The sequence below is a fragment of the Colwellia sp. 5_MG-2023 genome, assembly GCF_030547795.1.
GTDB lineage: Bacteria > Pseudomonadota > Gammaproteobacteria > Enterobacterales > Alteromonadaceae > Colwellia.
The window spans coordinates 288358-346028 of record NZ_JAUOPW010000003.1; the positions used below are offsets into that span (position 1 = coordinate 288358).

Genomic DNA, 57671 nt, shown 5'->3' on the forward strand with positions numbered 1-57671 from the left:
GTGCGAATAAAGCAGAGCAAACCAATACTAATAATCACCCTCTCCGCATTGCCGTTGCTTCCAACTTTACTACCCCATTAAAAGAACTTTTAATAGATTTTCATCAACAAACCGGTATCAAGACTCAAATTATTAGTGGTGCAACTGGTGCTATGTTTATACAAATTCAGCATGGTGCGCCTTTTGATATTTTTCTCGCTGCTGATAGCATTAGACCGGCAAAACTTGAACAGCAAAATTTGATCATTGCAAAGAGCCGAAAAACATATGCATTAGGTCAATTAGCGCTATTCTCAATGAATTCAACAGCAAGTTTAGAAGATTTGCAGTATTTATCTCAAAAAGAAAACCAACGCTTTGCTATTGCAAACCCAGATACCGCTCCTTATGGCAAAGCTGCTAAAGAGACTTTAGCGCACTTAGGGCTATGGCAACCATACCAAAACAAGCTTGTTGTTGGCATCAATATCAACCAAACTTTTGCACAGATTCGTACACAAGCAGTAAGCAACGGTTTAATAGCCAATAGCCAACTGGTATTAAATAACTTAGCTGGCGCTGTTATCCCTTCAGATTATCATCAGCCAATAGAGCAGCAACTTGTCATCCTAAAAAACAGTAAAAATGTCGATAACGCAAAAAAATTAAGTGAATACCTACTGTCACCCAGTGTGCAAAAAAAGATTGTTAATTTTGGCTATGCGGCGATAGAGCAACCGTAACATGATAAATTCTGATGTGCTGGCCTTATTAACCACGTTGAAAATGGCGGCCTTAACAACCTTAATTTTACTAATTCTTGGTACCCCTCTAGCCTGGTATTTAGCTAAAATGCGCAGTCGTTTTAAAGTTATTATTGAAGCAATTGTCGCCTTACCTTTAGTGTTACCGCCAACGGTGCTCGGCTTTTATTTACTTATTGCATTTTCACCACAACATTTACCTGGGCAGCTTTGGCAACAAGCAACAGGACAACAACTCGCCTTTAGTTTTTCAGCTATTGTTATTGGCTCTGTGCTCTACTCTATGCCTTTTGTAGTGCAGCCCCTACAAAAAGCGTTTGAGCAACTAGGCGACCCTTTGCTAGAAGCTGGAGCAATGCTAGGCGCTGGCCCTATGGATAGATTTTTTAATATTGTGTTACCTATAACCAAGGCAAGTTTTATTACTGCTGCCAGTTTAGGCTTTGCTCATACCGTAGGTGAGTTTGGTGTAATACTCATGATTGGTGGTAACATTCCTGGTGAAACCAGAGTATTGTCTATTGCCCTTTTTGATCATGTTGAAGCCTTTGATTATGCTAGAGCTCATGTGCTAGCAATTAGTTTATTAATTGGCTCTATGGTGTTGTTAGCCTCAATTTATCTATTGAATAACCCAAGAAAAAAAACAATGAATAAGGCGAAGAGATGACCGATGCTTTATTAAAAACGACATACCCTTTATTTCTCGATATTCAACTTGGCTTTGAACAACATGGTTTTGAACCATTCCAACTAACGGTTCAGCAGGGACTATCACTGGAAGGTATTACCGGTATTTTTGGCCATTCTGGCTCAGGAAAATCAACTCTTTTGCGTGCTATTGCTGGTTTAGAAAAAAAAATTACCGGTTCAATTACTTTGAATAATATCGACTTAATTAATAGTGACAGCAACATATTCATCAAAGCAGAACAACGGAATATTGGCTTAGTCTTTCAGGACTCACGTTTGTTTCCACATTTAAATGTGGTCGATAATTTAAAGTTTGCAACTAAGCGTTGTAAGAATAATCGATTGAACTTTGATGAAATCATTAAGTTAACAGCGTTAGATAACCTTCGCCATAAATCTATTCATGAACTTTCTGGTGGGCAAAAACAACGAGTAGCACTTGCTCGTGCTATTCTAGCTGAACCAATATTATTATTACTTGATGAGCCACTTAGCGCTCTTGATAGAAAAGCAAAAGCGAGTTTATTAAGCTTAATGCTTAAAGTTCAAGATGAGCTTCAGTTACCCATGTTTTATGTCAGTCACTCACTTGATGAACTTCAACAAGTGTGTGATAAATTACTGGTGTTATCGCAAGGAAAGGTAATTGGTTATGATGCGATTCATACCATGATCCATCAATTAAACTATTCAGATGTAACCAGCGATGCCGATGACATTATTCATCAACAAACCAGTTTATCTTTACCAATAACAACCTTGGACAATGGTCAAGGTCTCGCAATATTAGCATTAAATGATGTTGAAAATATCTATTTACCTGCACTTGATGAGAGCTTTACCAAAGAAACACTGCGTTGCTTTATTTTAGCCAGCGATATTAGTATTTCATTAACCGAGCCCATTAATTCATCCATCGTGAACCACCTTTTTGTCAAAATATCCTCAATTGATATCATGAAAAACAAAGTGTTAATTACTGCAATATCAGTAAAAGGTAAAATAGAACAAGAGTTCTTTATTAATATCAGTACTTTTTCACAACAAAGGTTGGCACTTAATATTAATCAACAAGTATATTTACAATTTAAAGCCAGTGCTGTGCGCACTTACCTTTATTGACGTTACAATATCAAAACATAAACAAATAAATTATTCGCTTTCACTTAAAAATTTAAAGGTAACACAGTGTTAACAAGGCAAGAGCAACTTAAGTATTCACGACAAATAATGATGGATAAAATTGGTGAGCAAGGGCAAGTAGCACTGCGAAATGCCAAAGTACTCATTGTTGGTGTAGGCGGATTAGGTAATCCTGTTAGCCTCTATTTAGCTGCTGCTGGTGTTGGTACCTTATATCTTGCTGATGGTGATAATATAGAGCTGAGCAACTTACCACGCCAAATACAGTTCGACGAACAAGATATTAATCAAAACAAAGCAGATGTTGCCGCAGAGAAACTTAGTACACAATTTCCGGATAGTAATATTGAAGCCATTGATGAAATGTTAGACCAAGAATTGTGCGATTATTATGTTCCACAAGTCGATTTAGTTTTAGATTGCTCGGATAACATTCAAACACGTTATTTAATTAATCAAGCTTGTGTCACACATACTGTGCCTTTAGTAATAGGTGCCGCAACAGGGTTTGACGGTCAACAACTACTTGTTGACCCTCGAAATAAAGACAGCGCTTGCTATCATTGCTTATTTCCAGCATCAATAAAAGCACCAACGAATAATTGCCAAACACTTGGTATATTAGGCCCAGTACTTGCCATTATTGGTGGTATGCAAGCCTTACAAGCAATAAAGATATTAACAGCTGACGGCAATGAAAATAACACTCAAATTAATCAGTTAAACTTATATGATGGTTTAACAAATCAGTGGCAACAATTTAATATGAAAAAACAACAAAGCTGCAATGTGTGTGGAAATAGGTAGGTATTAAGCTATAGGTAGTATCAATATACATGTTGATGTAAATATTGACGTTAATGATTGATATCAACACGTGATGATATCAATCATTGTACAAAGTATATTCAGCATCTTAAGCATAATTAAGGCTGTTTACCTAGACTTAAGTAGAGCTATTGGCGTCAACTATCATCTGAATAAGCCCATATTTCTATCAGTTACTGCTTCACGCCATCCTCCTAGCCACTCAGATTTAGCATCAATACATTGATAAGGGCAATGCTCCTTTGACTTACCACTTAAACCCGCTTGGTAACCATTTGAATGCGCTCTTCCTAACCGATCTCTTTTCTGTCTTTTCATTATTTAACACCTCGTAAAAAGTATCTTTTAAATTGTCACTGAAAAAGCAGTGATGACAAGTCGAGTTTACTACTCATTGTTACTATCTATCATAAACAAGGTTTCATCTATCATGATATTCATCAATAATGCTTAGTTAGCTCATTAATAAAAACCTTATTTAAAGTGCTCGATAAATAACCAATCGACAATTAATTTAAAAGGATTTTTAGAATGCTTGCAAGTATGAAAAACATAAAAAATGTAAATAGAAATGACATAAAAGATCATGAAAATAAATAATCTTTCAATCACGTTACTTCTATCAACTAAAACAATTCTTTAGCGCATTAGTTTACTTTTTACATAGAAGCAGGTGATATAAGAATAAACTGTTTATATGAATTTAGTTTAAAAAAAAGGGGCAATAATGCCCCTAAAATAATACCTAACTTTTTTGGATTAGTTAACTAACTTCAGTTCAAATGCCTGAGTTAACATCAACTAACAACCAACATGATATTAATACTTCGCAGCTTCACCTTCTGCTGGTAATGTTTGCTGAATAAATTGACGAACATCTTGGTTTGATTGCTTTAAATCTTCATGACGAAGGTACATCATGTGACCACTTCTATAACCTTTAAACGATAAACGATCACGCATTTGTCCGCTAGGATCTAATTGCCACATAGTATACTTTGCATCGAAGTAATTAGTTGCGCCATCAAAGTAACCTGATTGAATCATCACATTTAAATACGGGTTTTGTGCCATGGCTAAACGTAAATTTTCACCCGTATTGTTATTACTACGATCCCATGGATGTACATTACCAAACATATTATATTTAACATCTGTTTTGTAATTTAGCTCTTCACGTAAATAATAATTAATCGCTGGCGTAAAGCTATGCAACCACGATGTTAACTCTGCGTTATAATCTGGACGAGAGCCGGCAACTTTTTTATCAATTCCTAAATAACGTGAATCTAAACGACCAATCGTTTGCTTTCTATCGCGCAATAACTCTTTCCAAAAAAAGTTATTATTTACATCTAAATTATTTGCTATTATCGCATCAACAGACAAACCTGAGTACATAGACACCCATTTTGCGATCTTGCGTTTTTCATCACTTGAAATAAAACCACCCTTTGCTAACGCTGGCATATATTCATTTATCGTAAATTGCTCTACTTCAGGTAATAATTCATCTAAGTCTTTGGCTTGATATTGTGCTGGTAAAGCATTGTGATACCAAGCTGCAGCTGCAAAATAAGGTAAACGATTAGCTGATTTCACCGGGCCTTCACGTTTAATACCAATATCTGTTGGTGAGACTAAAATAACACCATTCACATACATCCATTGCTGTTGTTGAAGTGCTAAAGCCAAACCAGAAACTCTCGTCGTACCATAGCTTTCGCCAATTAAATATTTTGGAGAACGCCAGCGATTATTACGAGTAACAAAAGTATTAACCCACTCAGCTAAATATTTAACATCAGCATTAACGCCAAAAAACATGGCTTTTTGTTCTTCTTTACTCGGCATTTTACCGTCTTTATCAGGTAGAACTCTTGAATAACCAGTATTCACTGGGTTGACAAAAACAATATCAGCTACATCTAAAATAGAATAAGGATTAGTTTTAACGCCATAAGGTTGCAGTGGGTAACCTTCATCATCGACATTCAGTACTTTGGGACCAGTATAAGCAACATGCATCCACACGGAAGCTGAACCTGGGCCACCATTAAATGAGATTAATAACGGACGTTTGCTATTATTTTTAATATCGGTGCGTTGATAGTAAGTATAAAAAAGGCTTGCAGTAGGATTACCCTCTTCATCCCATACTGGTTGAGTACCAGTAGTTGCACTATATTTGATTTTTTGACCATTTATCTTAGTGCTATGTTGCGTTATTTGGTGTTCATCAATAACTAGCTTTCGGTCGTTATTTGCAAAAGTTGTTGGTGAAAGTGATACACCAACTAAGAAAACGATAGAAGTAAGTGTTGTGAATAATTTCATTTCATATCTCAGTAATAAATTTGTTAATAAACTACCATAAAGCTCATTACCTATCAGTTAATTAAGTTAAACCTACACAATAATGAGATTAAATTCTTAATATTAAACAATAAGATTGATACGAATAATTAATATTAAAAGCAATTATGACATTTTAAACGTATCGATAGAACTTTCTAATTTTTCAGCTAATTCAGCAACTTGGTTACCATAAGTTAAGGTTGACATTGACTTATCACTACTTTGTCGGCTTAAGCCCAACACTTCTTGAATACTATGGCTTATGTTATTACTTAACGCATTTTGTTGAGTCGCTGATTGGGAAATATCCCCACTCATTTCATGTATGTTCTTTATTGCCTCGGTAATTAATAACAATGTTTGTAATAGCTCATTAGTATAACTTTGACAGTTATTCGCCTCATCTTTGCCTTGGCTAATGTCTGATGCTGCTTTTTCAGTTTGATGTTGTAAGGATTCAATCATACTTTGAATTTCTGTAGCTGATGCTTGAGTTCTACTTGCAAGTAAGCGCACTTCGTCGGCAACAACGGCAAAACCTCGACCTGCGTTTCCTGCTCTAGCCGCTTCAATAGCAGCATTTAATGCTAATAAGTTTGTTTGATCAGAAATGCTATGAATAGTATCTAAAATACTACTAATATTAGCGGACTCTTGTTGTAAGACCGACATAACATCAGTAGTGCGATCCAACATAAGTGCTAAATTTTGCATTCGTTCATTGGTTGTCTTTGCGGTTTTCTCTAACGCATTACTCTGTTGCAATGCATTGGTCATATCTTTTTCTGCATTATTTGCTTTTGATAAGATGTGATCTGCACTTTGCCCTAACTCAGATGTTTGTACTGCGACCTGCTCTATCGTTTGCTTTTGAATGGCTAAAGAGTCTGTTACTTCCTCTATGCGTTGGTTCGATTGTTCTGCCGCATCATTTAATACATGAGTATTTTCGGAAATATTACCAATGAGTTTGCGCAAATCGGCAACGACAATATTCACATTTTTAGACAGTTCACCAAATTCATCATCAGAAGCAACGGTTAATTCTCTAGATAAGTCTCCTTTAGCAATTTGAGACAACACGATATTGATTTTCTTTAACGGTGAAATCATCGATCTAATAGTTGTCACAGCAACAACAATACCTGCAATAAATAACACCACAAAAATGGTGATAGTTTCGAGGTTTCCTTGATCAACATTATCCACAATCCCCATTTGTAACTGTGTTAAGTTTTTATCTACAGTTTGTAAGAATATATCTATCGCATTAATAGAATTATTAATATGTAATTCTGAATTATTAAAAGCATGATTTAACGCATTTTTTTCTTGCAGTTGTATTCTTTTTAACTCAAATAGATTGTCTTTACCTTTAAGCATTTTTTTAGATTTTTCAAACTCGTCAATAAAGGTTTCAATAACACCATTGGTATTATATGTTTTACCTAAGTCTATTAAGAATTTGGAATATTGTTCAATATTACTTATCGCAAAATCAATTGCCTCTTGAGACTCCTCAACTTCTTCGAGCGTATTAATTGATAAAATAGTTTTAGTTGCATCGGTTAGGTTAAAAACAAAGCCCTCAACCTGGCTGGCTGAGCCAGAAATTCTATCGATTTTTTCTTGGTTATCAGGGTCATCTAAGTAAGTTAAATCGCCCAATACAGCGCCAGCTTCATAAAGAACATCATCAAGTTTTTTTTGCTGCTCAATAAAGTACTCCGTTTCCTGTATAACAGATAATTTATGGGTAAACATTGCAGAAACAGCATTAGAGTACTGCTCATAAGCGCTATTAAAGCGATCTAATCGATCGATATTAGGAAACATATAAAGCATTTCTTCAATTGCTTTTTTCTGCTCAATAAGCAAAAGCCCCTGTTCTGCAAATGCTTTTTTTAATTGCTCTATTTTATTAATAGTCGTTAAGGTTGGAATAAAAGAGGACGATTTTGCTTGCTTTAATAACTGCTTTTGTACTGTATTAGCAGACTTCTGTATAGGTAAAGCAAAGTCATCTACCTTGGCTGATGCTTGTTTAATATTACTTAAAATACCAATAGAACTAATACTAGAAAAAAACAATAACAATAGTATTACAACAAAACCAATAACAACTTTATGGGCGATTTTTAAACTGTTCAATTTAAAATACATACTTATTAACTCCATTATAAGTCATAAAAGAAACATCCGACCAGTTACTATACGCGTAAATATTGTACTATCAAATAAAATATGGTGAAAATAAACACAATAAATAATTTCAGCCATCACTCCACGTAAAATATAATAAAAAGTAGCTAACTAAAGCTTCATTCGTCATTAATACATAAGTATAGACAAAGCTTTGTTAAAACATAAAACCGGATAAATGGATGAGTATTTATCCTAGCAACAACACATATTTGATAAAACGATTAAAAGACTAACGACTGAATAGATCTTAACGATTAAACGTATTTGCCATAATAGAGCTATACTTTCTACATGTAGGTAAAAATACGTATATATAGCAGCTAAGTAATACAGTGTTATGAATTTATATTCCTTTGAAATATCGTGAATATAAAGGAGAAAACTATCAAATTAATTAACCCAATAAAGTTATTTACTTTCCTATTATTTTGCTTTATCCCAAGTGTCGTGGCAGTTGATACTATAAAATTGCTCAAGCCATTATTAGTAGATGATAAAAGATCCAAGCATAAAAACGAGGTGATTATTCGCGCTCTTCAAATAACAGCTGAAGAATTTGGCCCTTTTATATTTGAGCCGATTGAAATGAGTATGACGCCTAAAAGAGCCTTTATATCGCTTAAAAGAAACCAAAATATTAATGCTTATATAGGACCAAGTGATGAAGCATGGGGTAACGAAGTAATCACGATTAAAATTCCTATTAGGCAAGGCCTACTTAACTACCGATTATTACTCGTTCATCAGTCACAGCTTGCTCTTTTTAGCAAAGTTAAGAACCTCGACGACTTAAGTCAACTTAATGCTGGGCTTCAGCACCATTGGGCAACAACAAAGGTATTTAAAAGTCATGGATTAAAAGTAACAACAACACATAATTTTGAAGGTTTATTTCAAATGTTAAAACGCTCTCGATTTGATTATATTCCTAGAGCGATCTACGAAGCTTATGATGAACTTGAAAGCCGCCAGCCCGATTTAAAGAATATTGTTGTAGAGCCAACTCTAGCGCTATACCTCCCAATGGCCACTCATATTTATATATCACCACAAGAGCCTCGTATTGCTCGACGCCTAGAAATAGGATTACGTAAGTTAATAGCTAATGGAGAAATTAAAACAATATTAGATAAATATTACGCCGAAGATATTAGTCGCGCTAATTTGAAAAATCGCAGAATTATTAAAATAAGTAATCCAACCTACCGCGGTAACAATATTGAAAATAATCAATAGCATAGTGTTAGCGTATATTCATTGCTGTATTGTTCTAAAGGTTAAATTAATTCTTGGTTCGTGCACTTTTTTAGTTGGTGGTAACCGGTGTAACCAATGCTTTTGAGTTTCATCTTTCATTACTAATAAACTAGCTGGCTTTAACTGTAATGAGACGACTTCTTTATTATGTTTATGCTTAAAAGAAAACTTCCGTTCGGCACCAAAACTTAACGAAGCAATTGCGCCATTATCTTTAAGATCTTGCTCTCCATCACTATGCCAAGCCATTCCTTCAGCACCGCTATGATATAAATTAAGTAAACAAGTATTATAAGTTTCATTTGTTTTTTGCTCGACAACTCCTTTTAGGTAATAAAGGTTATCTGTCCAAGGTAACGAATATTTAGTTGTATTTGAGTAGGTATAACTAAAAGGCTCTTTTTGACCTGAATTACCGTACCAAGCCACTTTTCGCTTAGTTTCGATTAATTTTCCAAGAATAATAGCTTGATCGCAGCGCCAGTCGACTTCACTCAATAAGTGTTCAAAATAAAAGTCAGCCTCTGCTTGCGTCATTATTTCGCCGTAGAAATTAACCACACCATCTTGAGGCAGAATATTGATAGGCTCTGCTAAAAATGATTCAAATAAATTCATAATACCCTGACAATTTAACTGTATTAATATACAGTACCATGATATTTGCGTATCATCAAAATTTTTTATTACTAGCCAATGAAATAAATACAGTAGTAACAAGTTAAATTATCAATCACTAGACTCTGCTAGATATTAATATATAAATTAATGAGGAGTCATTTAAATAAAATAATAAGATAACTTCCTTCAATAAACCTTCGCCAAGTTAAAGATTTCTCCATGACTCTTTTTTTCGTTGATAATATCTTTATAATGAATTGGATAAAACAGAATCCCCTTCAAACCTAATAACAATAACAGCAAACAATGGCATAAAATAATGGCAATTGAATACAAAACTCGTACCCAACTCGTTGTAGAAGTTTTACGCGAAAAAATACTTAGTGGGGAAATAATTGCTGGCCAACCACTGCGTCAAGCCGCTTTAGCAGACGAATTAAACGTTAGCCGCATCCCTGTTAGAGAAGCATTATTACAGCTTGAAGCTGAAGGTTTAGTCTCATTTGAGCCTCATAAAGGTGCAAGTGCTACTAGCTTGAACCTTGATCAAGTCGATGAATTATTCGAATTAAGAGCAATGATTGAAGGCGACTTACTTGCTGCCTCTTTAGTGGATATCACGGATGAAGCTTTAATAGAGGCCAATGAGTTATTAATTAAATTGGATAGCGCTTTAGGTAAAGAAAATGCTGCAAATACCTGGAGTGAGTTAAATTCAAGTTTTCATAATTGTTTGTATTCCGGCGCTAAACGACCGCAAACTTCTGATTTAGTTAACATTCTAAATAAAAATGCAGATCGATATATACGCATGCACTTGCTGTGGGCTGGTGGTATATCTAAAGCAGGTCCTGAACACGCTGAATTATTAGCTTTTTGTCAGGCACGCGATATAGACAAGGCTGTCGCAAAATTAAAACAACATATTCTAAGCTCTAGAGATGAAATTAAAGCATTTTTAGTGCAACGAGAGTCTGGAAAGTTTTAGTGAGTTTAATAAAGCAAGTAAGCCTTCGCTAAAGCTGAAGGTTTACTTGTTGAATATTAGTGCTCATTGTTCTTTGCTAAGAAAAGTTATTTAAAATAATAGCAATTAGATATTATTTTCAACCATAGTTTTTATTTTATGCGCCTTCTCAAAGTGATCTAACTGATGTGTTTGAATCCACCAAGTTGCCGCTTCCATTAAAAGTGCTGGATTATCATTTTTATTAGCAAAAAAAGCATAAAATGATAACCCAACATTATCACCTTTACTGGCGATTTTTTTATCGCAAATATCTATTATTTTTTTTCTTAATACTGCTCTCATCATTTATTATTCTTTGTTAGAATGGATTTAGCATTATAAATAGAATAAGACAATGCGAGCAACAAACAAATACTGGCGGGAACAATAAGCGCATAAAAGTGGAAAAAACTAAAAAGATAAGCGCCACAACAGCCACCAACAATAAATCCAAGAATGATTAATAAAAACAATAACCCCTTTCTCTTATCAAAATATTCTCCTCTTAACTTAGAGCCGATCATGATGCCTAAATCGGTAAATATACCAGTAACATGGGTTGTTCTGATCACAGCACCACTATAGGTCGTTGCTAACGCATTCTGTAATCCACAAGCTGCAGAAGCTAAATAGTGACCGAGAGAGTAATTGTCTGATAAAAAATAAATAGAGCTAAACAAAAAAGTAGATTCTAACAGCAGCAAGCCACTGTAATTACGCCCCAACTTTAACGAGCCGCTGCGTATAAAGTATCCGGAAATAACAGAGCCTAAAAGAAAGCTCAGTAATACTAACGCTAAATGGCTAACATCAGCGAAATCTGAATTAATCATGCCAGTACCAAAAAGTGTCGCGGTACCTGACAAATGAGAAACTGATTGGTGCTTAAAGCCTAACAACCCAATTGAGTTAACAAGCCCTGCAACCAGTGCAAGTATAAATGAACCATATTCTACCCAACGAGGTAATTTCGAAATCACGTTAATCCTTTTGGCTGTTAGTCCTGTCAATAAAGTAGTAAGTTACAATGGGAAGGTGGTCTTGCCAGATCGTTATCAATAGTAAGAGTTTATACAAATTAGGTTATCAACGATTTTGCAAATTTAGCGCAACATCCTTTTTACACCTATCAACTATTGCTAATTTTTCCTCGTCAGATTTCCTCATCCAATTTGTAATTTCCAACTTGGATCTACAACAACCTATGCACATATCATTTTCATCTAAGCCACATTGGCCTACACAAGGGGATATAATATTTGTCTTATTTTCCATAATCATATTGATAATACTTAACGATTAAAAAGCCGCGGATAGTACCAATCTAACTTTCTTAGTCACCATAAGCATTAGACTTTACCATTAAGTGTCAGGCACCTGTATTTATTTGGTGTATGGTAACATTTCGCTTAATTTATTTTTGGCTAAAATTTTAATACACCAACACTATTTAGCCAATTATATGCTTGCTCCATATTGTCACAAAATTTTGTTTCAACATTAGTTAATACCGTATGGCTCTCTTCCATCAACATTTGTTGAAGAGACATACTACAAATAACCGCTTCATATTTTTGATTATTAATATTTCCCCATTCATTTAATTTATTAATTTCATCCCACATATCTGGCGTAGACAACTCCCATTGGCTTAAGTCAACTAAACACGCCCAAGGTTTGTCTTTTATGCCTTCAACATGTTCTTTGTATTCTCGACAAAGCCTTATCACTGTTTCAACATTCCAAGCATCAAAGCATTTAATAATTAATGTTTGATCAATTACTTCTATTTTAAAAGAACCATGTTCTTGCATTAGTACTCCTTAAAACGCATAAGTCCCCATTTAATAAACTACAGATTGAAAAACTAACTACCTGTCAATTTTCTGTATTTGCTTATTTATACTTCTTTTATACTTATCTAAGAACTAAACATTGTTGTGCTGTAATACGATTAACTTCGGAAAATGGATGTTAATAACAATTATGTAAATATTATCAAGTACATAATATTTACATAATTAGAGGTTTTACTCAAACTTGGATTCAAATAATAAGTGCATCACTTGAATAGGCCGAAAAATTGGTCAGCTGAGTATATGCTAATCGCTTTTTCTCCGGCAAGAAATGCACCAATGAAAACATATAAATAAATAACTGACCGATGAAGAACGATGCCAGATTTATGCCTTAAATAAAAGTGTTATAAGTCAAAATCAAATTGCAGCGCTACTCAGTGTTAGTCAATCAACGATTAATAGCGAGCTATCTCGAAATACCGGACTACACGGTCACCATACTAAACAAACCCTCAAGATAGTGAAATATAATACAATTGATTCATCGTAAAAACCCAAAACACACCCCTCAAGAAAAATATTATATTAAGCAAACCTAAAAGCTAGTGTAACAGCGTAGAATTGATACATCGAAGTACTCAAGATGACACCCCAAGTAATTGAATTTATCAATCTAAAACTCCAGATCAATTAATGACTAAGTACATGGTAGCTATAGCTGCTTAATCGTTATACACTTCGAGATTGAATCTGCCAAACCCAAAAAAATAATCTTTAGTTAACTATTTTTAAACCTTGTTTATAATACCGATGCTAATGAAAAAATCTAAAAATTAGCAACTGAATATATGCAGCAATAACTAAAGGCAATTATTAATGTTATCCACTTTTTTTAAAACAAAACCCGTTATTGATGAAACAAGCAAAGCATGGATTTTTGATACCTTTGCTTGGTGTATTACTGAACTCGATGGTGAGTTTTTTACAAATGACAGTAAATTAGTATTGCCGAACAATACCTTCTATCCCGGTAGTTCAAGCAGCGTAGAAGAAATGGCTAATACGATTTTTTCAAATACGATGAAGTATGCTGGAATGACCGCTTGGCCAATAAAACTGGTGTCTGCTGAGCGCTTTATTCAAAAACCCATGCCACAACTATTATTTGCTTCAAGACTTCGTGGTGAAAACTGTCACATTAGCTGTAAAGTAAGCAGCATAAATGACACAACACCAACTATCGACATTGCTTTTCATGCTAGCCAACTTAATCAACCTCAAGATTTAATTGCTTATTTAGTACAAATACAAGCAAGTATTTTGGTGCATCAACATAATGCTACTCATTATGACGCTAACAACTCAACAAACACCTATGCCCCTGGCGGTAAAGAAGTATTGCCACAAACCATTGACTTAGTGGCTTGTTTTATGGGGTTTGGTGTTATTTTTGCTAATACAGCTTATCAGTTTAAAGGGGGTTGCGGCTCATGTAACAACCGTAACCTAAACCGACAATCAGCACTACCCGAGTTAGAAACCGTTTACGCATTAGCGCTATTTTGTGTAATAAAGGGCATTGAAGTTAAGCAGGTAAAAAAAGAACTAAAATCTCACCTATATAAACATTTTCGACAAGCTCACAAAGAAATATCACTGTATTTACAACAAACAGATAATGCTGAACATAAGCAGCTACTGCTAGCCCACGATAAAAGATAAATACGTATTAATGAAAGTTTTTACTACTCATTATCGCTTCCACAATACGTTGATTAATGCTCCTACCATGATTAATCCCCCACCAACAATGGTGGTCGTCATAGGTATTTCACTAAAGTACGCCCAACCTATAAATACTGAAAACAGTACTTGTACGTAAGAATAAGCTGTTGCTTTATTAGCATCAGCACAGTGTAATGCTTTTGTTAGTCCTACTTGACCTACTTGGGTGAATATTCCCACTAAAATCAATAATATTGTTGCTGTTAAGCTAGGTATCACAAAATCACTACCCAGCATAAGCATCGACACAGGAAAAGCGACGAGAGGAAAGTAGAATATGATTACTGAACTATCCTCAGTTACCGTTAATTTTTTAACCAAAATATAAGCAACGGCACTCCCAAAAGCCCCCAAAACACCGGCACTAATGCTTAACCATGAGTATTGTATGCGAGGGTTTAAGAGTAAGTTAGGTTGCGCTAAACTTTCCTGAACTAAACTTTCCTGAGCTAAGTTGGGATAAATGATGATCAACAAACCAAGTAAGCTGATTAAAATACAAGCGACAGTTGAGCGTTGTATCGTTTCTTTTAAAAACCATAACGCCAAAATAGCGGTAAAGACAGGATGTAAGTATTGTAATAACGTTGCTTCGGCTAACGGTAAAGTAGTTACCGCATAATACACAAACATCAAAGCGAAAGTACCAACGGTACCTCGAGCAATTAACAACGGCTTATTATTACCCCACAGCGGAATATTTTTGCGTTTAACATCAACATAGCTAATCACTGCTGAAACAGCTGCCCTTGCAGCGACAATTTCAAAAACAGGAATACCTAAAGTGCTAACCTCTTTGACACAAGCTGCCATTAAGGAAAAACCTAATGCTGATAGCAACATAAACCAAACACTCATTGGCACTGAATTTTTTAGGGTGATAAACATTAATTGTTGTACTCAGGTAAATAAAATAGAAAGATAACCAACTGTTCATTTTTCTAAACAACATATAGCTTAGAAAGCTCCCAATTGTGATAATTTATCTCGTATTGCTTGATAACGTTGTTGCTCACAAGAAGCAAAACCTGATAACTGTCTAACTTTATTACGTCCAAAAATAGGTACACTCATACCGGCAAAAAAGCGACAGTAACTTTCTAACGTTAATGGCACCGTAATTTTGTTTGCTAAATGACTTTTCAATGCCACAGCATCTGCCATTAACACTTCATCACTTGGCCATTGCGCCTGTACTGAATGTTCAAGTTGAGCGACATTTCCTGCACATACGCTGCAATGCCCACAGCTTACGGGTGCTTTTTTATCATCAAAATAACAACTTAAATTATAGCTTAAGCACTTATCAAGTTGAAAAAATCGTACAAGAGCAGCAATACGCTGAATTTCTTTTTGCTCTTTATCGAGAAAATAATTATACAGGTTTGTTGCTAACTTAGGATCATTAAGTTCATGACTATTAACCTTAAAAACCTCTGTCATTCGTGAGGTTTCTAATACAATTAATTGTTGCTCTTGTAAGTACTCTAACGCCGCAACAACACGATTTCGATCAATTGATTGGTCTTGCAATAAGGTATCAAAGTTTAAACTGCCCCACACTTTTTTAAACGCTGTGGCTTTAAATACTGTTGATAAAAAATGACGTCTTTGTTCATTAAAACCCGATAATATCTGCTCTAGGGGCTGTAAAAGCTTAATTTTGAAATCTGCAAAATAGGCATACATAGGCTCAATGACACCAGCAATTTCCAACTGAACCAATAACGTTTTTAACGGTAATTGTTTAATATTACTGGTATTAGACAGTGGTAGTAATTGTAATTCCCACTTACTTTCATATTGGGTACTTTGAGTCTCAACTTTAATATTATCAATAATAGACTCGATACCACCAAGCTCAGGCGTATCACCATAAACAAAATTTTCTACAGTATTTAAACCATCTAAATTTGCCAAAGTCACACAGTGTGACAGCTCACCATCACGCCCTGCTCGACCTATTTCTTGAGAGTAATTCTCAATTGATTTAGGTAAATCGTAATGAAAGACAAAACGAATATCACTTTTATCAATTCCCATACCAAAGGCAATAGTCGCAACAATAACCTGTATATTTCCCGCCATAAAATCAGCTTGTATTTGGCTACGATTTTCGCTGTCAAACCCCGCATGATAAGCGCAAGCGTTAATACCTGATTGCTGTAAATAAGCCGCAACCTGTTCAGCAGAGTGTTGTAACGTAACGTACACAATACCGCTATTTTGACCACCATTAGAGTATTGTTGTATTTGCTCCACTAAGACTTTATTTTTATTAGCGCTACTAACCGGCAATACCACTAAATTGAGGTTATGACGATAAAAACCAGTTTGTACAATATGATGCTCATTAATGGCAAATTTATCAGCCATATCTAACTTTACTTTTTTTGTCGCTGTTGCGGTTAACAATAATGTTAATGGAATATTCAATTCTTTACGGTAACCAGGTAATTTTAAATAATCTGGTCTAAAGTTATGACCCCACTCTGAAATACAATGCGCTTCATCTACCACTAACATTGAAACCGGTACCGATTGAATAAACTGCCTAAAACGCTCATTCTTAAAACGCTCGACTGACACCATTAATATTTTAATTTCACCATTACGCACCGCAGCCATAACGTCTTGTGTTTGACTACCTTTTAACGTTGAATCAATACTTGCTGCCGTAATACCTTTACTCGCTAAAAAGGCTAACTGGTCTTTCATCAAGGCTAACAATGGCGACACAACAAGCGTTAAATTAGGCAGGTGCAATGCGGTTAATTGATAACACAAACTTTTACCTGAGCCGGTAGGAAATATTGATAACGTTGACTGCCCAGCTAACAATTGTTCAATTGTTTGCTTTTGACCTAAACGAAACTGCTCAAAACCAAATATTGTTTTAAGTGTTTCTAGCGATGAATTTTGATTAATTCCGTTCATGATTAACATTCCAATATAAATAATTTACTAAAAAAATTATAGCCCTATCATTATTTTTAACGTTAAAAACATAAAGCACTAAGTATTTAACCAGTATGACATAAAGCGTACTTTGACTGTATTACTTTAACAAGCGCCTTTACCAACCAGCAGTGCTAAAATAATTGATCTCTCGCCATATTAATTTGATTAAATTTAACAAAACCCCTTACTGTTTAATCGTAAATATAAGCCAATCTATCGATAATTCATTGCATTCATCATTAAAACATAGGCAAACTGATTAAAATAATTTCTAATAAAAGAGCCATCAAATGCTATTAAAAAAATCTTTGCTCGTTATTGCTATATCGAGTGCCTTATTAAGTGCTTGTTCACAACCACTAACAAATAACGCAAGCACTTCAGTTGAACAAAACAGTGCTAATGTAGTCATATCCGAATCAGAAAAAGCCAACCAACTATTTGATAGTATTTTCAAGGCAAGCATTGACCGTAACCCAGTTATGCAGACATATCTTGGTATTAAAAAAGATTACGATAAATGGAATGACCTATCTGAAGAAAACAGCGCAATCGAGTTAGCTTTTGATAAAGCAGACTTAGAAAAAATTAAAACGATTGATACCGATAAATTAGATCCTCAAACGTTGATCAGCTATCACCTTTACGTTCAGAAATTAGAAAACAGCATCAATGATTACCAATGGCGCTTTCATAATTATCCTGTTAATCAAATGTTTGGCACTCACTCACAAATTCCTGCGTTTTTAATTAACCAACATTCAATTAGTAATGTAAAAGAAGCACAAGATTATATAGCCCGTGTAAAAGGCGCTAAAAAGTTAATAATACAGCTTGTTACCCAACTTAAATTAAGAGAAGACAAAGGAATAATTGCCCCTAAATTTGTTTTTGAACATGTCATTCGTGATGCTAATAATATATTAATAGGTGCACCATTTTCTGACGGTAAAGACAGTACGCTTTTAGCCGATTTCACTAGCAAAATTAACAAACTAGCAATTACTGATGCAGAAAAAAACTCATTATTAACTGACATTAAATCCGCATTGAACAACGAATTAAAATATGGCTATGAACAATTAATTAGTTACTTAACGGAATTAGAAAAGAAAGCCGATGATCGTGACGGTGCTTGGAAGTTTCCAAATGGTGAAGATTTTTATAATAATGCTTTAAAACGCACAACTACTACAGATCTCACTTCTGAAGAAATTCATCAAATAGGGCTAAATGAGGTGGATCGAATCCATAATGAAATGCGTTTGATTATGGAAAAGGTTGGCTTTGAAGGTGATTTGGCCGAATTTTTTGATTTTATGAGAAACAGCAAGCAATTTTATTACGCTGGAGACGAAGCAGGACGTCAGCAATATTTAGATGAGGCAGTTGCTTTAATTGACGATATGAAAGGCCGCCTAGACAGCTTGTTTTTAAGTAAACCTAAAGCGGAATTAAAAGTTAAAGCCGTTGAAGCCTTTAGAGAAAAGTCTGCGGGTAAAGCATTTTATCAACAACCCGCACCTGATGGATCTCGCCCAGGTGTTTATTATGCAAACCTTTACGACATGGAAGCTATGCCAACCTATCAAATGGCGGCTTTAGCGTACCATGAAGGTATTCCTGGACATCATATGCAAATCGCGATCAAACAAGAATTAACTGGCATTCCTATGTTCAGAAAGTTTGGACGCTATACTGCTCATACCGAAGGCTGGGGATTATATTCAGAAATGATCCCTAAAGAAATTGGCTTATACCAAGACCCATACTCTGACTTTGGTCGTTTAGCTATGGAACTATGGCGTGCATGTAGATTAGTGGTTGATACGGGTATTCACACAAAGAAATGGACCAGAGATGAAGGCATTGCATATTATGTAACTAATACGCCTAACGCTAAATCTGACGCAGTTAAAATGGTTGAACGACATGTTGTTATGCCATCCCAAGCAACAGCTTATAAAATTGGTATGTTAAAGATATTAACCTTACGTGAAGGTGCTAAAAAAGCCTTAGGCGACAAATTTGATATAAGAGAATATCACGAGGTAATTTTACGTAATGGGCCAGTACCATTAAACGTACTTACTCAACTCGTTAATGAATATATTGAAGAGAAAAAGGCTTAATCTCGACTGACTTGATAAGTCACTAAACAGAACCATCTAAAACCGCATTTTTAAATGCGGTTTTTTATTGTCTTTTTAGCTATTAAATTTCTACAATATAGAAAGAAAAGTTTTTATATTTCAGCAGCGACCACTGAAATTTCCACCAATAAAGCGTCACGAGCCATTTTAGCCGCAACACATGCACGCGCTGGTGCATAACCTTCTGGAACCCAAGCATCCCAAACAGCATTCATCTCAGCAAAGTAGCTCATATCTTTAACATAAATAGTGGCTGATAAAATGTGCTTTCTATCACTGCCTGCTTGCAACAATAATTCATCAACCTTAGCTAACATGGTTTGCGTTTGTTCAGTAATATTCTTACTGGCATCAGCAGCAACTTGGCCACATAAATAAATCGTACCGTTATGTTTAACAATACGACTCATACGCTGTTTTGTTTCTAACCTTTCAATTGACAAAATTACTCCTCCAACATATCAATAAATTTTTGCGATTGTTCTATCGCAGCATTCATATCTTTAATTAGCACAGCAACATCTTTTTGAATTGACACTATTTCACCTTGTAATGCACCAACTGCTTTTGCATTTAAATTATGTTTTAAAAATAGGCTATTGTCCTTTAAGGCAGACAAAACTGGTGCCATTTTACTTTCTGCTTTATGCATCGATTTAATCAATGTTTTATAACGTCTTTGTGTATCCTTTAGTTTTGATGCACTTTGTCTTTTAAGGTTAGCACTTGAAATTTCTTCTATTTCATCTTGCCACTCTTCAAATAAGGCTTCAGAAACATCTTCTATTTTAGCAATACGTAAGCTAACAAGATCAGCAGCCTCTTTCGAATCTTCATACTGTTCTTGAATTTCGTTGTATTGCTCTTCAAGATCGCCACCATCAAAATTAATTAGCGCCGTCATTTCAGCCAATGCTGACTTAAACTGTTCTTGTGCTTCTTGTTGTGATTCTTTGGCTTCTCCAACACGATCAACCATGATATCACGCTTGTGAATACCAACTTTTTCCATGGCAGAGTAATAAGCAGTTGAACACGATGCTAATGCCAATACACTAACAATAATGCATAACTTTTGACTAAACTTAATCATAAATTTCCCTAAAGTGATTTTGACCACTTAATCTGAGCGAATATTATGTTAATGGTATATTGATTAGCGTATTCGAGCAAAATAAATATTCAACATTACCTCTAAATTTTTACAAATTATTAACAAAAAACATCTTGCCTTGTCGTCAATCTTAATTGGCTAGCTATCGATAAATAACAAAGAGAGTCATAAATAAAGACGAGCATAACTTAATCCCCTAAACCTCAAAATAAAGTAATAAAACTACAAAATATAATAATACGATCATTAAAATGATAAAAGCTTGCATTAAAACACTAAATAACGTAATAATATTACATAACGTTAAATAAAGAGAGATTATGATAATGAAAAATCAAAACACTTTACAAGATACACAATCAGTAGAAGCAACAACTTTTGATTATGATAATAGCGATTTACCTCGTGATTTTGACATAAGAATTGAAGTAGCCGAACAACGTGAAGTTTTAGAAAACCTATAATATTGACGACTTACATTCTAATATTTATGTGAAAATGCCATAAATATTAGAATGGTGTCACTGATATAAAAATAAAGGTGCTGTGTAATATAAGTACCTAATCAAGTATACACTGATATTATAAAATGGCAGTAGGTCATGTTTACTAATACCTTATTGCAGATATAGTTAACAGTAAAAGTCTCTACATAATACGCCTGAAGTAAATCGACTTTGATACACTTATGACTTATGAACAGCAAGCATAACGAAACTAGTTTTTAAAATAATCCCAAGCTATTTTACTAATATCTGCAATTATTTTTTTATTAACCTCGCTTGTTTCTGTCGAGTTACTGACTAAAATCCCGATATAAAAATGTCGACCATCAGGCAAAAAAACTATGCCAATATCATTATCGGCCCCCGTTAATCCCAATTTATTGCTACCAGAGCTACCGGTTTTATGCGCAACAATCGTACCTTTAGGTAATGAACCTTTAATTTTATCTTTACCGGTAGCTGAGCTTTTCATGGTATCCCATAAGAATTGATGACTGCCTTGAGAAAGTAAATTATCTTTATTCTCATAAAATAACTTTAATAAAGTAATAGCTGCATTAGCCGTTGTCCAATTCTCATACATTCGGTTCCAAACTAATTGCTGTGTTATTTCATCATATTCAATAGCAACATCCATTATGCCTTGCTGATGTATATACGCTTCCACAACCTTCGTACCACCAACCATATTAAATAATATATCGCAGCCTACGTTGTCACTATAAGCGACTGTATATTTTAATACTTCAGCTAAGGATAAATTAGTACCATTGGGATATTTTTTACGAATCGGGCTCCATAAATTATTATCTAAATCTTTTTGGCTAATACTTACTCTATCCGATAGGCTTAAGTTTTTTTTATCCACTTGATCTAACACTGCTAAAGCAAGGTGATATTTGAAAACACTCTGCATTGGTAGCTTCTTATTACCATTTATTGAAATATATTCACTGCCATCCCCTGCCAAAATCGACACACCAACTGTTGCATTTTTAGCTGCTAGTAATGAATTTATTTGATGTTTCAAAGACTCACTTTGTTTGCTATATGAGTGAAACGAACATAAAAAAACGATAATGAGTAATAGTAGTTTATAATTCATAGGTTATCTTACGTGCTAATATTTATGTTTAAAGAATGCGTGAACAGCTATCGTTATGCAAATATTTTACATGATTTATTCTATTTTTAGCGCTAACACCATTAATTGGGCATCATCACCGTAACTTGGACAAATAATCTTACTAGGGGTATAAACAAAACCAAATTTTCCCCAGAACATATTCGAGTTTTGCACTGAAACAAGTGATATTTTTGAAAAATGTTGACATTTGGCATAAACAATTAAGTTTTCAATTAATTGTTTAGCGATCTTTTTTCCTTGTGCCGCATTCGCCAAAGCCAAGTCATGGAGAAATAAAGTTGAACTATTAATTACTTGCGTTTTTTCATATAACTTAGGTGGCACTTCGCTCTCCCATGGGTGAGCAAGTAAATAGCCTAATATTTTATCTTCATCATCTACATAGACTGCACATGTTTCAGGCGAAGCCAGCCACTTACTTTTTAGGATACTTGCGTCTTCAGGCAAAATATCTGTGTATGCCTCCGCCTGAATTTTCATAATTGCATCCCACGAATTTTCGGTTATTGCACTAATAGGCATTCTCACCACTTCCTTGCCACATACGTCCCAATAGAGACTAATAAACTGTTTGCTACTATGAGTAGCACAGAGAAATTGAGTAAACTATTTTAGCTGTTTAACCTATTAAGTTTACCTCGCACCACTAATTTAATGGCCTTATATCATAAAAGTCTACGCATAAGTGACATAGAAAAAATATACCGTAATCACAGCGCTCATAAATATCACGAACCACCTAACATACTGCTGATTTAACTTCATCGAAATATGAGCCGAATAATATCCGCCTAATAAAGTACCAACGAGAACAATACAGCCTTCTAACCACGCAATAGAGTCGCTCAAAACAAATAATAATATGGCAGCAATCGATACAGCAGAAGAAACAACTAACTTTAAACCATTCATTACATTAATGTTTTTATGACCAGATAAAGTCAAATAACTTAAGACAACAATACCTAATCCGGCATTAAAGAATCCGCCATAGACACAAACACTGAGTAATGATAAAGAAAGAAAAATAGATTTAAACTGTAATGCATATTTATTTTTTTCTGAGTAAGACTGCAATAATGTATTAGCTCTCCCACCAAATATAAATAACAAGGTTGCAAATAAAAGTAACCAAGGAATAACCTTTTCAAATGATGCTTCAGGGGTTTTTAACAATAAAAATGCACCAAGAGATCCCCCTAATAGGCTAAATAAAATCGTGAGCAACATTTCTTTTTTGTGCTCTTTTAATTTGTGCCTAAAAGCATAAGCTCCACTAAAATATCCGGCACACGAAGAAAAGGTATTAGTAGCATTAGCCATAAGTGGTGGCACGCCAACAAAAACGAGAGCAGGAAAAGTAATAAAACTTCCCCCTCCCGCAATAGAGTTTAAAACCCCACCAATTAGCCCTGCTATAAAAAGAAAAATAACATCAATCAACAAAATAGTACTCCAGGCTAATTTAAAACCTAACACCTCATTAAAAGGGTAATAATAGTGAATTAAATATATAACAAAGTGAAACCTAGCCCACTGTTTGAGCTTGATTTCAAGTAAGTGAAAACAATAAAGCTATTGTACTCTACAATAGAAACTTTAATGCAAAGTAATACGAGTAAATTAAAATCTCTCTCGTATAGTCATATCACGCTTTAACTGTAGCGTTAAGCAAATCTGACAAGCGTTATTTACAACGCCTACTATAACCACGGTAAGTTCCACGCTGCTCCCTTCATTACCTTAACCAAGAAATATAAATGTACGACTTAGCAGCTGATGAATTAGCGTAAATCAATTACACCCTTTTAATTAACCGTATTAATTTAGGCCTCGCTTTAGGTCTTGGAGTATCGTCATGAAAATTTTGTCTGCCCCTGTTATTGTGACTGCTATTGCCATTGTCTGCATTGGTTTAGCTGTTGCTTATAACGGAGAAAAGATTGATCAACTACAAGCAGCTCGGAAACCTACGACAATTAAGGCAAGCATCCCCACAGTATCGGTTATTCAAGCACTAACCAATACTTATCAGGCCTATGTAAGTAGTCATGGTGAAACGAAAGCCCATTGGGATCTAACATTAAAATCAGAAGTTGACGGTGAAGTAACCACTATTAATGCCCCTTTTGAAACAGGTAGTATGGTCACGAAAGGCAGTGTTTTAGCTAATATAGATAACACTGACTATTTTAGGCATAAATTAAGCTCGGTTATATGCCATTATTCTCCTCACTGACTAAGCTCTATCAGATATCTGCAGACTCAATTATTTATCTATTTATTCCATTTGTTGTTGTTTTGTAAAAAAACTTCAAGGTATAATATTAATAACAACCATTATCATTAACATTAACACCGTATTTGGAGTTCACCTTTTATGACCACTCGTTTTTTAAAAGCGCGATTAGCTTGTGCTGTTACCTTTGCTATTTCAGGCGTTGCAATGAACGCCAGTGCTAACGATACAGAAAGTTCAAGTAATACGCGTCAAATAGAGAAAATCATTGTAAAAGGTCAAAAAATAGATAGAACTCTACAAGAAACCCCTACTAGTGTTGCTGTTATTACTGGTCAAACAATTGAACAAGAAAACCTAAACGACTTCTACGATGTTATCGCACGCACTCCTAATGCTTCTGGTACTGATGGCACTGGCTTTAACATTCGTGGTATTGATGCTTTTGGTGTAACTGATGGTGGCACTGGTGGACTTGCTAGTGTATATGTTGATGGTGCTCCTTTGCCTTATCGCGTAATGCAACAAGGCGGCTTTTCAACTTGGGATATTAGCCAAGTTGAAATATTTCGCGGACCACAGTCTACTTTACAAGGTCGTAATTCACTCGCTGGTGCTGTTGTGATGAAAACCCGTGATGCAGTACAAGAGTATGACTTTAAGGCTCGTATTGGTGTAGGTGAATACGGTACACAAGAAGCGGCAGTGGCTTTTGGAGGCGGTATAATTGAAGACGAATTAGCATTTCGTGTTAGTGCAGAAAAACGTGATTTTGACGGTTATAACACTAACGTAGCCACAGGTGAAGAATCAGATTTTGATAACAACAAGTCTTACCGAGTAAAGTTGCGCTTTACACCATCTGCTTTTCCTGATTTTGAGGCTCAGCTAAGTTTTCTTCACACTGAAAACGAAAAGGGTGCTGATTGGGTTATGGTTGAAAGTGGTGATGATCAATACCCTATTAATAATATTTATGATGATCGTTATGTTTATTTAGATTCACCAACCTTTGAATATATCGACTCTGATTTATATGTTTTAAACTTGAATTATGATATTTCTGATGAATGGTTTTTCACCTCTATATCGACCTATTCTGATGCTGAATATGGTTACGAATGGGATGGCGATGCTAGTATACAGCAACCTCAATCTATACTGACTGATACCCGTACGGATGAAACTACAACACAAGAATTTCGCTTAATTTACGAAGGTGACAAGCTATCAGGGTTGATTGGTTTTTATTATTCAGATTTAGATGTTTTTGATAGTAGTGGTGGTGAGCGCGGCTTAACATTTGAACAACTTGGTGTACGTAGCTTACTTACCGCGCCTGCCGAATATGGTGGCTTGGCTTTACCTGATACTTTAGCTGATCAAGTACTACAATTTTATAGCGCCGCTGATCCTGTTTATATTGGTCAATTCTCTGACTTCACACAAAAAGTTGAAACTAAAGCACTTTTCGCTGATTTCACCTATAGAATAAACGAATCTTGGAATATATTCGCAGGTTTTCGTTATGATAAAGAAGAGCAAAAAAATGGTACTGCTGCTGATATCTATATTACCGAAAGAACACAAAATGCCTTACCTCAACCTGATGACTTTGCGGCAGATCCGGTACTTGCTCAGTTAATAACAGGTATAAACCAACAGCTTTATGCTATGGCTGATGGGGCCTCTGGTGATGAACCTATTGAAGATGCAAGCTTTGATGCATGGTTACCCAAACTAGGTGCGACATATCGTTTCAACCAAGATATTTCAACCAGCCTTACTGTTCAAAAAGGCTACCGCTCTGGCGGTGTAGGTACAAACATCGCCCAAGCAACTGTTTTTACTTATGATCCTGAATATACATGGAACTACGAATTAGCGTTTCGCTCGGTGTGGCTTGATAACAAGTTAGTGATTAATGCCAATATTTTTTACCTTGATTGGACAGATCAACAAGTCTCTGTATTTTTATCGGGTAATCAATATGACCGTGAAATACATAATGTCGGTGAGTCACATGTGCAAGGTTTCGAAACAGAGATCAGTTATCAGCTAACTTCTTCTGTTAATCTTTATGGTGGCATCGGATATTCTAAAACAGAGTTTGATGAGTTTAGCGCTAGCTTCAACGGTGAAGAACAAGATTACAGTGGCTTTTCTTTTGAAGGTGCTCCTGAATGGACAGCCTTATTTGGTGTCGATTACTCAAATCAAAAAGGTTTTATTGCGAATATTAATGCTAGCTATACCGGTACATCACAACGACTAGCGACAAGTTTAGAGCCACGTAATGACGCTCACTTATTAGTAAACACACGTATTGGCTACCAGTGGCAAAACTATGGTGTATATGCCTTAGTTGATAATTTGCTAGACGCCGAATATGTGGCTCTTGCGCCTGCCGGTTTTGACAATCAAACCCTAAGTTCACCACGCACATTAAGCGTACGTTTTGAAGCTGAGTTCTAACTTACCGCCAGTGTGGCTAACTAACGTTAGTCACACATTGAGAGCAAATAAAAAATGAAGACAAAAAGAACATTCTCGGCGACTAAACGCCGGCATTTAATGGCTTGTATATTAGCGCTTATTACCGCCATAGTTATGATTCCGGGTATGACGACTTATCTGCCATTTGCGATGGAAGAAAGGATACTTATACCTATTATGCTATTTCCTCTTATTTGGGCAGGCTTATTTATTTATGCCTATATGGCTGAAAAAGCATGGCACCCTTTTGTTGTCATGTTAGTTATTTTATTTAGTCATGCAGGTTTGAGTTATATGGCATTATCAGGGGCACAAACATGAAATCAGTTACATTAAAAAAGCTATTTTTATTGCATAGTTGGGTTGGTATTGTTACTGCTATCTTGTTGTTTATTGTTTGCTTTACCGGCGCTTTAGCTGTACTAAGCCGACCAGAATTAAAAATTTGGGCTAACCCTGAATTACATCAACTCAGTACAATCCCAAGTGAAAAAGTTACTGAGCTTATTAACAAATATCATCAAAAAGTACCTGAAGCTTTTGGTGAAAATATTCATGTATATTTGCCCACAGGACATAACACTCACTTACTCACGTTATTATTTGAATCGCATGACGGGGATGAAAACTATACTGAGGAAGCAGCATATGCCTATCAATTTGATCCTCGAAATTTTGAACTAGTAAAAGAATATTATGGTACAGCAGCCTATTTTTACGAACATCGTAAAACAGACGCACCTTCATTTATTGGCCACTTTCATGCCGATTTACATCTAGGTCGCCCTATCGGGCTAATACTAACAGGCTTTTTAGGCTTAACATTATTAGTCTCCACCATAACCGGCTTATTTATTCATCGCCAGTTAATTAAAGAGTTATTTACTTTCCGGCGTAAAAAGGAACTCAATGTTGTTGTCAGCGACGCACACAAAATTATGGGCATTTGGGGTAGCTTATTTCACGGCATTATAGGACTTAGTGGTGCCTTTTTAGGATTAGCGACAATTATATTGTTACCTGCCGCTGCTTTTGTAAGTTTTGGTGGTGATCAAGCTAAATTGGTTGAGCGATTTACAGCTATGCCAGAGCCCATTATCTCTCATAATTATCAAGCAACAGATATCAATGCTATTTTAATTGACGCACAAACTCGCTACCCAAAGGCCAAAATTGTTGATTTAACGGTTATGGCGCATAACGATACGAATGCAGAAGTTTATCTACGTTTACTTGGCGGGGATGCTGTAGCGTCACAATTGTTGCAATATCATGGTAATGGTGAATTTAGTAAATCGATGAGTAGTTTAGGCGATATTCCTGGCCCTGCTATCAAGGTGCTCACCTTATTATTTCCACTACATTTTGGTAATTTCGCTGGCATTTTTGTTAAATGTATTTGGGCTTTACTTGGCTTAACAACCGCACTATTGCCATTGTCAGGCATGATGATGTGGTTAGCAAAGCGTAGCCGAGGTAGTAATCCAACATTATCTGAACTCGCTTATCAACGCTGGAATAGGGCTATTATTGGTAGTTGTGGTGGTTTAGTATTAGCAAGCGCTATTCTATTTCCTGCTCAAGTTTTACTTAACAACTTAGTTGCGGTAGAGCTACATAACCAGTATTTTGGCCCACTTTTCTTCTATTCCTGGCTAGCTTGGTTTTTATTAGCTATATTTCCGCTTAATTATCATCGTTACTTACAAGTGACTCTGTTAGTGACAGGGGTTTCATGTATGGCAGTTTTACCATTAAATGTTGTACTGTCATCAAGTCATGCTTTTATGGCAAATAATTTATTAGTAACTGTGGTTGATATAAGCTTTTTCGTGATAGGTCTATTTGGTATTTATGCAACTAAACGCATAAATGTTAAGCGCTTGGCCTTAGTAGAACCAGCTGTGCATCAAGAGGTGAGCGTATGATATTTATTTACCTAACCTTAGCTTGCATACTATTAATTATAAGTAGTTTATTACTAAGAAAAGCAAGCACGACAAGTTGTTGGTTAAGCTTGGCAATATTTATAGCGGCTTCAATATGCTTTATTGCCGTTTATGGCAGTATTGGTGGGGTTTTTGTCGCTATCTCTGGCGGCTTGTTAACTAATTTATTTGTTGCTTTTATATTTGGTAAAACAATAAATAAATAAATAATATAACGACAACCGTTAATTTGCACTGAGCATATAACTTTACGGTTATACCCGCTTTTCTCGTTATTGGTTCTCACTGCTGACTTTGCTTTATTAGATAATTAGGGGATGTATTACCTCCCCTTTCATTCTACTTTTTAACTTACATTCCTGTTGTTAACATATTATACCAATCTCACTAACTATGTGATCATTCCTACTTGCTAAAATCACCAACGACATCGTTATTTATTTAATAATTAGAACAACGAGTTATTGAAATAAATACCTTGTATTTGGCCATTTTTTTCTACGTATAAAATTGTTCACTTAATTAATGAAACTGGTATGAAAACTTAATGTTATTATTAGGTTGCCTCTATTTGACGTGCAATAAAAAACCCCAGTGTTTTTCAACAATGAGGTTTAAGTATTCATCTAACATGCTTAGAAAACGCAGGTAGAACCTTCAAATTCAAGGCAGAAGTACGGAGCCTATGACTATAGGTGAGTACCTTCAACGCCGAAATTGATTGTTATAACCCGTTTACAACAATGTTATTCCCACTCAATAGTAGCAGGCGGTTTACCTGAAATATCGTAAACAACGCGCGAAATACCATCAATTTCATTGATGATTCGATTAGACACTAGACCTAAGAAGTCGTACGGTAAGTGTGACCAACGAGCCGTCATAAAGTCAATTGTTTCAACACAACGTAAGCTTACTACCCAATCATATTTACGAGCATCGCCCATGACACCAACGGAACGAACAGGTAAAAACACGGTGAATGCTTGGCTTACTTTAGTATATAAATCATGCTTGTGTAATTCTTCAATGAAGATAGCATCAGCACGACGTAGTAAGTCTGCATATTCTTTTTTCACTTCACCTAAAATACGCACACCTAGTCCTGGGCCTGGGAACGGATGACGGTAAAGCATGTCGTATGGCAAGCCTAGTTCAAGACCAATTTTACGTACTTCATCTTTAAATAATTCACGTAATGGCTCAACTAAACCTAACTTCATATAGTCAGGTAAGCCGCCAACGTTATGATGAGACTTAATAACATGTGCCTTACCTGTTGCTGATGCTGCAGATTCGATAACATCAGGGTAAATAGTGCCTTGTGCTAACCATTTTGCATTCTCAAGCTTGTTAGACTCTTCTTCGAATACATCGATAAATACATTACCGATAATTTTACGTTTAGCTTCTGGTTCACTTTCACCAGCCAAACGCTCAAGGAAGCGATCTTCAGCATCAATTTTAATAATATTCAAACCAAAATGATCACCAAACATATCCATAACTTGTTGACCTTCGTTTAAACGAAGTAAACCATTATCAACAAAGACACATGTTAGCTTTTTACCAATAGCACGATGTAATAACATTGCGACTACTGATGAATCTACACCACCAGATAAACCAAGAATAACTTCATCATCACCAATTTGTGCTTTCATTTTAGCTATAGCATCATCGATGATTGTCGCTGGTGTCCATAACTTTTCACACTGACAAATTTCAACAACAAAGTTTTCTAGAATACGTAAACCTTGTTTTGTGTGAGTAACTTCTGGATGAAATTGCACACCATAGAATTTTTTCTCTTCATGTGCCATGGCTCCAAAAGCACAACTTGGTGTTTGGCCAACAGTAACAAAACCTTCAGGAATACTGGCAACTTTATCACCATGACTCATCCAAACATCAAGTAAACCATTACCGTTTTCACCCACGTTGTCCTCAACATTATTAAATAATGCTGAGCTTGCAATTAACTCAACTGATGCATAACCAAATTCTTTATGGTCAGAGCTCTCAACACTACCACCTAGCTGTTCAGCCATGGTTTGCATACCGTAACAAATACCTAATACGGGTACATTAGCATTAAACACATATTCAGGAGCACGTGGTGAGTTAGCTTCCGTAACTGATTCTGGACCACCAGCAAGAATGATACCTGTTGGATTAAAGTCTTTAATTTGCGCTTCAGTCACGTCCCATGACCAAAGTTCACAGTAAACGCCAATTTCACGTACACGACGTGCAATAAGCTGCGTATATTGTGAACCAAAATCTAAAATCAGTATGCGGTGATCATGAATGTCTTTACTCATGTTTGTTTTCCTACTTTTACGTTCTAAATGAACGGTGTAAATTAAAGAAAAAGGCTGAGCACCCTACTTAAGGGTTATTGCTCAGCCTGTTGGAATTTTTTAGTTTTTCAATAAAGAAATAATCAAGAATGTTTTAGTTCTAAGCTAGTTAGCGTTAGAGCAAAGAAGAAGCACGGAGTTGACTTTAGTCAATGAGTACTTCTGATACCGCTATCACGCTAAATAGCACAGAAATGAAATATTCGACTAGCCCATTCTATAGTTAGGCGCTTCTTTTGTGATAGTTACATCATGTACGTGCGACTCGCCCATACCTGCTGATGTTATTTTCATAAACTCAGGCTTAGTTCGCATCACTTCAATCGTTTCACTACCCGTTAAGCCCATAGATGAACGTAAGCCACCCATTTGCTGATGAATAATAGCAGCCACAGGACCTTTATAAGCAACACGGCCCTCAATACCTTCGGGTACTAATTTGTCTGCTTCACCATCGGACTTCTGGAAGTAACGATCACTTGAACCTTCTTTTTGATCCATAGCACCTAGTGAACCCATACCACGATATGATTTATAATAGCGGCCTTGATAAAGCTCAACTTCACCTGGTGCTTCTTCTGTACCAGCTAATAAGCTACCAACCATAACGCAATGTGCGCCAGCAACAAGTGCTTTAGCAATATCACCTGAAAAACGAATGCCACCATCAGCAATAACAGGAATATCTGTGCCTTTTAAAGCTTCAACTGCATTTGATATCGCAGTTAATTGTGGAACACCAACACCCGTTACAATACGCGTTGTACAAATTGAACCTGGGCCAATACCGACTTTAACTGCATCTACACCTACATCGGCTAGGGCTTTTGCGCCAGCACCTGTAGCAACGTTACCTGCAACTATTTGCAAGTCTGGGTATTTATCACGAGTTTCTTTTACTCGGTCTAAAACACCTTGAGAGTGACCATGTGAAGTATCAATTAATAGTACATCAACACCGGCAGCAACTAAGGCATCAATACGTTCATCAGTACCTGCACCAACGCCAACAGCAGCACCCACACGTAAACGACCAAGTTCATCTTTACAAGCATTTGGTTTGTTTTCAGCTTTTTGATAATCTTTTGCGGTGATAAGGCCAACTAATTTAAACGCATCGTCAACCACTAATATTTTTTCAATACGGTTGCTATGCATTAAGCCTAAAATTTCTTTTCGGGCTGCGCCTTCTTTTACTGTTACTAAGTTTTCTTTAGCCGTCATCAATGAAGATACTGACTTTGTTAAATCAGTTTCGAAACGCAAATCACGGCCAGTGATAATACCCACTAAATTATTCTGATTATCAACAACAGGAAAGCCTGAAAATCCTAGATCATCGGCTTTATGCATGACTTCTTCAATGGTAAAATCAGTACTTACTGTGACAGGATCTGACACTATACCACTTTCATATTTTTTAACTTTAGAAACATTACGCGCTTGTTCTGCTATGGTCATATTTTTATGAATAAAACCTAAACCACCTTCTTGTGCTAAAGTGATTGCTAAGCGCGCTTCCGTTACTGTATCCATAGACGCAGATACAATAGGTACGTTCAAATTAATCTTTCGTGTTAAACGAGTTTGTAGGTTAGCTGTGTGGGGTAGTACTTTAGAGTGAGCCGGTACTAACAAAACATCATCAAAAGTTAATGCTTCTTGGGCAATTCGTAACATCGCAATATCACCAGAGTTAAGGGGAAAGGAGACACTAAATATTTAAAAGTTAGTATCTAATATTGCGGCAGAATTTTAACTCTTTTCTTTGTTTAGGTAAACATAAATTTACCTTTGAACCATTATTATTTTATGCAATAAAAGAAAAAAAATGCCCTAAATAAATTCCATCGAGATATACTGTCACTCAAACCAGTTCTACACTATTAGCAATTAATTAGTTATGCCAGCACAACATATCCTTCAAGTCAGTGAACTCACACGCAAAGTACGTTTTATTCTAGAAAGTGAATTAAATACCGTGTGGTTAACTGGGGAAATATCTAATTTTGTCGCCGCTAGCTCTGGTCACTGGTATTTATCATTAAAAGATAATAAATCACAAGTCCGTTGTGCTATGTTTAAAGGCAACAACCAAAGAGTTCGCCTTGCTAACAATGCCAAGCCACGCAATGGACAACAAGTGTTAGTGCGTGCCAAAGTTTCTTTGTACGAACCTAGAGGTGACTTTCAGCTTATTATTGAACAGCTTGATGATGCCGGTGAAGGTTTATTACGCCAACAATATGAACAATTAAAAAATAAGTTAAATGCCCTTGGCATATTCTCTCAAGCCCATAAGCAACAAATTCCAACGACTATTCAAAGGGTTGGTATTGTTACCTCCCCCACAGGAGCTGCGGTAAAAGATATTCTTACCGTATTGAAACGCCGTAACCCAAATATTCAAGTGACAATATATCCCGCGTTAGTACAAGGGCAATATGCCAGTAATGATATTTGCCACGCAATTGCACAAGCAAATAGTCGACAAGAGTGCGATGTACTTATTGTTGGGCGCGGAGGTGGATCGTTAGAAGATCTTTGGCCTTTCAATGAAGAAATAGTGGTACAAGCTATTTATGATTCCGTAATTCCTACCATTAGTGCAGTTGGTCATGAAGTCGATACTACCTTGAGCGATTATGTCGCTGATTTACGTGCCCCAACGCCTTCTGCCGCAGCCGAGTTAGTTTCAAGTGATAGTGATGAACTAATGAAAAAAATCACTATGCTAACATTACGATTAAATAACGCGATTACCAGAAATAATAACGTGTTAATTCAAAAGTTGAGCCATACACAGCATAGATTGACACAAGCCCACCCAGAGCAACAATTGCGAATACACCAACAAAAGTCTGACGAGCTTAACTTGCGCTTAACTCAAGTAATTAAACGAATATTGCTACAAACTAAGCAACAACCACAGCAATTAGCGCAACGACTTAATCGTTTATCACCCAATAGAAAATTAGTGGAATACCAAACAATAGTAACACAGTTAAAACAGCGCCTCATTAATGCCCAACAAAATAATGTGCAACATAAAAGTGAGTTGTTTGTGCATTTAATTGAGCAACTACAATTGGTCAGCCCATTAGCGACTATTGCCAGAGGCTACGGTGTAGTTCGAGATACTGAGGATAAAGTGATTAGTTCGGTTAAACAAATATCTGTTAACGATGAAATAAGTGTACAAATTTCTGACGGTATAATTAAAGCTAAGGTAATTGAAGGGAAAAGTTAAGCGAATGAGCTTAAACAAAATAAATCACTTAAAGAAAGTGTGTTTTATTTTAAAAGAGCTCTGCTGTTAGTGTTATGAGGTCATTGTGGTTAATAATAATTGACGAACTTGTTCCTCACTTTTCTCCTCAAATTTTACCCCAAAAGTAATACCGTCATTATGCTGTTTCAAATTACACACAGAGCCATTTAACTTAAAATTATCTAAGGCTTGTTCTTCTTCGATGACAATTTGAATATCTTTTTTATCAGATAAAACCAACTTCTCACCATTCATAATATTTAACTGACAACCTTTGCTAGATAAATTTTCTATCGTTGCTTGCCAATAATCTTCATCTATTTTGACTTTAGCGGGGATTTGGGTTTCTATGCGAATAGATGAGCGCAGGTTTTGTAAACCCACTGTTCGGGGAAAGTCTAACACCATAATACGAGATGGCATTTGTAAGGTTTGTTTAATAGTACTAAGAAAAGCAACCACAACACCTTCATGACCTTCAATTAGCCCCCTCACAGTAACAGCAGTACCTTGTACTATATGCTGAGAAAACTTTCCAAGTTTACTCGATTCAGGAAATTGTATTAATACATATTTTCCTGGAAGATAACCAATAAAAGTTGTTCTAAATTTAGCACGTTGCCCTGCAGGCGTAGAAATATCAATATTAACCGTCGAACCAGCATGAAGTAATGCTAAATTCCGATCTAAACGAGTACTGGTATCAATATTTGAAGGTTTGTTAGACATAAATGTGAATTTTTTTAGTGTATCTAATCACCCTAGTCAAAGAATAAATTAAAAGCAATGAAAATGGATAACTATTCTTAAGTAAACTCTTAAATTATGTATTAACAAGGGCGGTTTTCAAAAAGAAAACCGCCCTTATTTAACTCATTATTTGTTATCTTTATTATAACCTTGAGTCGCTCTAGCCATTTTCTTTTGCTCGGTAAAAGTAAGTTTTTTCTTACCTGCAAATGGATTTGTTGTATCTCTAAATTCAATGCGAATAGGTGTCCCCATTATTTTTAGAGATTTACGGTAATAATTCATTAAATAACGACGATATGAACTTGGTAATTTTTTCGCTAAATTTCCATGAATCACGATAATAGGCGGATTATAGCCACCGGCATGAGCATACTTTAACTTAATACGACGACCATTATGCATTGGTGGTTGATGATCAAACACTGCCATATCAAGAATTTTAGTTACCATCGCTGTAGAAATTCGCTTCGTCGCACTAATAAAGGCTTCTTCAACTGATTCATATAAATGACCAACACCGGTACCATGTAATGCGGAAATAAAATGAATTTTAGCAAAATCAATAAAACCTAAACGACGATCTAATTCAGTTTTAATACGATCTTTAACGTGATCGTCTAACCCATCCCATTTATTTACCGCTAGCACTAACGAACGACCTGATTCTAAAATAAAGCCTAACAGACTTAAATCTTGATCGGTAATACCTTCACGCGCATCAATAATAAGTAAACAGACATTAGAATCTTCGATCGCACGTAATGTTTTTATTACTGAAAACTTTTCAACGACGTCAGTTACATTTTTACGACGGCGAATACCCGCAGTATCAATTAATGTATATTGACGGCCATTATGCTCCATCGGGATATAAACACTATCACGTGTTGTGCCAGGCATATCATAAACAACCACACGTTCTTCACCGAGTATACGGTTAGTAAGTGTTGACTTACCTACGTTCGGTTTACCAATAATAGCGAGTTTAATGGTATCGTGTTCTTTAGGCGCATCTTCAACCTGCTTTGCTAGTTCTTCTTCTGTTAACTCAACATCGAACTCATCATCAGCATAACTGTCAAATTCATCATTCTCTGTGCCATCAGCTTTAGGTTGACCTAATTCTTCAATATGTGGGGTAAGTGCCAATGTTAATAATTGAGTCACTCCTCGGCCGTGAGCAGCGGCAATTTTATGAACCTCTTCACCTAAACTTAAGGCATAAAACTCTGCTACAGCAGAGTCAGCATCGATACCATCAACTTTATTAGCCACTAAAAATATTTTTTTATCTTTTTTACGTAGATAATCAGCAATACCATAATCTGCAGATGTTAAACCGGCACGCGCATCAACTAAAAACAATACAGCATCAGCTTCTTCTACTGCCATTAATGACTGCTCAGCCATTAGTGCATCAATTCCTTCTTCATCACCATGAATACCACCGGTATCAATAACAATGAAAGGATGCTCTTCAACTTCAGCTTTACCGTATTGACGATCTCGGGTTAAACCGGGGTAATCTGCAACCAAAGCATTTCTAGAACGCGTTAAGCGATTAAATAATGTTGATTTACCAACATTGGGACGCCCGACAAGGGCAACGACTGGAAGCATGAAAACCTCAAAATTCAAAAATAGTCACTTAGCTTTAGTAGATTCGATCTAATTAAAACTAAGAGCGTAAAAACAAATAACGGCCCCACATGCAAAAGCACCGGAGCCGCGTATACATATAAACAACCCTACTTTAATTAAAATAGATTGCTTAGTTAAAGCTGATTTACTCGCTCGGCTTTATAATCTTTGGTGTTTCAATGGCTTGCAAATCACCATCTCGTGATTGAGTGTACAAGATATTATCAAATACTGTTGGTGAAGTGTTAAAGCCACTGCTATCAACTTTATGACGAGCAACAATTTTACCTGTTTCCTGATTTAACCAATGTAAGTAACCTTCAAAATCACCAACAATAACATAGTCATCAATGAATGCTGGTCCGGTTACACCACGGTTTTCAAGATCTAAGTTACTCCAACGTTCAATGCCATTAATTCGATCAATAGCATAAACATGGCCACGCAAGTTTGTTAAGAAAATAGTATTACGGTAAATAGACAATTGACGGTAAGATGAATATTGACGCTTCCAAAGTAACCTACCACTTTGAAGTTCAATTGCTGCTAGGTTACCTCGAGATGATATAGCATAGACTTTATCACCAAAAATCACCGGCGTTGAATCAACATCAACAACACGCTCAAGCTCTGTAGAGCCAGTCGCTTCACCTATTTCTGTAGACCAACCTTGTTGACCATTATCTAACAAGTAAACACTTACACCACCTTTACTGGTGCCAATTAATACTCCACCAGAAGCAATAACTGGTGCGCTAATACCACGTAATGTTAATGCTGGTACATCTTGCTCCACTTTCCATAATTCTTCACCCGTATCAGAGTTTAAGGCTTTTAAAATACCTGAAGATGTATTAACAATCACAACACCAGAATCAACAGCAGGCGTATTAATAACCTCACCTTTGATATTAGCATCCCACAACACTTTACCGGTTAGTGCATCTAAGGCGTATACTTTACCATTTTCACTACCAATAAAGATTTTATCTAAACCTGCGGCTGGGCCACCAGAAAGTAGCGCTGGGACTCTACTATCCCAAAAACTGCGCTCGTTATTAATATCACTTAAGTCAGTTTCCCAAAGCTCTTTACCTGTTTTAGGATCGAAAGCAATAACATCCCCCTCACGACTCGCACTATAGACTTTGCCATAGGCAACCACAGGTTTAAGGCGTGAAAAGTAATCACCACTTCCGTCACCAACACTTTCTTCCCACAACACGTTAGGTTCAAAACTTTGTTCGATCTCTGTTAACTCGGCAGGTAAATCACTGGTATCTTCATCAGTAGAAGAGCATGCAAATAAAGTGCTAGAGAGCAAAAACACAGAAAATACTTTTGCGTATTTACCGAGTAAACCATTACTTGTTTGTTTTTTAGAAAAAAGCATTAAATGACCTTATTTTACTTAGCAACAGGAACTGTAGTGGTTAAATTAACGGTTGTCGCTAAATCATCTACTTTCATTTGTAAATTTGGACTCGTAGCTAAACCATCAGAAGCAATAGCAAGTTGATAAGCATTAAGTGCTAATTCTGTTTTATTTTGTAATAAATAAATATCGCCCTTTATTTCTTCAACAGCTGCTGTAAAAGACTCAGGGATAGGCTTACTTAAGGTTGCTAAAGCTTGATCAAACTGCTCTTGTTGAATTTGCACACGCGCCAAACGTACACTTGCAATACCTTTGATACCATCACTTGGTGCTTTATCCACTGCGATTGACAGTTGAGTTTGAGCACTTTGCCAATCTTTTTGCTCTGCCGCCTCTTTCGCTAATGCTAAAGCAGTTAACGATGCATAGCTTGTGGCTGAATTTTCACTAATAAATTTTGTCGCATTTTCTGTAAATGCAGCCTTATCTTTAGTGCTTTCTTCCATTAATGCTTGATAGCTATCAGAAGTTGCTAGCTCATCTTCAAGCTTGCCATCTTTATAAAAGTTAAAACCAATAAAGCCAGCAAAACCAAGGGCAATACCGACAATAATCATATTGCCGTTCTTTTCCCAATAGCCTTTAATAGCTTCTACTTGTTGCTCTTCTGTTTGATAAATTTCCACTACATCACCTTGACTAAAACTTTTAAATTAGATCACTTAACAAACTAGGAATTTTTTCAAAATCCACGTTTTGTTGTTCTTGTTGTCCGCGTAAATATTTAACCATAACACTTTGTTGTGCTATTTCATCTTCACCTAAAATTAACGCGATTTGAGCACCTGATTTATCAGCGCGCTTCAATTGTTTCTTCATATTGCCGCCACCACAATGACATTGCAAACGAATATTTGGCACTTGATCACGCCATTGCTCAGCAAGCTCATTTGCTTTAATTTGCGCATCATCACCTAAAATAACGACATATGCATCGACTTGTGGCCGAGCATTAGCGGCAACTTCTGTATTAGTTAACATTAATACTAAGCGTTCAATACCTAATGCAAAACCAAAACCTGGTGTTGCTTTACCACCTAATTGTTCTACTAAACCATCATAACGTCCACCGGCACAAATAGTACCCTGAGCGCCTAAACTTGTGGTAACCCATTCGAAAACGGTACGATTATAATAATCTAATCCACGCACTAAACGCTCATTCAATACATAGTTAATACCGGCTGCATCTAATCTTTGGCAAAGGCTGTCAAAATGTGCCTGCGTTTCTTCGCCAAAATAATCAGATAATTTAGGTGCATCAGCCAACGCTTCTTGCACTTGCGGATTTTTACTATCTAATACTCTTAATGGATTCGTGTGCATGCGACGTTTCGAGTCATCATCTAATAACTCTTCACGTTCAGTTAAATAACTAACTAATGCATCTCTATAATTCGCTCGTTCGTCATTGCTACCTAATGAATTCAACTCTAGTGTGACAAATTCATTGATGCCAAGTTCCCGCCATAAGCGAGAAGTTAGTAAAATAATTTCTGCGTCAATATCAGGAGTGGCAATACCAAACGCTTCCAGACCAAATTGATGAAATTGACGGTAACGCCCTTTTTGTGGTCTTTCATGTCGAAACATCGGCCCCATATACCATAAGCGTTGCTCTTGGTTATATAAAAGTCCATGTTGATTTGCTGCACGTATACAACTTGCTGTTCCTTCAGGACGTAGTGTCAGGCTGTCGCCATTACGGTCTTCAAAGGTGTACATTTCTTTTTCAACTATATCGGTTACTTCACCAATAGAGCGTTTAAATAGTGCTGTTGATTCAACAATTGGCATACGAATTTCAGCAAAACCGTAATTACTCGCGACTCTGCGCAGTATATCCTCTACCATTTGCCAAACATTCGTTTCACTTGGCAAGCAATCGTTCATACCTCTAACTGCTTGTAGCGCTTTATTTTTAGCCACTTATCGTATCTCTCTTTATTCTTAAAAAAACATTAATTTTACGCAGCGCGCATTATAGCGAATATATAATCTCGAATATATACTCATTCTCAAATCGAAGAATAACACTCTTAATCGAGCGCTTTAAAATCAATTTGATTATTTTGAGCTAAACGTTCATCCATTGCTTTCGCTTTAGCGCGAATACGTTGCTCTAATTGATCAACTAAGTTGCCATTATCAAAGCGTTCTTTTTGGCGAATACCATCAAGATAATAACCACTTTTCTTACTACTGCCTGTTAATCCTAAGTCAGATACCATTGCTTCACCGGGGCCATTAACAATACAGCCGATTATAGAAACATCCATCGGAGTCATAATATCTTCAATACGTTGCTCTAAAGCATTCACAGTAGCAACTACATCAAACTCTTGACGAGAACAGCTAGGGCATGCAATTAAATTAATACCTCTACTGCGTAGTTTTAAGGATTTTAAAATATCAAATCCCACTTTAATCTCTTCAATAGGATCAGCAGCTAAGGAAATACGTAAAGTATCACCGATACCTTGTGCTAATAATAAACCTAAGCCAACTGACGATTTTACTGAGCCCGAGCGTAAACCGCCAGCTTCAGTAATGCCTAGGTGTAGTGGGTTATCAATTTGTTTAGCTAATAATTTATATGACTCAACCGCGAGGAATACGTCTGAAGCCTTAACACTCACTTTAAACTGATCAAAGTTAAGTCGGTCTAGAATATCGACATGTCGCATGGCCGATTCAAGTAGTGCTTCAGGTGTTGGCTCAGTGTACTTTTCTTGGATATCTTTTTCTAAAGAGCCGCCATTTACACCAATACGAATTGGTATATTATTATCACGGGCACACTCTACAACACTACGAACACGATCTTCTCGACCTATATTCCCAGGATTAATACGTAGGCAGTCTGCGCCATATTCAGCAACTTTTAATGCAATTCTATAATCAAAGTGAATATCTGTCACGAGTGGCACATTCACTTGTTTTTTTATTTCACGAAAGGCTTCAGCTGCATCCATGGTTGGCACACTAACCCGGACAATATCGGCCCCGACAGCTTCAAGCGATTTTATCTGAGCTACGGTAGCAGCAACATCAGTCGTTTCAGTATTAGTCATAGACTGTACAGTTATTGGTGCATCGCCACCAACAGGTACATTGCCTACCATAATTTGACGTGATTTCCGGCGAATAATAGGTGATTCTTTAAACATATTTTAAACTTATCTAACAAACAATTTATAACGTTAGCGGTAAGGTAAATTTAGCAATATTACCCGCATTAAACTCAGACAAGTCGACAGCCTGACCATTAAATTCAATCTCAGCTAATTCGGGTTTCCCCAAAGTAATCTTTAACGGTGCTTGACCTGTAACCGTCATTACATAACCGGATTTTTTAACCCCCCAAGCAATACGATCGCCATTTGCATCAAAAATATTAACCCAACAATCACCTGAGAAAGTAAATATAGCGGTGTCGATTGCGACACTTTCTTCAAGGTTTTCATCAAGCGCTAATACAGGAGCAGTATTAGTTAACTCTTCTGAAGTGGTATCCTCTACTGTGCTAACTTGAGTTTCTACGGGGCTTGGATTGTTTATAATCGAATCTGTATTTTCTTGCGGGATACTTTCATCTTCGGAGATGATTTCTATAATATCGTTTGGTACTGAGTCACTTTTCGACGCATCATTTAATTCAGCACTCGCTTTATCAGCATTACTCTCTTCAATATTACCGTCTTGATTAACTGTTTCGCTAGTAGGAATTGTGACAAGGCTTTCATTAACAATATTTTCGTCTACGCCCTGCTTTGGCTCTTGTAACCACCACATTATCATTAAACCAAACAAAATCGCAGCAATAATGTAACTCAGCCACATTATCCGACTATGCTCTGCTTGTTTCTCGGTTAAGTTAGAAAAACTTTGCATTTCACTTCGCTGAACTTCGGCAACGCCAAGCATGTCATAAGCACTGAGTACTTCACTTACATCAACATTAACAAGTTTGGCATAACTTCGCAGGTAACCGCGATTATAAGTGGCTGGTAATTTATTATCGAATATATCTCGCTCAATACTCTCTACTAATTTAACCTTGAAATTCAAGGTATTAGCAACATACTCCACAGTAAACGATGCTTTTTCTCTTGCTTCACTCAATATTTGGCCTGGACCAATCATTTCCATATCTTCATTAAGTTCATCAAGTTGATTATTATCAACTGCGTCTATTATTTTTTCACTCATCTACTGATTTACCAACTTTGGATCTTCCAAAAAAATTATATCTTTAATATAAAGTTTTTCACTAATATTATTCCATAGACGCAACGTTTCAATTTTTATATTATATTTCATTGAAATACTATACAAAGTATCGCCTTTTTCAACGACATGGAAACTTGGCAACTTTTTAGACTGCTCTGGTGTTGCAGACTTTGGTTCTTCCTGAATGACAACAGGATTTTCTGCGGTTTTTAATTCTTTTACCCGATTTGGGGTAAGTGCAGATAAGTGTACTCTATTAACTTCTTTTTCAGCAACAACTTGTTGCGGTGTTTGAGTCCCACTTTTTTTATTTTTTTTAGGTGACAACTTTACTATACGTTTCTTAGACTTATTCAGCATATTAGCTGCTTTTAAGGCTGCATATCTTTTAGCCAGATTATCCGCTTCTATCGATGCTAACTCATTAAGTAAATATTGTTGTGCTTCCCATGATTGAGGAAACATTTTTACTAACATAGTGCCGTAATTTTTTGCCGTGCTTCGCTCACCAAGTTTATAGTGCACTTTATAAGACAAGGCTAAAAACTGAGCAGTAAAACGACGGGTGACTTTTTCGAAACGCTGATTAAATGATTTAGCTTGCTTATAGTCTCCCATAGCATATTGCAATCGTATCATTTGGAATAATATCGATGAGCTACTAGGGCTGTGTAAAATTGCTTTTTGTAAATACATTTCAGCTTTAATAAAATCATCATTTTGTAAAAAACATGATGATAAATTTTCATAACTTTTAGCCACTAAAAGGTAACTAGGTACGGCAATTGCTTTTAAAAACTGTTTTTCAGCTTCTTCAATCCGATCTTGCCTACAAAGATAAACACCATAGTTATTTAGCGTATCAGCATCATCACTTTTTATTGATAATGCCTTTTCATAGGATGAAATGGTTAACTTATGCTCACCAACCGTTTCATAATAATGCGCAAATGCGGTATATACTTGCACCATATTAGGAGCAAAGTTTTTTGCTTTTTCTAAATTCTGCTTAGCTTGGGGCATATTACCCATTTTCAGATAACCTAAACCTAACGAAATACGTGTTGCAGCCATATCATCCGTATTAGCTTGGTTTTGGACCACAGGTGTATCATCATTTTCGTAGTTCTGTGTTACGCAACCTGATAAGAAAGCAGGAAGCAATATCAGAATTGCGATAACGGCTTTTTTGCTAATCAAATGTTTATCCATAATATAGTGAAGTTACTTCATTAGTTGTTATGTTAGTAAAGTTTGATAGTAACGCGTTCAGACTATCTTTACCGAGATTTCGTCAGCTTTAGCTTGTTTTTTTTCTATTTGAACATCTTGCAACTCTTGAGTACGTTTTGTTCGGTCTAACACATCGCCAGCTAACTGCCCACAAGCCGCATCAATATCTTCACCACGAGGTCTTCTCGTTATCACAGTTAAACCATAGCTTTGTAGTACTTTATCAAACCTATCTATACGTGAATTACTTGGACGCTTATAAGGAGAACCAGGGTAATGATTAAAAGGAATAAGGTTAATTTTGCTCGGTAGATCCTTTAACACTCGTGCCAAAGCATGCGCTTGCTCTGTTGAGTCATTAACATGATCAAGCATCACATATTCAATAGTTGCTTGTTTGTTAGCTTTTGAGCCTTCAATATAACGAGCGGCCGCAGATATAAACTCTTCTAATGGGTACTTCTTGTTAATTGGCACCAATTCATCACGTAAAGTATTGTCTGGGGCATGTACTGAAATAGCTAATGCACAGTCAATTTTTTCTTTAAGCATATCTAGCGCAGGTACAACACCCGAGGTACTTACCGTAACTCTACGTTTGGAAAGTCCATAGCCTAAATCATTAAGCATAGTATCAAGCGCAGGAATAAGGTTCTTCATGTTAAGTAACGGTTCGCCCATTCCCATCATAACAATATTCGTAATCGGGCGCTTTCCTGTAATACGCGTTGCGCCAATATCATTTGCAACACGCCAAACTTGACCAATAATTTCGGCCATCGATAAATTACGATTGAAGCCTTGTTGTGCTGTAGAACAAAAAGTACATTCAAGGGCGCAGCCTACTTGTGATGATACACATAAAGTAGCACGATCATTTTCAGGGATCCATACGGTTTCAATTTCTTGACCGCCTTCTAACACAAGCGCATATTTGATAGTGCCATCGCTAGAAACTTGTTTTTGAGAAATTTCAGGGGATTTTATAATACAATTTCGTTGTAGCTTTTCTCTCAGTTTTTTATTTATATTGGTCATTTGTTCAAAGTCAGAATAACCAAAATGGTAAATCCATTTCATTATTTGATCTGCTCGAAAAGGTTTTTCGCCAATTGAGGCAAAATATTCACGTAGCCCTTGATGGTCCAAATTCAATAAATTTACTTTGGTATTTTCTTTGGCGCTTTCTTTCACGATAGGGTCGCTCATACAACAAACTCTCACAATTTATACTAAAACAGAAAAAAGATAAAACAAGGTTACGAATTGTACGCTTTTCACGCGAAACCCGCAATTTTACCGTAAAGATAAAACACAAAAGGATTTTACTGATTACTCAGTAAAATCCTTTCTAATTTAATTCATTATTTAATCAAGAAAACAAACTCAATATTAATAGACATCACCATGCGTATGTTAATACGAGCGTAAAGCCGACAATAAATACATTGATTTTGCTAAAATTAAAAATGAATTAACGAGTACGTGGGCAGATCTCTTCTTCAGTGAAGAAGTAAGCAATTTCACGTGCTGCAGACTCTAATGCATCACTACCGTGAGCAGCATTTTCATCAATGCTATCAGCAAGATCAGCACGGATAGTACCAGCTAAAGCTTCAGCAGGGTTAGTAGCACCCATGATTTCACGGTTTTTAAGAACCGCGTTTTCGCCTTCTAAAACTTGAACCATTACAGGACCAGAAGTCATAAACTCAACTAAAGCGCCAAAGAAAGGACGTTCGCTATGTTCTGCGTAGAAGCCTTCAGCTTTCTCTTTGCTTAGGTGTAACATTTTTGAAGCAACAATTTTTAGACCTGCAGTTTCAAAACGATTGTAGATTTGACCAATATAGTTTTTAGCAACTGCGTCTGGTTTTACGATAGAAAAAGTACGTTCGATAGCCATGATAAGCCCTTTTAATAGATTTAAATTTTAGTGTAATTAAATAGATATCGGCACAATAGACTGACACCTACAAATTTTGGCGCGATTATAAACCAAGTCACGGTAAATTCCTATATTAACTCGTTAATAATTATTTAGACCGACTAAAATGTTTAATTTTTTTTGGTCCTTTAGTCGTAAGTAAGGTAAAGACAGAAAATATGCCCCATTTTTTATCTTGGTATTTAAATGCAAATAAAAAAGCACATAAAACAAGCTGTATCCCAAGCCTGTCAGTACCGGAAAAATTTATCCTTAATAAAAATAAAAACAATTAGGCTATTTAGCTAAGCAAATAACATTTTAGCTTGTTACATTTGGTCACATTGTCGAAAAAATTCAGCAATAGTTTCATAGTTCACTGCGCATCAAAATAAAAAACAATAATAGGAATTTTGATGCAACTAATTAAAAGAATTCACGGGGAAGAGCAACCATATTGGCCAGCAGGACCATTTAAAATTAGATTACCTTTTGTACATTACCGCTGGGAATTGCCAGAAATGATACAAGGTTTTTTTATGTTCGTTGTTGGCTTGGCAATGATCCCTTTACTGGAAAGTTATTTAGGTATGCCTTATGAAGCCGCTTTAGCTTTTACTTTTATTGCTGGTATTGGTTATATATTACCAGGCTTACTTGGTGTACCACTCGTTCCTGGCTGGATAACACCAGCTATTCCAGTGGTATTACTTTATTTAAAAGGTTTTGAACCTGGCCCTGAAGCGATAAGAGCATTATTTGCACTACAAATTGAAGTGACAATTATTTTTCTTATTTTGGGGATCACTCGCCTAGGCTCCACTTTAGTTAATATAATTCCTAATTCTCTCAAGTGCGGCGTAATCATTGGTGCCGGTATGGCGGCTATGATGGGAGAATTAAAGATAGGTGGCCGTATCGATACCACCCCCATCTCATTAATTGTAGGCTCTATCATTTCAGCTTATATATTATTTTCGTTATCTTTTAAAAATGTCATTAATGAAAATGCCCTCGCCCAAAGAATTGCCAACTTTGGTATGGTTCCAGGAATGATCATTGCCATGATTATTGGTTGGCTTGTAGGTGAATATCCGTTACCTGAAATAGAATGGGGCATTACAAGCCCAGATTTTAGCTTAATGTGGCAATACCTCCCCTTTACTGTTGGTTACCCAGATTGGGAAATATTCTTACTCGCTATTCCAACCGCTATCATTGCTTACGTTATCGCTTTTGGCGACATTCTTGTTGGCTTTACCTTAGTTAAACGTGTTGATCACTTGCGTGATGATGAAAAAATTGAAGAGAATGTTGATCGTGTCCATTTGGTTACAGCTATTCGAAATGCGTTACATGCGTTTTTTGCGCCATGGCCAGGTTTAGCAGGGCCAGTATGGACAGCTGCACATGCAACAGTTGCAGAGCGTTACGCTATGGGACGTAAATCGATGGAATCAATTTACAGTGGCGGTGGTACCTTTTGGATAAGCGGCTTATTAGCACTATTGGCATTACCTCTAGTGACATTATTTAAACCTGTTTTACCGATAGCACTCTCTTTAACCTTAGTACTCACAGCCTATATTTGTATCATGGTTGGCATGGAACAACTAAAAAATTCAACCGAACGAGGTGTTGCCGGTATTGTTGCCGTTACTTTAGCCATGCCAGATCCTAAATCTACTATGTATGCGGTGTGTATCGGCATCGTATTATATTTTCTTATTGAGCGCCCGAAGCTTATGGGAAAACATCACAGTAAAGACAATATTATTTTTTCTGACGAAACGCAGGAAGAAATAAGCAAACCAAAGAGTAACACTTAGCAATAGGGGAACAGACAAATGACTACAGCAAACATTTTTGAACAATATTTAGAGCCTAGCGAAGCTAACTATACAGCACTAAGCCCCGTTGCTTTTTTAGAAAGAGCAGCCTTTGTTTATCCAAATAAAACAGCAACCGTTAACGCCGACATTCGCCATTCATGGCTAGAGGTTTTTCAACGATGTACACGTTTTGCAAGTGCGTTATCAAAACGTGGTATTGGCCGAGGTGATACTGTATCGGTTATAGCACCAAACATTAGTGAACATTTTGAAGTACATTTCGGGGTACCAATGTGTGGCGCTGTGCTTAATTCGATCAATACACGCCTAGACGCTGAAGCAATTGCTTTTATACTGACACATGCCGAAACCAAAGTATTAATTACGGACAAGGAGTTTAGCTCGTTGGTCAAAAAAGCATTACGTATGATTCCGCATAAACCGCTAGTGATCGATATTGATGATCCTAACTTTCATGAAGGTCAATTGATTGGCGAGTTAACCTATGATCAATTACTTGAAGAAGGCGACAATACTTTTCAAGCAATACGACCTAACAATGAGTGGGATGCAATCTCGTTAAATTATACTTCAGGCACAACAGGTGATCCTAAAGGGGTTGTTTATCACTACCGTGGTGCCTATCTTAATGCGGTGAGCAATGTTATTTCATGGAATATGGGCGAACATCCTGTTTATTTATGGACACTGCCTATGTTTCATTGTAATGGCTGGTGTTTCCCTTGGTCAATCGCAGCCACCGCCGGCACTAGTATTAGTTTACGGCATGTACGAGCAGAGCCTATATTTGAGTTAATTAAAACCGAACAAGTCGGCTATTTCTGTGGAGCGCCTATTGTATTAAATATGCTAAATAGCGCGGATGATTCATTAAAATCCGACATTAACCATACAGTGAAAGTAATGACGGCTGGTGCGCCACCACCGGCTTCCGTGATTGAAGGAATAGAAGCTTCGGGCTTTAAAGTCACACATACTTATGGGTTAACTGAAACATACGGCCCTTCTGTTGTTTGTGCGTGGCATGATGAATGGAATGATAAAAGCACTGAACAACAAGCTAAGTTGAAATCTCGCCAAGGAGTTCGCTCCCCCATGCTTGATCAACTGATGGTAGCAGACCCTGACACTTTAGTACCGATGCCTAAAGATGGTAAATCTGTTGGAGAAATATTTATGCGCGGTAACTTGGTAATGAAAGGTTACTTAAAAAATCCTTCCACAACTCAATCTGCTTTCAAAGGTGGTTGGCTCCACTCTGGCGATATAGCGGTATGGCACAGTGACGGATATATTGAAATAAAAGATCGCTCAAAAGATGTCATTATTTCGGGGGGTGAAAACATTTCAAGCGTCGAGGTAGAAGATATCTTATATCGTCACCCTAAAGTGCAAGAAGTTGCCGTGGTAGCCAAGAAAGATGATAGATGGGGAGAAACGCCTTGCGCATTCATTACACCAATACCGAATATAGCGATAACAGAGCAAGAAATAGTAACTTTTTGTCGCGATAATATGGCACACTTCAAAACACCAAAGACGATTATCTTTGGTGAGTTACCGAAAACGTCAACAGGTAAAATACAAAAATTTATTTTACGTGAGCAGGCGAATAGGTAATAAGAAAGTCTTTATCCAATAGTAGCTACCCAACCGTCCTTCCGCTACTATTTTGGGCTGGCTTCACGCCAGCCCTTTTTTTATAGTATTTTGTAGCTTCCATTGTCCGATTTAAAAACTCGGTAAATACAGGTGACGAATGTTTCTTAAGCAAAAATTATCCCGTACTTTTTTTTCTGCCATCACCGCTACCTTACTGCTGTTGTTTGTTGGCATTTATTGGTATTCAGTCCCCTTAATTAATAAAGAAGTGTACCAAATTGAAAAAAATGCGAGTCGTCTGGTATTAAATAATATTTTTGAATTAGCCAGCAATATGCAATTAGATTTAAAGCCCCCTAAAAAAGAAGTAGTAGACAGACTGCAACAAATAATAAAAAAAAGTGTGATAGCGAAAACCGGCTATCTTTTCATTTTTGATGAACAAGGCAATATGCTATACCACCCTAACCCCAACATTAATGGTACCAACGCAGTAAAACTTAAAAACACCCATAATGGTAAATATATTTTACAAGAGCTTATATCTGTAGCCGATACAGGAAAAGAACTTGAATATAAATGGGACAAGCCTACTGACGCAAATAATTACAGCCATAATAAAATATCGTTAGTACGTCATTTACCTGAGTTAGGCTGGTATATTTGCTCTTCTGTTTATATCGATGAATTGCAAAGTAGCGGTAAACTTCTAAGCCAACGCATTTTAACCATGGGCTTTATTACCTTTATGTGTGCTATTTTTTTAGCGCTCCTTTTTTCTTCCTGGATAACAAAACCAATTAACACTCTCGCATTAATTGCCAGAAAAGTAAGTCAAGGTGACTTAAATGTCACCAGTGGTATATCACGCAAAGATGAATTAGGCATTTTGGGTAAAGCGTTTGACGATATGGTGCTACAAATGCGTGAAAACATCGAGATGTTAGACTTAAAAGTAGCCTCACGCACCCAAACCCTATCCACCACCAACGCACAACTTCAGCAAGCTATGAGTGAAAGCCAACAAGCACAAAAACAACTAGCCCAAGTACAACACATTAATGCAATAGGACAGCTTGCAGGAGGCTTAGCTCACGATTTTAATAATATACTTACTATTATTTTAGGTAATCTACATGCTGCTAAGCAAGATAATGAACAAAATGAAGCATTATTACAGCATTTACTGCCCGCAATAAAAGCGTCACGTAAGGGGAGCGACATTACTAACCGTTTACTCTCTTTTTCAAGACGACAGTATTTACGCCCTTGTAAAGTGGATATTACCGTACTGATTGATGAAACCATTACGCTGTTAAAAGGATCATTACCTAGTAAAATTACCATAAAGACTCATTATTTAGATAATAATTTGCATGTCTATGTCGATGCTAACCAACTAGAAAATTGCTTAATTAATTTAGTATTAAATGCCAAAGATGCTATGCCAAACGGTGGTGATATAACAATAACAGTCAATAAAAAAACAGTAGAGCATCCTTTACAATTTGATGAAGAAGTTACTTTTGCTGATTACGTTGAAGTTACCATTACAGATGATGGCTCTGGTTTTTCGGAACAAGCAATAAATAAAGCATTCGAACCTTTTTTTACCTCTAAAGAAACGCACCAAGGCTCGGGTCTTGGCCTAAGTACTGTTTTTGGCTTTATTAAACAATCAAAAGGTTATATACGCATTGCTAATCAAAAAGTTAGCGGTGCTAAAATATCACTCTTATTACCCTTACTGATTCATCAGCAAGACGACAAGCTGTCATCTGCCTCTCTCCATGACGATAATGAAAACGTCATAACAACAGACTTTTCCAATAAGCTTGTTTTATTAGTCGAAGATGATAATGATGTTCGTGCTATAATTAGGAAGCAGTTAATCGCATTTGGGCTAAACGTTATCGAGGCAAATGACAGCGACGAAGCTGAGCAGCTAATTGATACTATTGATGATTTATACGGTATGGTTTCAGATATTAGTATGCCGGGCAATAAAGATGGCTTTGAACTAGCTACGCTGTTAAAAACTCGCTCACCTAGCTGTAAAATTGTTCTGATGAGTGGCTATTTTCACCCAGCAACTGAGCCAAATAAAGACATACCGATTTTGTTAAAAAAGCCCTTTGTGGCAAATAAATTATTTCAAGCATTACAATAAAAAGCATCGAGGTAATGACACTTGTGAACACCAAACCATTAATTTATGTTATTGATGATGAACCTGAGATATGTAGCTTAGTTTGCCAAGAGCTTGAACGTTATAACTTTAAAACCCAAGCATTTTGTACTGGAAAAGAAGCCTTATTAGCGATCAGAAAACAGTTACCTTCGCTCTGTATTATTGACCTTGGTTTACCTGATATGGATGGCTTATCATTAGTAAAAGAACTATTCGATGATAAAAAAATTGGCGTGATAATTTTATCCGGTCGCAATAGCTTACCCGATAAAGTATTAGGCTTAGAATTAGGCGCAGATGATTATATTGGTAAACCGTTTGATCCACGAGAGTTAGTAGCGCGGGTAAACAGCATTATTCGTCGACTTGTTGTAAGTGAATTACCTGAGACAACATTGCAAACCGCCAGCTTTGGTGACTGGACCTTTGAACAATCAACCCTTACTTTAGAAAATAATAAGGGCGGTAGCTTTATGTTAAGCGCCGCAGAAGCTGAAATATTGATGATATTGCTTAAAGCACCTCGACAGATATTATCACGAGAGCGTTTACTGAGCCTTGATGCAACCTCTTTTGATCGTAGTATAGACGTAAGAATGTCGAGATTAAGAAAGAAGATAGAGCAAGATCATAAACATCCAAAAATCATAAAAACAGTTTACGGTGCTGGTTATATCTTTACCTTAGAAGTCACTTGGCAGTAGACCACTAGCTGCCAAGTCTAACTTTTTTCACTTACAAGCTAATACGCTTATATTGACGATACTCAGGGTTCCAAAAGTTTTGCTCTATTTTTGCCAATAAATCAGCATCAGATAATTCAAGCGCTAAGTCTTGCTCATAAGCAACTTTAGCAATGGCAAAAGCAATCTCTTTACTTAACTGAGCTATTTGAGTTAACGGTGGTAATAATTCACCTTTACCTGTGTTCGCTAACGGTGAAGCAGCAGCCAAAGTTTCACTGGCTACTTGCAACATTTTATCCGTAATTCTACTAATTTTCGCAGAAACAACCCCTAAACCGATACCAGGAAAAATATAACTATTGTTACATTGAGCTACAGGAAAAATCTCGCCTTGATATTCGACAGGATCAAAAGGACTACCTGTTGCAATGATAACTTCGCCATTAGTCCAATTAATCACTTGGCTTGGTGTTGCTTCAACTTGTCTTGACGGGTTACTTAACGGGAAAATAATAGGTTTATTACAGTGCTGTTTCATCGCTTTAATGACTTCTTCGCTAAATAAACCTGCCTGTCCTGATACACCTATTAAAATATCGGGTTTAGCACCATGCACCACTTCTAAAAGCGTGGCATACTCACCCTCAATATCCCATTGCTCAATAGCAACTTTACTCTGCACTAATTTCTGCTGAAAATCACGTAAGTTATCCATACCCTGCGTTAACAAACCAAACCTATCGACCATATATACTTGGCTTCTTGCTTCTAATGGTGAAATACCTTCAGTTATCATTTGACTGATAATTTGTTCGGCAATACCACACCCAGCAGATCCTGCCCCAACAAAAGCAACATTAAGTTGTGACAACTTAACACCTTTACTTCGACAAGCCGCGAGTAAAGTCCCTACGGTTACTGAGGCTGTACCTTGTATATCATCATTAAAACAACATATTTGATCACGGTATCGGCTTAAAAGCGGCATTGCATTCGGTTGTGCAAAATCTTCAAATTGCAAAAGAACCTGAGGCCAACGACGTTTCACTGCATCTATAAATAACGATAAAAACTCATCATACTCAGTTTGACCAATACGTTTATGACGTGCTCCCATATACATAGGGTCGTCTAATAGTTTTTGATTATTGGTACCAACATCTAACATGACAGGTAAAGTGTAGGCCGGACTAATCCCTCCACAGGCGGTATATAAAGAGAGTTTACCAATTGGAATACCCATTCCGCCAATACCTTGATCACCTAAGCCTAAAATTCGCTCTCCATCAGTAACCACAATTATTTTTACTTTGTTTTTAGTCGCATTTCTTAAAATATCATCAATTTGATATCTATCATCATAAGAAATAAATAAACCACGTGAGCTCCGATAAATATCTGAAAATTGTTCACAAGCGTCACCAACCGTTGGTGTATATATAATAGGCATCATTTCTGCTAAATGATTTTGTACTAATTTAAAAAATAATGTTTCATTATTATCATGTATAGCACGCAGGTATATATGTTTATTAATATTAGTATGGAAAGAACAATACTGTCGATACGCTCTAGCAACTTGCTCATCTATGGTTTCAAAGCGCGGCGGTAATAAACCAGTTAAATTAAAGTTTATACGTTCTTGTGGATCAAAAGCACTGCCTTTATTTAATAGCGGTGTTTCTAATAATGTTGGGCCTGCATAGGGGATATATAAAGAGCGCTTACTTTGAGTCATTTCACTTACTGCTTATGTTGAGGTTTATGTTGATGTTGATGTTTATACTTATTAAATTCAAATTTTACCGTGTGAAGGCTTAAGATATAAAGCATTATTTTTATGAATACTGAAAATACACTAAAATGATATTGATTGCAGCATATAGAATATTTTTAGCTTGGCATAGATGACAATAAATAATACCAGTTTCATTAATTAAGTGAACAATTTTATACGTAGAAAACATTGCCAAATACAAGGCATTTATTTAATAACTAGCTGTTATAATTATTAAATAAATAACGATGTAGTTGGTGATTTTAATGAGTAGAAATGCTCACATAGCTAGGAGATAGGTATAATGGCGAAACTAAGTTGGAGCTCTGCTGATTCACCCAAATATTGCTGAGTAGGGTAAAAGTTACCATACTCAACAAGAGACAGCGTACCGTCAAAGGGAAATCAATAACATTATAAATGACACAACCAACACTTCAAAAATTGTTGCCGCTATATGCCGATAAGGTAATCAGCAGATAAGGATAATAAAAAAGCAATAAGTGAAGAAAATGCTAAATTATGGAATAACAAGAATCCTTTACTACTTATGACTTTAGATTAAGCATATAACTTAATGCTCGCTGAACTAATCAACTGGACTTACCTAATTAATCAGCTTCATCTATCCAAGCTAATTGAATAGCTTCAAGTACACGTTCCCCACAGTGCGCAGGATCATCATTAAAACGCTCAAGATCAAGCACCCATTGACGAAGATCCGTAAAATTTAATGTTAGTGGGTCTACATCAGGATAGAGCTCAATTAAATCAAGCGCAATTTCTAATGAGTCAATCCACTTTAGTCCTGCAGAAGTATTCATGTTTTATCCTATGGGTTATTAACGTGTAAACGAATACTAAAATAATAAATGGAACCAATAATAGTCGACTATCAACATTAAGATAAACCACAGCAAAAGCAAACGTGCTCTTTTGCAATATTTACACTCAGTTTTCCACCATTGCCGTAATTTTAAGATAATAGTGTTTTCTGTCATTTATCGGAAGAATCTTTTTAGCATAGATTTATTGACTCCCGATTCTACAATAGTTTCACCACAATACAACGGTTTAAAACCATTTATTCCAACATAACTTTGTAACTTACCTTCCGAGGTAATATTCTTTTCAAAATCACCTGTTGCAGGGTTAAAACGATATTCTTTCGACCATTCAGCCATATTGTCAGTTAACTTGTTAATTGACTCAACAACAAACTTTGCTTCTTCATTGCTTGTTGTTGGGTGGAAAGAAGCCCTAATCCAACCTGGCTTCTCACAATAGTTTCCTTCGTCAATTTGTTGGGTAATTTGTTGTGATGTATTTTGATCAACATTGAGTAAAATATGACCATAAGTACCTGCGCATGAGCACCCCCCTCGAGTTTGAATACCAAATTTATCATTAAGTAAACGTACAACTAAATTGTAATGCACATTGGTAATATAAAATGACACTATGGCTAAACGATCTGTAATTGTAGGTTCAAGCATATTTACTTGTTCATTCTTGCTCAGCTCTGACATGACATATTCTGTTAGCTCTTGCTCTCGTTTAGCAATATTATCTGTCCCCATCGCATCTTTTACTTTGATAGCTAACGCGGTACGAATACATTGTAAAAACCCTGGTGTTCCACCATCTTCACGTATTTCAATATTATTGAAAAAGCTATGCTCGCCCCATGGGTTAGTCCAAGTTACTGTACCGCCGCCAGGATGATCAGGAATTTTATTTTTATATAAACTTTTATTAAAAATAAGAACACCAGAGCTCCCAGGTCCACCTAAAAATTTATGTGGCGAAAAGAAGATTGCATCTAACGTTTGTAGCTTATCAACGGGGTGCATATCTATATCTACATAGGGCGCTGAACAAGCAAAATCGACAAAACACAGCCCGCCATGCTTATGCATAATCTCAGCTAACTGATGATAAGGAGTTTTTATACCCGTCACATTTGAACAAGCAGTAAAAGAGCCTATTTTGACCTTGCGATCCTTATATTGCACTAATAACGCTTCTAAATTATCTAAAGAAGGTAAACCATTCTCGTCACTAGCCACAATTTCTAACGTAACATCACATTCATACCAAGTTGTTTGATTTGAGTGATGTTCCATGTGAGTGATAAACACGACTGGCTTATCTTCCTCACTAAAACTGACTTGCTCAGCCATGCGCTCCGGAATTCTCAACCCAAGAATACGCTGAAACTTATTCACAACATCAGTCATTCCTGCACCAGAGGTAATTAAGATATCGTTATCACATGCATTTACATGGCGCTTAATCACTTTTTGTGCGTCATGATACGCCAATGTCATCGTACTACCGGTTAAGTTAGTTTCAGTATGAGTATTGGCAACATAAGGCCCAAGTGTATGGCTAATATAATTTTCTATTGGTTGATATAAACGACCGCTTGCAGTCCAATCAGCATAAATAATTTTTTGCTGTTTTCCATTAATTTCATGCTCAAGGTTTTGGCCTATAATGTGTTGACGAAATTTAGAAAAGTGCTGTTCTAACGACATAATTGTCCCCTGTTCGATTAACCTAAAGTGAGTGTAATCAGTTATAAATAAGCAAGAGACTGGTAAACTAATCTTTAAGATATCACCAATGGTAATTCTGTAGAGCGCTTAATCTCTTCCATGGCAAAACTAGAGGTAACATCGGTCAAGCTAGTCGCTCGAATAAAACGCTGATAAAAAGCATCATAACTAGCAATATCTTTAACCACGACACGTAGTAAATAATCATATTCACCACTCATGCGATAAAAATCAACCACTTCGGGAAAAGCTGATACAGTTTTAGAAAACTGCGCCAACCAATCGCTATCATGCTTGCTGGTTTTTACTTGCACAAAAACCGACACGCTTAGATCTAATAACTTAGCATCAAGCAAGGCGACTTTACGTTTAATAATTCCACTTTTCTCTAGTTTTTGTAGACGACGCCAGCATGGAGTTTTAGTTAATCCAACACGCTTAGCTAATTCATCAATCGCAATACTAACATCACGCTGAAGAATAGCAATAAGCCGCAAATCTATATCATTTAAGTGCATTTTGTACTACTTACTGTAATTATTTTAGAACAAAATAACCCAAGAGTATTGTGAAATCAAATTTAGAGAAAAGTTATGCCTAAAAAAGGCCTTTATGAGAAATACAATTTTCCTAAAAATCGTAAAAAAATATCAAAATTCATCATTTTTTATAAAAATTGATGAATTAAACTGAGGTTTAATTCAAGGTTGTATTGTTGTATAGGGTAGCAATTCAATAATATGCTAAGCATATTTACAGTACACCACCCATAAAAATGGCATGATTAATGAATAAAAACACAGGCGAGTTTTTCTAATCATTAATATTTAGGTAATTAATTTTTAAGCAATTAATGACTGAAGACCATGAAAAATTAAATGGTTAACGTAAATGTTACTGGACCATCATTTAATAATTGCACTTTCATATCTGCGCCAAATTCACCTGTTGGTACGCTAAAACCTTTATCACGTAGCTGCTGACAAAAGAATTGATAAAGGCTCTTACTAAAGTCAGGCTTAGCTGCTGAAGTAAAGCTTGGTCGCATACCACTACTGGTATCTGCCGCTAAAGTAAATTGCGAGACAACTAAGATCTCGCCATTTGCTTGTTTGACATTCAAGTTCATTTTTCCA

The 57671-nt window shown here is 36.3% G+C and carries 52 protein-coding genes (2 of these 52 only partly in view); 20 read left to right on the forward strand and 32 right to left on the reverse strand.

Annotated features, from left to right (window positions below; genetic code table 11):
* The 4 genes from modA to Q4496_RS04355 all read left to right on the forward strand — a co-directional run.
* Nucleotides 1-722, forward strand: the 3' portion of a protein-coding gene (gene modA, locus Q4496_RS04340) for a molybdate ABC transporter substrate-binding protein (protein ID WP_303609982.1). The gene continues 91 nt to the left of window position 1, outside the view; the window shows 722 of its 813 coding nt (coding positions 92-813); its start codon lies beyond the left edge, outside the window; its stop codon occupies nt 720-722.
* A gap of 1 nt (nt 723) precedes the next feature.
* Complete coding sequence (gene modB, locus Q4496_RS04345) at nt 724-1413, forward strand: molybdate ABC transporter permease subunit (RefSeq protein ID WP_215972261.1); 690 nt, start codon at nt 724-726, stop codon at nt 1411-1413.
* On the forward strand, nt 1410-2558 hold the full coding sequence (modC, locus tag Q4496_RS04350; RefSeq protein ID WP_215972262.1) for a molybdenum ABC transporter ATP-binding protein: 1149 nt from the start codon (nt 1410-1412) through the stop codon (nt 2556-2558). Before modB ends, modC begins: the two co-directional genes overlap by 4 nt.
* A gap of 66 nt (nt 2559-2624) precedes the next feature.
* Nucleotides 2625-3386, forward strand: a complete 762-nt coding sequence (locus Q4496_RS04355) for a HesA/MoeB/ThiF family protein (protein WP_215972263.1) — start codon at nt 2625-2627, stop codon at nt 3384-3386.
* Nucleotides 3387-3551: 165 nt separating this feature from the next.
* Here Q4496_RS04355 and rmf read toward each other — a convergent pair whose 3' ends face one another.
* The 3 genes from rmf to Q4496_RS04370 form a co-directional block, all read right to left on the reverse strand.
* The gene (rmf, locus tag Q4496_RS04360; protein WP_215972264.1) at nt 3552-3725 is read right to left on the reverse strand and encodes a ribosome modulation factor; all 174 of its coding nucleotides are present in this window, start codon (nt 3723-3725) and stop codon (nt 3552-3554) included.
* Nucleotides 3726-4226: 501 nt separating this feature from the next.
* Nucleotides 4227-5744, reverse strand: coding sequence for a S10 family peptidase (locus Q4496_RS04365; protein ID WP_215972265.1), 1518 nt, complete (start codon nt 5742-5744; stop codon nt 4227-4229).
* Nucleotides 5745-5888: 144 nt separating this feature from the next.
* A complete protein-coding gene (locus Q4496_RS04370) occupies nt 5889-7928 on the reverse strand; it encodes a methyl-accepting chemotaxis protein (protein ID WP_303609983.1) in 2040 nt (679 codons plus the stop codon).
* 489 nt (nt 7929-8417) lie between these two features.
* Here Q4496_RS04370 and Q4496_RS04375 point away from each other — a divergent pair, with 489 nt between their 5' ends.
* Nucleotides 8418-9206, forward strand: a complete 789-nt coding sequence (locus Q4496_RS04375) for a hypothetical protein (protein WP_303609984.1) — start codon at nt 8418-8420, stop codon at nt 9204-9206.
* Nucleotides 9207-9224: 18 nt separating this feature from the next.
* Here the strand turns inward: Q4496_RS04375 and Q4496_RS04380 are convergent, their stop codons facing one another.
* Nucleotides 9225-9845 (reverse strand): alpha-ketoglutarate-dependent dioxygenase AlkB, encoded by a 621-nt coding sequence (locus Q4496_RS04380; protein ID WP_215972268.1) that lies wholly within the window; start codon nt 9843-9845, stop codon nt 9225-9227.
* 322 nt (nt 9846-10167) lie between these two features.
* Between Q4496_RS04380 and Q4496_RS04385 the strand changes: the two genes are divergently transcribed.
* Nucleotides 10168-10836: a GntR family transcriptional regulator gene (locus tag Q4496_RS04385; protein ID WP_215972269.1), complete on the forward strand. Its 669-nt coding sequence runs from the start codon at nt 10168-10170 to the stop codon at nt 10834-10836.
* Between the two features lie 105 nt (nt 10837-10941).
* Here Q4496_RS04385 and Q4496_RS04390 read toward each other — a convergent pair whose 3' ends face one another.
* From Q4496_RS04390 to Q4496_RS04405, 4 genes are all read right to left on the reverse strand, one after another.
* Nucleotides 10942-11160: a DUF6500 family protein gene (locus tag Q4496_RS04390; protein WP_215972302.1), complete on the reverse strand. Its 219-nt coding sequence runs from the start codon at nt 11158-11160 to the stop codon at nt 10942-10944.
* Nucleotides 11160-11837 (reverse strand): YoaK family protein, encoded by a 678-nt coding sequence (locus Q4496_RS04395; RefSeq protein ID WP_215972270.1) that lies wholly within the window; start codon nt 11835-11837, stop codon nt 11160-11162. The genes Q4496_RS04390 and Q4496_RS04395 overlap by 1 nt, the downstream gene beginning before the upstream one ends.
* A 106-nt stretch (nt 11838-11943) precedes the next feature.
* Nucleotides 11944-12138 carry a DUF1289 domain-containing protein gene (locus tag Q4496_RS04400; RefSeq protein ID WP_354668412.1) on the reverse strand — a complete coding sequence of 65 codons (195 nt, stop codon included), beginning with the start codon at nt 12136-12138 and terminating at the stop codon, nt 11944-11946.
* A 143-nt stretch (nt 12139-12281) separates the two neighbouring features.
* Nucleotides 12282-12671: a hypothetical protein gene (locus Q4496_RS04405; protein WP_215972271.1), complete on the reverse strand. Its 390-nt coding sequence runs from the start codon at nt 12669-12671 to the stop codon at nt 12282-12284.
* A 343-nt stretch (nt 12672-13014) separates the two neighbouring features.
* Here Q4496_RS04405 and Q4496_RS04410 point away from each other — a divergent pair, with 343 nt between their 5' ends.
* Entirely contained in the window at nt 13015-13206 is a 192-nt protein-coding gene (locus Q4496_RS04410) for a helix-turn-helix domain-containing protein (protein ID WP_303610000.1), read from the forward strand.
* 326 nt (nt 13207-13532) lie between these two features.
* The gene (locus Q4496_RS04415; RefSeq protein WP_303609985.1) at nt 13533-14378 is read left to right on the forward strand and encodes a hypothetical protein; all 846 of its coding nucleotides are present in this window, start codon (nt 13533-13535) and stop codon (nt 14376-14378) included.
* A gap of 30 nt (nt 14379-14408) precedes the next feature.
* Here the strand turns inward: Q4496_RS04415 and Q4496_RS04420 are convergent, their stop codons facing one another.
* Together Q4496_RS04420 and Q4496_RS04425 are read right to left on the reverse strand one after the other, a co-directional pair.
* Nucleotides 14409-15329, reverse strand: coding sequence for a DMT family transporter (locus Q4496_RS04420; protein ID WP_303601467.1), 921 nt, complete (start codon nt 15327-15329; stop codon nt 14409-14411).
* A 69-nt stretch (nt 15330-15398) separates the two neighbouring features.
* Nucleotides 15399-17378 carry an ATP-dependent DNA helicase RecQ gene (locus Q4496_RS04425; protein WP_303609986.1) on the reverse strand — a complete coding sequence of 660 codons (1980 nt, stop codon included), beginning with the start codon at nt 17376-17378 and terminating at the stop codon, nt 15399-15401.
* Nucleotides 17379-17692: 314 nt separating this feature from the next.
* Between Q4496_RS04425 and Q4496_RS04430 the strand changes: the two genes are divergently transcribed.
* The gene (locus Q4496_RS04430) at nt 17693-19534 is read left to right on the forward strand and encodes a DUF885 family protein (protein WP_303609987.1); all 1842 of its coding nucleotides are present in this window, start codon (nt 17693-17695) and stop codon (nt 19532-19534) included.
* A 113-nt stretch (nt 19535-19647) separates the two neighbouring features.
* Here Q4496_RS04430 and Q4496_RS04435 read toward each other — a convergent pair whose 3' ends face one another.
* Both Q4496_RS04435 and Q4496_RS04440 read right to left on the reverse strand, forming a co-directional pair.
* Nucleotides 19648-19998 carry a RidA family protein gene (locus tag Q4496_RS04435; protein WP_303601470.1) on the reverse strand — a complete coding sequence of 117 codons (351 nt, stop codon included), beginning with the start codon at nt 19996-19998 and terminating at the stop codon, nt 19648-19650.
* A 2-nt stretch (nt 19999-20000) separates the two neighbouring features.
* A complete protein-coding gene (locus Q4496_RS04440; RefSeq protein ID WP_215972276.1) occupies nt 20001-20648 on the reverse strand; it encodes a DUF2959 domain-containing protein in 648 nt (215 codons plus the stop codon).
* A gap of 347 nt (nt 20649-20995) precedes the next feature.
* Between Q4496_RS04440 and Q4496_RS04445 the strand changes: the two genes are divergently transcribed.
* Nucleotides 20996-21133 (forward strand): hypothetical protein, encoded by a 138-nt coding sequence (locus Q4496_RS04445; RefSeq protein WP_215972277.1) that lies wholly within the window; start codon nt 20996-20998, stop codon nt 21131-21133.
* 253 nt (nt 21134-21386) lie between these two features.
* On the opposite strand, the gene bla is transcribed toward Q4496_RS04445, so the two are convergent.
* From bla to Q4496_RS04460, 3 genes are all read right to left on the reverse strand, one after another.
* Nucleotides 21387-22205 carry a class A beta-lactamase, subclass A2 gene (gene bla, locus Q4496_RS04450; protein ID WP_215972278.1) on the reverse strand — a complete coding sequence of 273 codons (819 nt, stop codon included), beginning with the start codon at nt 22203-22205 and terminating at the stop codon, nt 21387-21389.
* Nucleotides 22206-22355: 150 nt separating this feature from the next.
* Nucleotides 22356-22844, reverse strand: coding sequence for a GNAT family N-acetyltransferase (locus Q4496_RS04455; protein WP_215972279.1), 489 nt, complete (start codon nt 22842-22844; stop codon nt 22356-22358).
* 153 nt (nt 22845-22997) lie between these two features.
* On the reverse strand, nt 22998-23768 hold the full coding sequence (locus tag Q4496_RS04460) for a sulfite exporter TauE/SafE family protein (protein ID WP_215972280.1): 771 nt from the start codon (nt 23766-23768) through the stop codon (nt 22998-23000).
* 412 nt (nt 23769-24180) lie between these two features.
* Here Q4496_RS04460 and Q4496_RS04465 point away from each other — a divergent pair, with 412 nt between their 5' ends.
* The 5 genes from Q4496_RS04465 (at nt 24181) to Q4496_RS04485 (ending at nt 29212) form a co-directional block, all read left to right on the forward strand.
* Nucleotides 24181-24561, forward strand: a complete 381-nt coding sequence (locus Q4496_RS04465) for a hypothetical protein (RefSeq protein ID WP_303609988.1) — start codon at nt 24181-24183, stop codon at nt 24559-24561.
* 141 nt (nt 24562-24702) lie between these two features.
* The gene (locus tag Q4496_RS04470) at nt 24703-27036 is read left to right on the forward strand and encodes a TonB-dependent receptor (protein ID WP_215972282.1); all 2334 of its coding nucleotides are present in this window, start codon (nt 24703-24705) and stop codon (nt 27034-27036) included.
* Nucleotides 27037-27090: 54 nt separating this feature from the next.
* A complete protein-coding gene (locus Q4496_RS04475; protein ID WP_215972283.1) occupies nt 27091-27378 on the forward strand; it encodes a hypothetical protein in 288 nt (95 codons plus the stop codon).
* Complete coding sequence (locus Q4496_RS04480; protein ID WP_303609989.1) at nt 27375-28985, forward strand: PepSY domain-containing protein; 1611 nt, start codon at nt 27375-27377, stop codon at nt 28983-28985. Before Q4496_RS04475 ends, Q4496_RS04480 begins: the two co-directional genes overlap by 4 nt.
* Nucleotides 28982-29212 carry a hypothetical protein gene (locus Q4496_RS04485; protein WP_215972285.1) on the forward strand — a complete coding sequence of 77 codons (231 nt, stop codon included), beginning with the start codon at nt 28982-28984 and terminating at the stop codon, nt 29210-29212. The genes Q4496_RS04480 and Q4496_RS04485 overlap by 4 nt, the downstream gene beginning before the upstream one ends.
* A 540-nt stretch (nt 29213-29752) precedes the next feature.
* Here Q4496_RS04485 and guaA read toward each other — a convergent pair.
* Complete coding sequence (gene guaA, locus Q4496_RS04490; protein ID WP_215972335.1) at nt 29753-31330, reverse strand: glutamine-hydrolyzing GMP synthase; 1578 nt, start codon at nt 31328-31330, stop codon at nt 29753-29755.
* Nucleotides 31331-31576: 246 nt separating this feature from the next.
* Entirely contained in the window at nt 31577-33049 is a 1473-nt protein-coding gene (gene guaB / locus Q4496_RS04495) for an IMP dehydrogenase (protein ID WP_215972334.1), read from the reverse strand.
* 223 nt (nt 33050-33272) lie between these two features.
* On the opposite strand from guaB, the gene xseA reads away from it, so the two are divergent.
* The gene (gene xseA / locus Q4496_RS04500) at nt 33273-34619 is read left to right on the forward strand and encodes an exodeoxyribonuclease VII large subunit (RefSeq protein WP_303601476.1); all 1347 of its coding nucleotides are present in this window, start codon (nt 33273-33275) and stop codon (nt 34617-34619) included.
* Between the two features lie 72 nt (nt 34620-34691).
* On the opposite strand, the gene Q4496_RS04505 is transcribed toward xseA, so the two are convergent.
* From Q4496_RS04505 to ndk, 10 genes are all read right to left on the reverse strand, one after another.
* A complete protein-coding gene (locus tag Q4496_RS04505) occupies nt 34692-35369 on the reverse strand; it encodes a PilZ domain-containing protein (RefSeq protein ID WP_215972332.1) in 678 nt (225 codons plus the stop codon).
* Between the two features lie 147 nt (nt 35370-35516).
* Nucleotides 35517-37013, reverse strand: a complete 1497-nt coding sequence (gene der / locus Q4496_RS04510; RefSeq protein ID WP_215972331.1) for a ribosome biogenesis GTPase Der — start codon at nt 37011-37013, stop codon at nt 35517-35519.
* A gap of 166 nt (nt 37014-37179) precedes the next feature.
* A complete protein-coding gene (gene bamB, locus Q4496_RS04515) occupies nt 37180-38427 on the reverse strand; it encodes an outer membrane protein assembly factor BamB (protein WP_215972330.1) in 1248 nt (415 codons plus the stop codon).
* Between the two features lie 14 nt (nt 38428-38441).
* Complete coding sequence (locus tag Q4496_RS04520; protein ID WP_303601477.1) at nt 38442-39098, reverse strand: tetratricopeptide repeat protein; 657 nt, start codon at nt 39096-39098, stop codon at nt 38442-38444.
* A 22-nt stretch (nt 39099-39120) separates the two neighbouring features.
* Entirely contained in the window at nt 39121-40401 is a 1281-nt protein-coding gene (gene hisS, locus Q4496_RS04525) for a histidine--tRNA ligase (RefSeq protein ID WP_303495276.1), read from the reverse strand.
* Nucleotides 40402-40511: 110 nt separating this feature from the next.
* Complete coding sequence (gene ispG, locus Q4496_RS04530; RefSeq protein ID WP_303601478.1) at nt 40512-41642, reverse strand: flavodoxin-dependent (E)-4-hydroxy-3-methylbut-2-enyl-diphosphate synthase; 1131 nt, start codon at nt 41640-41642, stop codon at nt 40512-40514.
* A 25-nt stretch (nt 41643-41667) separates the two neighbouring features.
* Nucleotides 41668-42684 (reverse strand): RodZ domain-containing protein, encoded by a 1017-nt coding sequence (locus Q4496_RS04535; protein WP_303609990.1) that lies wholly within the window; start codon nt 42682-42684, stop codon nt 41668-41670.
* Entirely contained in the window at nt 42685-43905 is a 1221-nt protein-coding gene (gene pilW / locus Q4496_RS04540; RefSeq protein WP_252727412.1) for a type IV pilus biogenesis/stability protein PilW, read from the reverse strand.
* Between the two features lie 69 nt (nt 43906-43974).
* Nucleotides 43975-45147 carry a bifunctional tRNA (adenosine(37)-C2)-methyltransferase TrmG/ribosomal RNA large subunit methyltransferase RlmN gene (locus Q4496_RS04545; protein WP_215972325.1) on the reverse strand — a complete coding sequence of 391 codons (1173 nt, stop codon included), beginning with the start codon at nt 45145-45147 and terminating at the stop codon, nt 43975-43977.
* Between the two features lie 265 nt (nt 45148-45412).
* Entirely contained in the window at nt 45413-45844 is a 432-nt protein-coding gene (gene ndk / locus Q4496_RS04550; RefSeq protein WP_215972324.1) for a nucleoside-diphosphate kinase, read from the reverse strand.
* A gap of 437 nt (nt 45845-46281) precedes the next feature.
* Here ndk and Q4496_RS04555 point away from each other — a divergent pair, with 437 nt between their 5' ends.
* The 4 genes from Q4496_RS04555 (at nt 46282) to Q4496_RS04570 (ending at nt 52215) form a co-directional block, all read left to right on the forward strand.
* A complete protein-coding gene (locus tag Q4496_RS04555; RefSeq protein ID WP_303609991.1) occupies nt 46282-47694 on the forward strand; it encodes a solute carrier family 23 protein in 1413 nt (470 codons plus the stop codon).
* An 18-nt stretch (nt 47695-47712) separates the two neighbouring features.
* On the forward strand, nt 47713-49338 hold the full coding sequence (locus Q4496_RS04560; RefSeq protein WP_303609992.1) for an acyl-CoA synthetase: 1626 nt from the start codon (nt 47713-47715) through the stop codon (nt 49336-49338).
* A 139-nt stretch (nt 49339-49477) separates the two neighbouring features.
* Complete coding sequence (locus Q4496_RS04565; protein ID WP_303601484.1) at nt 49478-51490, forward strand: cache domain-containing protein; 2013 nt, start codon at nt 49478-49480, stop codon at nt 51488-51490.
* A 14-nt stretch (nt 51491-51504) separates the two neighbouring features.
* Nucleotides 51505-52215, forward strand: a complete 711-nt coding sequence (locus Q4496_RS04570) for a response regulator transcription factor (protein WP_303609993.1) — start codon at nt 51505-51507, stop codon at nt 52213-52215.
* Nucleotides 52216-52246: 31 nt separating this feature from the next.
* On the opposite strand, the gene Q4496_RS04575 is transcribed toward Q4496_RS04570, so the two are convergent.
* The 5 genes from Q4496_RS04575 to dtd form a co-directional block, all read right to left on the reverse strand.
* On the reverse strand, nt 52247-53935 hold the full coding sequence (locus Q4496_RS04575) for an NAD-dependent malic enzyme (RefSeq protein WP_215972319.1): 1689 nt from the start codon (nt 53933-53935) through the stop codon (nt 52247-52249).
* A gap of 650 nt (nt 53936-54585) precedes the next feature.
* Nucleotides 54586-54798 (reverse strand): Fe-S cluster assembly protein IscX, encoded by a 213-nt coding sequence (gene iscX / locus Q4496_RS04580; protein WP_215972318.1) that lies wholly within the window; start codon nt 54796-54798, stop codon nt 54586-54588.
* A gap of 177 nt (nt 54799-54975) precedes the next feature.
* Complete coding sequence (locus Q4496_RS04585; RefSeq protein ID WP_303601486.1) at nt 54976-56514, reverse strand: aminotransferase class V-fold PLP-dependent enzyme; 1539 nt, start codon at nt 56512-56514, stop codon at nt 54976-54978.
* Nucleotides 56515-56588: 74 nt separating this feature from the next.
* The gene (locus Q4496_RS04590; RefSeq protein WP_215972316.1) at nt 56589-57053 is read right to left on the reverse strand and encodes an Lrp/AsnC family transcriptional regulator; all 465 of its coding nucleotides are present in this window, start codon (nt 57051-57053) and stop codon (nt 56589-56591) included.
* A gap of 356 nt (nt 57054-57409) precedes the next feature.
* Nucleotides 57410-57671: the 3' portion of a D-aminoacyl-tRNA deacylase gene (dtd, locus tag Q4496_RS04595; RefSeq protein WP_215972315.1), read on the reverse strand. 176 nt of this gene lie beyond the right edge of the window; only the last 262 of its 438 coding nucleotides appear in the window; its start codon lies beyond the right edge, outside the window; its stop codon occupies nt 57410-57412.

Coding starts and splice junctions, on each gene's coding strand:
- Q4496_RS04555 (WP_303609991.1), top strand. CDS start 46,282: ATGCAACTAATTAAAAGAATTCACGGGGAAGAGCAACCATATTGGCCA.
- Q4496_RS04380 (WP_215972268.1), bottom strand. CDS start 9,845: ATGAATTTATTTGAATCATTTTTAGCAGAGCCTATCAATATTCTGCCT.
- Q4496_RS04390 (WP_215972302.1), bottom strand. CDS start 11,160: ATGAGAGCAGTATTAAGAAAAAAAATAATAGATATTTGCGATAAAAAA.
- Q4496_RS04420 (WP_303601467.1), bottom strand. CDS start 15,329: ATGTTTATCACCCTAAAAAATTCAGTGCCAATGAGTGTTTGGTTTATG.
- Q4496_RS04400 (WP_354668412.1), bottom strand. CDS start 12,138: ATGATTATGGAAAATAAGACAAATATTATATCCCCTTGTGTAGGCCAA.
- bamB (WP_215972330.1), bottom strand. CDS start 38,427: ATGCTTTTTTCTAAAAAACAAACAAGTAATGGTTTACTCGGTAAATAC.
- Q4496_RS04455 (WP_215972279.1), bottom strand. CDS start 22,844: ATGCCTATTAGTGCAATAACCGAAAATTCGTGGGATGCAATTATGAAA.
- Q4496_RS04470 (WP_215972282.1), top strand. CDS start 24,703: ATGACCACTCGTTTTTTAAAAGCGCGATTAGCTTGTGCTGTTACCTTT.
- Q4496_RS04425 (WP_303609986.1), bottom strand. CDS start 17,378: ATGAACGGAATTAATCAAAATTCATCGCTAGAAACACTTAAAACAATA.
- modB (WP_215972261.1), top strand. CDS start 724: ATGATAAATTCTGATGTGCTGGCCTTATTAACCACGTTGAAAATGGCG.
- Q4496_RS04405 (WP_215972271.1), bottom strand. CDS start 12,671: ATGCAAGAACATGGTTCTTTTAAAATAGAAGTAATTGATCAAACATTA.
- Q4496_RS04535 (WP_303609990.1), bottom strand. CDS start 42,684: ATGAGTGAAAAAATAATAGACGCAGTTGATAATAATCAACTTGATGAA.
- guaB (WP_215972334.1), bottom strand. CDS start 33,049: ATGTTACGAATTGCCCAAGAAGCATTAACTTTTGATGATGTTTTGTTA.
- Q4496_RS04585 (WP_303601486.1), bottom strand. CDS start 56,514: ATGTCGTTAGAACAGCACTTTTCTAAATTTCGTCAACACATTATAGGC.
- Q4496_RS04365 (WP_215972265.1), bottom strand. CDS start 5,744: ATGAAATTATTCACAACACTTACTTCTATCGTTTTCTTAGTTGGTGTA.
- guaA (WP_215972335.1), bottom strand. CDS start 31,330: ATGAGTAAAGACATTCATGATCACCGCATACTGATTTTAGATTTTGGT.
- der (WP_215972331.1), bottom strand. CDS start 37,013: ATGCTTCCAGTCGTTGCCCTTGTCGGGCGTCCCAATGTTGGTAAATCA.
- Q4496_RS04480 (WP_303609989.1), top strand. CDS start 27,375: ATGAAATCAGTTACATTAAAAAAGCTATTTTTATTGCATAGTTGGGTT.
- Q4496_RS04505 (WP_215972332.1), bottom strand. CDS start 35,369: ATGTCTAACAAACCTTCAAATATTGATACCAGTACTCGTTTAGATCGG.
- Q4496_RS04385 (WP_215972269.1), top strand. CDS start 10,168: ATGGCAATTGAATACAAAACTCGTACCCAACTCGTTGTAGAAGTTTTA.
- Q4496_RS04475 (WP_215972283.1), top strand. CDS start 27,091: ATGAAGACAAAAAGAACATTCTCGGCGACTAAACGCCGGCATTTAATG.
- Q4496_RS04575 (WP_215972319.1), bottom strand. CDS start 53,935: ATGACTCAAAGTAAGCGCTCTTTATATATCCCCTATGCAGGCCCAACA.
- Q4496_RS04415 (WP_303609985.1), top strand. CDS start 13,533: ATGTTATCCACTTTTTTTAAAACAAAACCCGTTATTGATGAAACAAGC.
- Q4496_RS04430 (WP_303609987.1), top strand. CDS start 17,693: ATGCTATTAAAAAAATCTTTGCTCGTTATTGCTATATCGAGTGCCTTA.
- modC (WP_215972262.1), top strand. CDS start 1,410: ATGACCGATGCTTTATTAAAAACGACATACCCTTTATTTCTCGATATT.
- xseA (WP_303601476.1), top strand. CDS start 33,273: ATGCCAGCACAACATATCCTTCAAGTCAGTGAACTCACACGCAAAGTA.
- Q4496_RS04485 (WP_215972285.1), top strand. CDS start 28,982: ATGATATTTATTTACCTAACCTTAGCTTGCATACTATTAATTATAAGT.
- ndk (WP_215972324.1), bottom strand. CDS start 45,844: ATGGCTATCGAACGTACTTTTTCTATCGTAAAACCAGACGCAGTTGCT.
- Q4496_RS04565 (WP_303601484.1), top strand. CDS start 49,478: ATGTTTCTTAAGCAAAAATTATCCCGTACTTTTTTTTCTGCCATCACC.
- iscX (WP_215972318.1), bottom strand. CDS start 54,798: ATGAATACTTCTGCAGGACTAAAGTGGATTGACTCATTAGAAATTGCG.
- rmf (WP_215972264.1), bottom strand. CDS start 3,725: ATGAAAAGACAGAAAAGAGATCGGTTAGGAAGAGCGCATTCAAATGGT.
- Q4496_RS04590 (WP_215972316.1), bottom strand. CDS start 57,053: ATGCACTTAAATGATATAGATTTGCGGCTTATTGCTATTCTTCAGCGT.
- Q4496_RS04445 (WP_215972277.1), top strand. CDS start 20,996: ATGAAAAATCAAAACACTTTACAAGATACACAATCAGTAGAAGCAACA.
- Q4496_RS04570 (WP_303609993.1), top strand. CDS start 51,505: ATGACACTTGTGAACACCAAACCATTAATTTATGTTATTGATGATGAA.
- ispG (WP_303601478.1), bottom strand. CDS start 41,642: ATGTTTAAAGAATCACCTATTATTCGCCGGAAATCACGTCAAATTATG.
- Q4496_RS04560 (WP_303609992.1), top strand. CDS start 47,713: ATGACTACAGCAAACATTTTTGAACAATATTTAGAGCCTAGCGAAGCT.
- Q4496_RS04440 (WP_215972276.1), bottom strand. CDS start 20,648: ATGATTAAGTTTAGTCAAAAGTTATGCATTATTGTTAGTGTATTGGCA.
- Q4496_RS04545 (WP_215972325.1), bottom strand. CDS start 45,147: ATGAGCGACCCTATCGTGAAAGAAAGCGCCAAAGAAAATACCAAAGTA.
- Q4496_RS04465 (WP_303609988.1), top strand. CDS start 24,181: ATGAAAATTTTGTCTGCCCCTGTTATTGTGACTGCTATTGCCATTGTC.
- Q4496_RS04370 (WP_303609983.1), bottom strand. CDS start 7,928: ATGTATTTTAAATTGAACAGTTTAAAAATCGCCCATAAAGTTGTTATT.